47 protein-coding genes are annotated in these 49,610 nt (G+C 64.6%); 18 read left to right on the top strand and 29 right to left on the bottom strand.

From position 1 onward, the window contains the following. Positions 1-334 precede the first annotated feature (334 nt). Positions 335-1,837: a long-chain fatty acid--CoA ligase gene (locus tag ACH49N_RS36335; protein WP_358277757.1), complete on the bottom strand. Its 1,503-nt coding sequence runs from the start codon at positions 1,835-1,837 to the stop codon at positions 335-337. 578 nt (positions 1,838-2,415) lie between these two features. Here ACH49N_RS36335 and ACH49N_RS36330 point away from each other — a divergent pair. Then, positions 2,416-3,090 carry a TetR/AcrR family transcriptional regulator gene (locus ACH49N_RS36330; protein WP_109325610.1) on the top strand — a complete coding sequence of 225 codons (675 nt, stop codon included), beginning with the start codon at positions 2,416-2,418 and terminating at the stop codon, positions 3,088-3,090. Positions 3,091-3,234: 144 nt separating this feature from the next. On the opposite strand, the gene ACH49N_RS36325 is transcribed toward ACH49N_RS36330, so the two are convergent. From ACH49N_RS36325 to ACH49N_RS36310, 4 genes are all read right to left on the bottom strand, one after another. Then, positions 3,235-4,104: a mycofactocin-coupled SDR family oxidoreductase gene (locus ACH49N_RS36325; protein WP_213575152.1), complete on the bottom strand. Its 870-nt coding sequence runs from the start codon at positions 4,102-4,104 to the stop codon at positions 3,235-3,237. A 172-nt stretch (positions 4,105-4,276) separates the two neighbouring features. Beyond that, the gene (locus ACH49N_RS36320; RefSeq protein ID WP_358277754.1) at positions 4,277-4,747 is read right to left on the bottom strand and encodes a hypothetical protein; all 471 of its coding nucleotides are present in this window, start codon (positions 4,745-4,747) and stop codon (positions 4,277-4,279) included. After that, positions 4,744-6,252 carry a CoA-acylating methylmalonate-semialdehyde dehydrogenase gene (locus ACH49N_RS36315; RefSeq protein ID WP_358277752.1) on the bottom strand — a complete coding sequence of 503 codons (1,509 nt, stop codon included), beginning with the start codon at positions 6,250-6,252 and terminating at the stop codon, positions 4,744-4,746. Before ACH49N_RS36315 ends, ACH49N_RS36320 begins: the two co-directional genes overlap by 4 nt. A 46-nt stretch (positions 6,253-6,298) precedes the next feature. Further along, positions 6,299-6,769: a cupin domain-containing protein gene (locus ACH49N_RS36310; protein ID WP_230990037.1), complete on the bottom strand. Its 471-nt coding sequence runs from the start codon at positions 6,767-6,769 to the stop codon at positions 6,299-6,301. 437 nt (positions 6,770-7,206) lie between these two features. Between ACH49N_RS36310 and ACH49N_RS36305 the strand changes: the two genes are divergently transcribed. Further along, the gene (locus ACH49N_RS36305) at positions 7,207-8,148 is read left to right on the top strand and encodes an alpha/beta hydrolase (protein WP_358277750.1); all 942 of its coding nucleotides are present in this window, start codon (positions 7,207-7,209) and stop codon (positions 8,146-8,148) included. A gap of 1,053 nt (positions 8,149-9,201) precedes the next feature. Here the strand turns inward: ACH49N_RS36305 and ACH49N_RS36300 are convergent. Together ACH49N_RS36300 and ACH49N_RS36295 are read right to left on the bottom strand one after the other, a co-directional pair. Next, entirely contained in the window at positions 9,202-9,663 is a 462-nt protein-coding gene (locus tag ACH49N_RS36300; protein ID WP_358277748.1) for a DUF3237 domain-containing protein, read from the bottom strand. After that, complete coding sequence (locus ACH49N_RS36295; RefSeq protein WP_358277747.1) at positions 9,660-10,142, bottom strand: nuclear transport factor 2 family protein; 483 nt, start codon at positions 10,140-10,142, stop codon at positions 9,660-9,662. Before ACH49N_RS36295 ends, ACH49N_RS36300 begins: the two co-directional genes overlap by 4 nt. 286 nt (positions 10,143-10,428) lie before the next feature. On the opposite strand from ACH49N_RS36295, the gene ACH49N_RS36290 reads away from it, so the two are divergent. Beyond that, a complete protein-coding gene (locus ACH49N_RS36290; protein WP_358277745.1) occupies positions 10,429-11,463 on the top strand; it encodes an NADP-dependent oxidoreductase in 1,035 nt (344 codons plus the stop codon). A 265-nt stretch (positions 11,464-11,728) separates the two neighbouring features. Further along, positions 11,729-11,956 carry a hypothetical protein gene (locus ACH49N_RS36285; protein ID WP_358277761.1) on the top strand — a complete coding sequence of 76 codons (228 nt, stop codon included), beginning with the start codon at positions 11,729-11,731 and terminating at the stop codon, positions 11,954-11,956. Positions 11,957-12,179: 223 nt separating this feature from the next. Here ACH49N_RS36285 and ACH49N_RS36280 read toward each other — a convergent pair whose 3' ends face one another. The 8 genes from ACH49N_RS36280 to ACH49N_RS36245 all read right to left on the bottom strand — a co-directional run bounded on the left by ACH49N_RS36280 (position 12,180) and on the right by ACH49N_RS36245 (position 20,920). Then, on the bottom strand, positions 12,180-13,334 hold the full coding sequence (locus tag ACH49N_RS36280; RefSeq protein ID WP_358277743.1) for an alpha/beta fold hydrolase: 1,155 nt from the start codon (positions 13,332-13,334) through the stop codon (positions 12,180-12,182). Further along, a complete protein-coding gene (bphC, locus tag ACH49N_RS36275; protein WP_358277742.1) occupies positions 13,331-14,242 on the bottom strand; it encodes a biphenyl-2,3-diol 1,2-dioxygenase in 912 nt (303 codons plus the stop codon). The genes ACH49N_RS36280 and bphC overlap by 4 nt, the downstream gene beginning before the upstream one ends. Positions 14,243-14,331: 89 nt before the next feature. Further along, the gene (locus ACH49N_RS36270) at positions 14,332-15,510 is read right to left on the bottom strand and encodes an acyl-CoA dehydrogenase family protein (protein ID WP_358277740.1); all 1,179 of its coding nucleotides are present in this window, start codon (positions 15,508-15,510) and stop codon (positions 14,332-14,334) included. Between the two features lie 39 nt (positions 15,511-15,549). Beyond that, positions 15,550-16,608 (bottom strand): 4-hydroxy-2-oxovalerate aldolase, encoded by a 1,059-nt coding sequence (dmpG, locus tag ACH49N_RS36265; RefSeq protein ID WP_358277738.1) that lies wholly within the window; start codon positions 16,606-16,608, stop codon positions 15,550-15,552. A gap of 37 nt (positions 16,609-16,645) precedes the next feature. After that, positions 16,646-17,551 (bottom strand): acetaldehyde dehydrogenase (acetylating), encoded by a 906-nt coding sequence (locus ACH49N_RS36260; RefSeq protein WP_358277759.1) that lies wholly within the window; start codon positions 17,549-17,551, stop codon positions 16,646-16,648. A gap of 8 nt (positions 17,552-17,559) precedes the next feature. Next, entirely contained in the window at positions 17,560-18,345 is a 786-nt protein-coding gene (locus ACH49N_RS36255) for a 2-keto-4-pentenoate hydratase (protein WP_358277736.1), read from the bottom strand. Continuing rightward, the gene (locus tag ACH49N_RS36250; RefSeq protein ID WP_358277734.1) at positions 18,345-20,048 is read right to left on the bottom strand and encodes an FAD-binding protein; all 1,704 of its coding nucleotides are present in this window, start codon (positions 20,046-20,048) and stop codon (positions 18,345-18,347) included. Before ACH49N_RS36250 ends, ACH49N_RS36255 begins: the two co-directional genes overlap by 1 nt. Beyond that, entirely contained in the window at positions 20,045-20,920 is an 876-nt protein-coding gene (locus tag ACH49N_RS36245; protein ID WP_358277732.1) for an alpha/beta fold hydrolase, read from the bottom strand. The genes ACH49N_RS36250 and ACH49N_RS36245 overlap by 4 nt, the downstream gene beginning before the upstream one ends. A 196-nt stretch (positions 20,921-21,116) precedes the next feature. Between ACH49N_RS36245 and ACH49N_RS36240 the strand changes: the two genes are divergently transcribed. Next, positions 21,117-21,653 carry a flavin reductase family protein gene (locus ACH49N_RS36240; RefSeq protein ID WP_159918527.1) on the top strand — a complete coding sequence of 179 codons (537 nt, stop codon included), beginning with the start codon at positions 21,117-21,119 and terminating at the stop codon, positions 21,651-21,653. 33 nt (positions 21,654-21,686) lie between these two features. Here ACH49N_RS36240 and ACH49N_RS36235 read toward each other — a convergent pair whose 3' ends face one another. Continuing rightward, complete coding sequence (locus ACH49N_RS36235) at positions 21,687-22,580, bottom strand: IclR family transcriptional regulator (protein WP_213575183.1); 894 nt, start codon at positions 22,578-22,580, stop codon at positions 21,687-21,689. A 313-nt stretch (positions 22,581-22,893) separates the two neighbouring features. After that, on the bottom strand, positions 22,894-24,135 hold the full coding sequence (locus tag ACH49N_RS36230) for a hypothetical protein (protein ID WP_358277730.1): 1,242 nt from the start codon (positions 24,133-24,135) through the stop codon (positions 22,894-22,896). A 281-nt stretch (positions 24,136-24,416) separates the two neighbouring features. On the opposite strand from ACH49N_RS36230, the gene ACH49N_RS36225 reads away from it, so the two are divergent. Further along, complete coding sequence (locus ACH49N_RS36225; protein ID WP_358277728.1) at positions 24,417-24,608, top strand: hypothetical protein; 192 nt, start codon at positions 24,417-24,419, stop codon at positions 24,606-24,608. Positions 24,609-24,712: 104 nt separating this feature from the next. Here ACH49N_RS36225 and ACH49N_RS36220 read toward each other — a convergent pair whose 3' ends face one another. Next, positions 24,713-25,705 carry a hypothetical protein gene (locus ACH49N_RS36220; protein ID WP_358277726.1) on the bottom strand — a complete coding sequence of 331 codons (993 nt, stop codon included), beginning with the start codon at positions 25,703-25,705 and terminating at the stop codon, positions 24,713-24,715. 967 nt (positions 25,706-26,672) lie between these two features. Here ACH49N_RS36220 and ACH49N_RS36215 point away from each other — a divergent pair. Next, complete coding sequence (locus tag ACH49N_RS36215; protein WP_358277724.1) at positions 26,673-27,572, top strand: TIGR03619 family F420-dependent LLM class oxidoreductase; 900 nt, start codon at positions 26,673-26,675, stop codon at positions 27,570-27,572. Beyond that, positions 27,569-28,054, top strand: coding sequence for a nuclear transport factor 2 family protein (locus ACH49N_RS36210; RefSeq protein WP_317745705.1), 486 nt, complete (start codon positions 27,569-27,571; stop codon positions 28,052-28,054). Before ACH49N_RS36215 ends, ACH49N_RS36210 begins: the two co-directional genes overlap by 4 nt. Before the next feature lie 55 nt (positions 28,055-28,109). On the opposite strand, the gene ACH49N_RS36205 is transcribed toward ACH49N_RS36210, so the two are convergent. Further along, positions 28,110-29,582: an MFS transporter gene (locus ACH49N_RS36205; protein ID WP_358277722.1), complete on the bottom strand. Its 1,473-nt coding sequence runs from the start codon at positions 29,580-29,582 to the stop codon at positions 28,110-28,112. 199 nt (positions 29,583-29,781) lie between these two features. On the opposite strand from ACH49N_RS36205, the gene ACH49N_RS36200 reads away from it, so the two are divergent. The 3 genes from ACH49N_RS36200 to ACH49N_RS36190 are packed head-to-tail and all read left to right on the top strand — an operon-like array spanning position 29,782 to position 32,346. Beyond that, a complete protein-coding gene (locus ACH49N_RS36200; protein ID WP_358277720.1) occupies positions 29,782-30,720 on the top strand; it encodes a 3-oxoacyl-ACP reductase in 939 nt (312 codons plus the stop codon). A 22-nt stretch (positions 30,721-30,742) separates the two neighbouring features. Further along, complete coding sequence (locus ACH49N_RS36195) at positions 30,743-31,486, top strand: SDR family oxidoreductase (RefSeq protein WP_358277719.1); 744 nt, start codon at positions 30,743-30,745, stop codon at positions 31,484-31,486. Positions 31,487-31,509: 23 nt separating this feature from the next. Continuing rightward, a complete protein-coding gene (locus ACH49N_RS36190; protein ID WP_358277717.1) occupies positions 31,510-32,346 on the top strand; it encodes a mycofactocin-coupled SDR family oxidoreductase in 837 nt (278 codons plus the stop codon). An 80-nt stretch (positions 32,347-32,426) separates the two neighbouring features. On the opposite strand, the gene katG is transcribed toward ACH49N_RS36190, so the two are convergent. The 3 genes from katG to ACH49N_RS36175 form a co-directional block, all read right to left on the bottom strand. Continuing rightward, positions 32,427-34,655 carry a catalase/peroxidase HPI gene (gene katG / locus ACH49N_RS36185; protein WP_358277715.1) on the bottom strand — a complete coding sequence of 743 codons (2,229 nt, stop codon included), beginning with the start codon at positions 34,653-34,655 and terminating at the stop codon, positions 32,427-32,429. A 33-nt stretch (positions 34,656-34,688) separates the two neighbouring features. Further along, positions 34,689-35,135 carry a Fur family transcriptional regulator gene (locus ACH49N_RS36180; RefSeq protein WP_358277713.1) on the bottom strand — a complete coding sequence of 149 codons (447 nt, stop codon included), beginning with the start codon at positions 35,133-35,135 and terminating at the stop codon, positions 34,689-34,691. 107 nt (positions 35,136-35,242) lie between these two features. Then, the gene (locus ACH49N_RS36175; RefSeq protein ID WP_358277711.1) at positions 35,243-35,581 is read right to left on the bottom strand and encodes an Lsr2 family protein; all 339 of its coding nucleotides are present in this window, start codon (positions 35,579-35,581) and stop codon (positions 35,243-35,245) included. 245 nt (positions 35,582-35,826) lie between these two features. Between ACH49N_RS36175 and ACH49N_RS36170 the strand changes: the two genes are divergently transcribed. Beyond that, on the top strand, positions 35,827-36,309 hold the full coding sequence (locus ACH49N_RS36170; protein WP_358277709.1) for a carboxymuconolactone decarboxylase family protein: 483 nt from the start codon (positions 35,827-35,829) through the stop codon (positions 36,307-36,309). Positions 36,310-36,313: 4 nt separating this feature from the next. Here the strand turns inward: ACH49N_RS36170 and ACH49N_RS36165 are convergent, their stop codons facing one another. The 5 genes from ACH49N_RS36165 to ACH49N_RS36145 form a co-directional block, all read right to left on the bottom strand. Further along, positions 36,314-37,207, bottom strand: coding sequence for a LysR substrate-binding domain-containing protein (locus tag ACH49N_RS36165; RefSeq protein WP_159918506.1), 894 nt, complete (start codon positions 37,205-37,207; stop codon positions 36,314-36,316). Positions 37,208-37,297: 90 nt separating this feature from the next. After that, positions 37,298-38,569 carry a glucarate dehydratase family protein gene (locus ACH49N_RS36160; protein WP_358277707.1) on the bottom strand — a complete coding sequence of 424 codons (1,272 nt, stop codon included), beginning with the start codon at positions 38,567-38,569 and terminating at the stop codon, positions 37,298-37,300. After that, positions 38,569-39,504, bottom strand: coding sequence for a 5-dehydro-4-deoxyglucarate dehydratase (locus tag ACH49N_RS36155; RefSeq protein ID WP_358277705.1), 936 nt, complete (start codon positions 39,502-39,504; stop codon positions 38,569-38,571). Before ACH49N_RS36155 ends, ACH49N_RS36160 begins: the two co-directional genes overlap by 1 nt. Before the next feature lie 24 nt (positions 39,505-39,528). After that, the gene (locus tag ACH49N_RS36150; RefSeq protein WP_358277703.1) at positions 39,529-41,124 is read right to left on the bottom strand and encodes an aldehyde dehydrogenase (NADP(+)); all 1,596 of its coding nucleotides are present in this window, start codon (positions 41,122-41,124) and stop codon (positions 39,529-39,531) included. A 47-nt stretch (positions 41,125-41,171) separates the two neighbouring features. Continuing rightward, on the bottom strand, positions 41,172-42,533 hold the full coding sequence (locus tag ACH49N_RS36145) for an MFS transporter (RefSeq protein ID WP_358277701.1): 1,362 nt from the start codon (positions 42,531-42,533) through the stop codon (positions 41,172-41,174). A 185-nt stretch (positions 42,534-42,718) separates the two neighbouring features. On the opposite strand from ACH49N_RS36145, the gene ACH49N_RS36140 reads away from it, so the two are divergent. Continuing rightward, on the top strand, positions 42,719-43,294 hold the full coding sequence (locus ACH49N_RS36140) for a GNAT family N-acetyltransferase (RefSeq protein ID WP_358277699.1): 576 nt from the start codon (positions 42,719-42,721) through the stop codon (positions 43,292-43,294). Here the strand turns inward: ACH49N_RS36140 and ACH49N_RS36135 are convergent. Next, positions 43,261-44,268, bottom strand: coding sequence for a helix-turn-helix domain-containing protein (locus ACH49N_RS36135; protein WP_358277697.1), 1,008 nt, complete (start codon positions 44,266-44,268; stop codon positions 43,261-43,263). The genes ACH49N_RS36140 and ACH49N_RS36135 overlap by 34 nt on opposite strands. 71 nt (positions 44,269-44,339) lie before the next feature. Here ACH49N_RS36135 and ACH49N_RS36130 point away from each other — a divergent pair, with 71 nt between their 5' ends. The 3 genes from ACH49N_RS36130 to ACH49N_RS36120 all read left to right on the top strand — a co-directional run bounded on the left by ACH49N_RS36130 (position 44,340) and on the right by ACH49N_RS36120 (position 48,361). Beyond that, a complete protein-coding gene (locus ACH49N_RS36130) occupies positions 44,340-45,641 on the top strand; it encodes an MFS transporter (protein WP_358277696.1) in 1,302 nt (433 codons plus the stop codon). 66 nt (positions 45,642-45,707) lie between these two features. Further along, the gene (locus tag ACH49N_RS36125; protein ID WP_358277694.1) at positions 45,708-47,561 is read left to right on the top strand and encodes a long-chain fatty acid--CoA ligase; all 1,854 of its coding nucleotides are present in this window, start codon (positions 45,708-45,710) and stop codon (positions 47,559-47,561) included. Positions 47,562-47,599: 38 nt separating this feature from the next. Beyond that, positions 47,600-48,361, top strand: a complete 762-nt coding sequence (locus ACH49N_RS36120; RefSeq protein WP_358277692.1) for a MerR family transcriptional regulator — start codon at positions 47,600-47,602, stop codon at positions 48,359-48,361. Positions 48,362-48,422: 61 nt separating this feature from the next. On the opposite strand, the gene ACH49N_RS36115 is transcribed toward ACH49N_RS36120, so the two are convergent. Continuing rightward, positions 48,423-48,683, bottom strand: a complete 261-nt coding sequence (locus ACH49N_RS36115) for a hypothetical protein (protein ID WP_358277690.1) — start codon at positions 48,681-48,683, stop codon at positions 48,423-48,425. 203 nt (positions 48,684-48,886) lie between these two features. Between ACH49N_RS36115 and ACH49N_RS36110 the strand changes: the two genes are divergently transcribed. Together ACH49N_RS36110 and ACH49N_RS36105 are read left to right on the top strand one after the other, a co-directional pair. Then, the gene (locus tag ACH49N_RS36110) at positions 48,887-49,273 is read left to right on the top strand and encodes a DUF5313 family protein (protein WP_109325471.1); all 387 of its coding nucleotides are present in this window, start codon (positions 48,887-48,889) and stop codon (positions 49,271-49,273) included. 126 nt (positions 49,274-49,399) lie between these two features. Further along, a partial coding sequence (locus tag ACH49N_RS36105; protein WP_358277688.1) for a carboxyl transferase domain-containing protein occupies positions 49,400-49,610 on the top strand: 211 nt, incomplete at its 3' end.

Below are 49,610 nucleotides of genomic sequence, written 5' to 3'. Positions count from 1 at the left end.
GTCTCTCGAAGAGTCACGCGATGGCCGCCTTCTTTGGCTACGACACGCCGGTCAGGTTCGAATCCGATTCATACACCACTCTGCTGGACGCAACCGAGAACTGAAAGGACGAGTTCGGAACTTGAGCTTACTGACGAAGGTACTTGCCTACTGAGGACCGGACGGCCCCCTAGTTCTCGCGTTCGTATGTCTACCGAAACGGCGCCGAGGGGCGCAGAGCTCGGCAACGGACATCGACACCCCCCCGGCCCCGCCATACTGACCAGCAGCTGCGGTCGATCAGTTCGTGTGGCGCGGAAGGGTGTGCGGTTGATCAGTCGGGCTGTGTGCGGAGTCAGCCCACGGCGGGCGGCTCAACTTGCCTGCGGAGAATTTTGCCGGTCGGTCCTTTTGGAAGGCTGGGTACAAACCAAATCTGCCGGGGGTACTTGTACGCGGCGAGCCTGGCGCGAACGAACTCGATTATCTCAGACGGCTCGGCGTGCGCTCCGCGCTTGAGTGATACGGCAGCTCCGATTTGCTCCCCGAGATGCGTGTGTTTGATACCTACAACAGCTGCCTCGGCAACAGCTGGATGCTCGTACAAAACCTCTTCCACTTCGCGTGGGTACACGTTGTAACCACCTCGAATAATGATGTCCTTTTTTCGATCAATGATGCTGTAGTAGCCATCGCTATCTCGTGTGGCGATGTCTCCTGTGCGGAACCAGCCGTCGCTTATTGCCTCCGCGGTGGCAGCCGGACGAGCCCAGTACCCCTTCATCACGTTCTCACCGCGGATTTGGATTTCTCCGGCCTCGTCACAGCCGACAATTTCGTTGTCGTCGTCGTCGACTAGTCGCAGCGTGCATCCGCGCACGGGAATCCCGATCGTGCCAGCTTTGCGCGGGTATCCGGGCTGGTTGAAGCAAGCAATGGGTGCGGTTTCAGAAAGTCCGTACCCCTCGTATATCTCGCATTCGAATCTTCGTTCGAACGCTTTCAGAACCTCGACGGGCATCGGCGCTCCCCCTACGATGCAGCAGCGGAGATGGGATAGCTCGGCGGAGTCGGCGTCGGGAGAGTTGAGCATCGCGGAGTACATGGTGGGGACCCCTTCGAGGACTGTAACCTCATCTCGAACCAGAACACGCAGGGCTGATTCCGCATCGAACTTGGGGATCAGAGTCAGGAGGGCTCCTGACTTCACCGCGGCATTCAAGCCACAGGTCAGGCCGAACACGTGGAACAGTGGCAGGCACCCCAAGATGACGTCATTGGGCCCGGTCTGTATCAGAGTCTCGGCACTCGTCGAAGCATTGGTCGACATATTCTCGTGAGTGAGTTCCGCTCCCTTAGGACTTCCCGTCGTCCCAGAGGTATAGAGAAGAACTGCGGTGTCGTCACGGCTACGCTCCACAGGTTCATCGATCGGGTTCCCGGTCAGATCAGCGTCACTCGGACCACGGTCGTCGACCAAGAGCGCGGGAATCTCCTTTGCTAGTGCGGCTTTCGCAACCAGATTCCCGCGAGATCGCGAGCCATAGATGAGAGCCATCCCAGAGTCTTCCAAGTAATAAGTGATCTCCCGGTCCTTGAGCATGGGGTTGATCGGAACTGCGACGGCGCCCGCCATCAGAATCCCGTAGAAGATGATCGGAAACGCAGGGACGTTCGGCAGTACGATGCCGACCCGATCGCCGGATCGAATACCTCGCGAATGCAGGTCGCCCGCCACTGCCGCAGCGGCACGGTGGAACTCGGAGTAATTCAAGGTGGCTTCATCAAGCCGGATCGCGGGTCGACCGCCTAGTTGCCGAGCAGTCTCGACGAGATTGTTTGCGAGATTTGATGACATCGAACGACTTCTCCTGGATTGGCGTGGCGTCAGGAGGCTACGGATGCGCCGGCGTTTCGGGACGTGAGGGACCGTCGCGCAAGTGAGCGAACCGACCTGAATTACGAGTTACGAAATACCCCGCGAGCGGGTTTCGCCGGCGTGCCGATGAACATGGACCGTTGCGGTTCACGTACACTATAAACGATGTGTCGAGTATGATCAACGTGCAGTCGAGACGCTTAGCCAGATGTTCGCCTACGTAATGGGGAGGAGGGTCGACTTGGCGCTGTGCCGTCGATGGGTGACGCTCGCGCGGGCAACGAGCCCTGCACGCAAGGCTCATGGGCTGACGTGGGTCGAATCGCGTAATGGGTGCCGCGTCACCAATCTCGCACCAGTCGTCGACTTGCTACATGAACATTAAGTCGGATCGGCATGCCAACTTGGTCAAGACGGGCCTGGGAATTCGCCCCGATTGTTTTACCGAACTGCCGTGCAATCCGAGAGGCCGTCTCGGGCGATGCTGCGGTGCATATCGTGTACGGACGTCGTGCCCCCGGCTACATTTGCAGGTTGAACTAGCCTACTCTGTAGCCATGGCGACTTCGTTCTCAAACGGTCTCAACGCATCCGAACCTCGGACTGGTAGGCGAAATCTCAAGGGTGACATGCGCGAGCAAGCAATCCTCGAGGGTGCTTATGAGATTCTGCGCACCGAGCCGTTACGAAACGTTTCGATCGACGACCTTGCCAAGAGGGCGGGGTTGTCGCGTTCATCCTTCTATTTCTATTTCGAATCTAAATGGCAGGTTCTCTCGGCGCTTCTCTCGAGTGTGACTGCCGACGTGTTCACTGCATCATCGATGATCTTCGAGCGACCTCCTGGAATTTCTCCGGAGGCTGCCATTGAGCATGCAGTGTCGGAGGTCATGGTCGTGTGGGAGCGGCATGGACACGTACTCCGCGAGGTCGGTGATGCAGCGGCAGCCGAACCCACTTTGCAGGCCCAGTGGGACAAAATACTGGGTCGCTTTATCGATGCCGCGGCCGCTGCGATCGAGCGCGACAGAGCCACGGGTGTGGCTATTGATGGACCACCGGCTCGTTCACTGGCGGCAGCGTTAATGTGGATGGGCGAACGAAACTTGGGACTAATGAGCATGCGAAGCGAGAATGCAATTCGCACCGAAGACATGGTCGAGACGGTCACCACAGTGTGGCTCAGAACGGTATTTGGTTTGGAATGGAGAGGTCGTTCGAAGAGCGATTAGTTCAGGTCGTTCAGTGCAATCGCAGCGAACTGGCTAAAAAAACCGGTTCGCTGCGATCGATTCGTTCTCTTCAGCTTTGTCTCGCATCGAAAATGCGGGCCTTCAGGAAGTGTATTCTCTTCCAGTCGAAGGTACGTCGAGTTGTTACTGTGGTTGATCGGCGGCCATCTTTGCCATATTCAGTCCTGGCATAAGCATATGGCCACCGTCAACGTGCATCTCGAGTCCGGTTGTCCAACGAGACTCGTCGGACGCGAGCCAAAGCACCGCTTCGCTCATGGCGCGTGGTGGGAGCAACCCGACATCGCGAAGGGTAGACCAGTACTTCGCGCCTTCGAGGTCTTCTTTCACACCCTGACCGGGGCCTTTACCTGCACAGAGATCATATCCGCCCTGCCAGTCGAGGGCTGGAGTATCAGTCGGCCCTGGGAGCAAGATATTGACTCGGATTCCGTACTGACCAAACTCGAGCGCAGCGCTTTTCGCCAGCCCTATAACGCCGTGCTTCGACGCGACATAGTGGGCGTAATGGGGTGATCCCTCCACGCCGTTGCCGGAAGAGGTAACGATGATTGAACCGCCGCCCCGTTCCTTGATCGCCGGCGACACCGCCTTCAAGGTGCGCCACACTCCGGTGATATTGACGTCCAGAACAGCTGTGAACTCGTCTTCAGGGATATCGTGGAACGGGTGTACGGTCCAGATTCCGGCGTTGGCGACCGCAACGTCCAGACCACCGAATGCCTTTACGCCCTCAGCAACCAGTTTGTCGAGCGACGACTGCTTCCGGACATCTCCCTCGTGTGCAATGATTCGTCGGCCCAGTGCTTCTACCTCTTTGACTGTGATCTGGAGGTCGTCAGCTGATCCGGTCGGATACGGGAGCCCGGTGTCCGGCGGACAGTCGATAGCGAGGATATTGGCGCCCTCCTCGGCGAGCCGGATTGCGTGCGCCCGTCCCATTCCACGTGCCGCACCTGTTACCAGGGCGACCTTTCCGTCCATGCGTCCCATTGGTCTCTCCTCTTGTGAGTGTGAATCGGATTGGTTGTGCTTCCCGGTCGATCGGCGTACCGGTGGCCGCTTGTGTACATTGAATTGTCAACTCGCGGTGTAGTTCTGGTCCCGGTCCCTAACCCCACATTCACAAATGGTGGAAGGCATTCGGGAGGTGGCGTTCGCAGTGCTATGGAGTGCTATCGGTCGGGGTTATGAGCTGTAGCAGTACGTCGATTCCAGGTGGCTCTGTCCATACATGCTCTGAGTCGGCGATGATGAAAGGAGCTCCGATCGGGTCCGGTCGTCCGGGCCCGCGGATCGTGCATCCAGCGAGATCGAGCTCTCTCGCGTTTCCGTCGAACCGCAACGCAATGTGGTCGAGCTTCGCCGAGGCTCGGCCCAGCGCGAGATCGAGAACCTTTGGATCGTCCATGGTGTACAGCTCGATATTGGCCGACGCTATGGCGAGAAACGTCGCGCGGATGGCGAGAGAGGGTGCCTCGAAAGTATGCGCGATGCTGACGTTGAATCTGCTCTGCCACCGTGTGGTGGCCAACTCGAGGTCGCGGACAAATATCCCCACATGATCCAGCCGCGGAGTGCCTCCTTCCCGAGCATCGTCGGAAGGCGAGGATGGGGAGCGATCGATCATCGTCATTGATGCCTCGCGGCGACGAAATGAGGAGACACGCCCATTCGGGGTTCAGTCCAACGTTGGGTGACCACCTTGGACTTGGTGTAGAAGCGATATGCATCGTAGTTGAGCCCGTCATCGCCAAATCGCGAGTCGCCCCAACCTCCGAATCCGAACCAAGAGATCGGAACTGGAATGGGAACGTTGATTCCGACGCTTCCGGCCTGGACACTGTGAGCGAACCGGCGACCGGCCACTCCACTTGCGGTGAAGATGGTCGCACCATTGCCATATGGGCTGGCGTTCACAATGCGAAGTGCTTCGTCGAGATCATCGACGCGGACCACACTCAGAATCGGCCCGAACACCTCTTCCTGATAGAGGTCGCTGTCGACGCTTACGTTGTCGACCAAGCTCGGCCCGATGAAATAGCCGGCTTCGGACGCTATGTTGACCCGGCCATCTACAACGACGTTTGCGCCTTGGCCAGGTGCCGCCTCCAACGCACCTCTGACTCGTTCGATGGCGACCTCTGAGATGAGCGGCCCCATGTCGGTGCCTTCGACATTCCCCGGTCCGGTACGGAAGGCTGTGGCCCGCTCAGCGGTCTTGGCAACTAGCTCGTCCGCGACTTCCCCCACCGCTACCGCGATGGGCACGGCCATGCATCGCTGACCGGCGGCGCCGTATGCAGCCGACGCCAGAGCATCTGCCGCTGCGTCCAGGTCGGCGTCAGGCATGACGACCATATGGTTGTTCGCACCACCCAATGCCTGAACCTTCTTGCCGGCAGCGGCGGAACGGCTGTAGATCTCACGCGCAACCGGGGTGGAACCCACAAAGGAAATGGCAGCGACGTCCGGGTGTTCGATCAACGCGTTCACCGCGTCAACGCCACCGTGCACGACGTTGAAGACACCGTCGGGTAGCTCGGCTTCGGCGAGCAGTTGCGCCAGCCGCACCGAGGCGGATGGCACCCTCTCGCTTGGTTTGAGCACGAACGAGTTACCGCAGGCGATCGCGGCCGCGAACATTGACACCGGCACCATGATGGGGAAGTTGAATGGGGTGATACCAGCACACACTCCGAGCGGCTGACGGAACGAGTATGTGTCGACTCCTCTGGAGACCTGTTCTGCGTACTCACCTTTGAGGTGCTGCACTACCGATATCGCAACTTCGACAGCTTCGACAGAACGGGCGACCTCCCCTCGCGCGTCTGCGAGGGTTTTCCCCTGCTCCGAGGTGATGATCGATGCAAGCTCTTCACCGTGTTCGAGCATCAGGGCGCGGAAGCGGTGGAGAGTGGTCGCCCGGACGGGGGCCGGGGTCGAAGCCCAGGCCCCCGCAGCGCTCCGGGCACTGGTCACAGCCGCGTCGACGACAGCAGCGCCTCCCAGCTCAACAAGCCTCAATACGTGACCCGTGGCTGGATCGACAACCTCCGACCTCCGCCCGTTCGTCGAGCCGGAGGGGGCGCCAGCGATCCAGTGCGGCACCGTTGCAAGATGGACATCGTTTGTAGTCACAGAAACTCCATAGTCACGAAGAGGCGAGTTGATTGTTTGTGGCCGCTTAAGCTTTGGCGTCCCGGGGGTGCGGCAACTCTGGGAACATCTCCAAGCCATAGTTCGTCTTGAGATTCTCAACCTCTGCGGCTAGCTGCTCCGGAGTGCGCAATTCGCGATCGCGCGCTTCGTAGAAGTACTTGTCGATGCCGCCGCCAGGTTCGAATCCGCTGCTCTCGGGACCCGGAACGAAGATCACGAGGATCCTCGCCTCTTCTCCGACTACCTCGTAGGTATGCCGCTGATCCTTGCGCCCCCAAACGAATTGACCCGCGCCGGCATTGTAGGACCCGGCTTCGGTGTGGATCTTGATTTCACCGTCCATCACGAAGAAGCCTTCCTCTTCGCGGTGATGGATGTGCCAGACCGGCTCGGTTCCGCGGACCCAGTTGGTCTCGATAATGATCAGCTGCCCATTGGTGGTTTCACCGGTCGCATGAATCCAGAAATCTACACCGGTCATGAAGTCGCCGGTCATGTTGAAATGCACATCGCTGCGGTGGGAGACGTAGCTCTCGCCGTCTCGGTTCGTCGTCGGTTGAATCTGGTCGACATCGGACTTCGTGACCATGAGGGTCCCTTTCGTTGCTTGCCGTGGTGATGAGTGACGTCACGGCTCTGGACGTTTTTGAGATTAGACTCACAGTTGAGAATAGTCAACACTATGTCGGTTAATGGAGAACCGGCAGCTCAGAGCGGCGATAGCGGGGGCGGGTCAGTGCTTGGCAGACCGCCGGCGCGCATTACTCGACACTATGTTGACGAACGCCAACGTTAAGTGCAGAGTTGATACCCCGGCGTATGCCCCGACTAGTCGAGGGTCGTACGCATCTGACAGCAGCTGTGGAGGAGACGACTGGTGAGTTCGCTACGAGAGCGCGTAGGTGCCGCGACGAACATCTATGCAGGACATTCATGAGTAATCTGCACCCTCAGGTACTCGAGTTGCTGGCGTCCCTGTCAACGAATCCGCCGGCGCAGCCGTGGGAAGTATCCATCGCCGCGTACAGGGCGGTCGGCGAAAAGTTGATCGGCTTGGCGGGTGATCGCAATCCACATTGTGCAGTGAGGGACTTGGATATTCCCCTTCGCGGGAGGGTAGTGAAGGCCCGGAGTTACTCTCCGAAAGGCGCGACCACAGCAGTGCCGGGTGTCGTGTACTTCCACGGTGGCGGTTTCGTCAGGGGCAGCCTGGAGTCTCATGACCGACTGTGTCGCGAGCTGAGCGTCCAGGGCGCTCTCCGCGTGATCTCGGTGGCGTATCGCCTTGCGCCCGAAAACACTTATCCGAGCGCTCACGCAGATGCGATCGAGTCCTTTTGCTGGGTAGCCGATCGTTCTGATGAGCTGAGAATTGACGGCGAGGCGCTGGCGGTTGTTGGAGACTCCTCTGGGGGGATGCTCGCTGCGGCGACCGCAGCGACTCTCGCTGCACGTACAGACGGTGCGTTGGTCAAGGCGCAGGGACTTCTGTGCCCAGTGCTAGATCTGACTCTGAGTAGCGACTCTGTAAACCGATACGGGTCGGCGCCTCTTCTTTCGCGTGCCGCACTCGAATGGTGTATCGATCAGTACGTGCCCGACGTGCGGCTTCGGGAGTCGCCGGAAGTCTCGCCGTTGTTCAGTACGAATCTGAACAACGCCCCGCCTGCGCTCATCGTCAACGCAGAGATTGATCCAGTGTCAGATGATGCCAGTCGATATGCGTCTAGATTGCAGGCTTCGGGCGTTGCAGTCGTCCAGCGCGAGTATGCGGGCATGCCTCACAGCTTCTTTCTACTAGCCGGCGTGGTGGATGAGGGAAAGCGAGCTATTACTGGCTTCGCGGAAGGGTTGTCCAGGTTGCTGCGGGCGTAGAGGAACCTCTCGGGGAGAATCCGGTTGTAGCGCTCGACCTTGCCGTTGTGTCGCGGGTGTAGGGCCGGATGAACTGGTGACGGGTGCGGGAGATGCCCATTTCGGAGGCGCCGAGGATGATTGGGTGCGTGCGGCAGCTTTCGACGAGTCGGCGCGTCGGCCTTCTTCGGACAACGGGGCACTGCTGTGGGTCACTGACGGGACTCGCGTCTGTAGTGCGTAAGTTGCTGACGCGCACAACCGTCCCGCCTCAGATCGGCACAAGCAGTGATTCGGTGTCAGCTCTGACGCAGAGGTGGCTGGGCTGCCGTCTCGCGATCGAACGCCCGGTACCGCCGAGCGACTATGCGCCCCTTCAGATCGACCAGTCGAGGGCTGTTCGGCGGTTGAGGCAGGCGTCATCCATCAGCTCGAGAAGGTGTCCCTGAGCGACCTGGGTGCGAATCCCGCTGGCGATGTCTGTGATCTGAACGCTGTTCTGCGCGACCTAGGTTGGCCTAGGGCCGCGATCAGGTCGTCTCTCGCCTTGCGGGCGCTTCGAACGCGCGCTCCCAATGATCCGTCGTGGTCGACTCGGCTGCGAAGTCCACGGTGGCTAGCCTTGTCGGCGAGAGTGCGCGCTGCTCCGTCCTGCTCGGGGCAGACGGGCAGGACTGTGATGTGGATGGGAGAGAGCCAGAACGGCAGGCGGCCTGCATAACGTTCGAGTAGTGCTGCAGTGACGCGCTGAATTTGCTCAGATGGTCGGAACGCTCGTGCAGCGCCCGCTTCCCGAGCACCAGCGAGAACACGCCGAGACAGCCATCGGCGGACGCGAGTTCCTTGGCCAGCTTCTGCAACTCCTCGCGGATAACGGCCCTCGGGGGAGCCACAACGAAAGACCTGAACCGGCAAGCGGGTCGGTAGCGAATATGTCCGCGGCTCGGATTCGCTAACGGGCTGCGTGGCTTGCTTGGCGGTCTATGCCACGCCTTCCAACTTCGCGCGAAAGCGGCGGGCCGCACCTCACACTTACATGTGATGTGGGGCCCGCCGGCTGCAGTTCCGTTCCTCCTACTGGAGGGCTACGCGGAAGACCTGAAACTCGATGACGGGTCCGGGTGTAACTCGCCCTTGTCCCACGAAGATCGTCTGGTTGACCCAGCCGTACCTAGCGTCCCCGCACTCGAGGCGCGGAGTAGTGACAAAGTAGTGGTCGCCAAAGTTCGTGCTCGAGTCCCCGCCGGTCAAGGCGGCTGCAGCAGCTTCGGTCACCTCGACCAGGCCCTGGTAGCTCATGTAGATGACGGCACCGTCGTCGGTATGGAACTGAGCGCGCACATCCAGCCGCCCGAATCCGTCATCTCCAGCCAGGAGCCAGTCACCGCCGCCGATGGCTGCTGTACCGCTCAGTCGATCACCCTTTACAGTGCCGCCGGTAACGGGGAGGACCTGCCGAACGCCGTACGGCCCAGGACCGACGACCTGCGGCGCAGCGAGTTCTGCGGTGTACGAAAATTCCGGGATGAGCTTCACTTGCTTACCTCCAGGCCTGCGGCTGCCATCACCTGGGACATACCCTCGGCAATAACTTCGACGCCGAAGGCTTGTTCGACGATATTTGGATTGAAGTACTCGCGAATCAAGACCACCTTGCCGCCTCTGATTCGCATGTGTGTGCAATAGGTGTTCGCATACACGTTTCCGTTCTGCGTTACGGTCGCCTGTCCGTGTAGTTCGAGCACAAACAGCTCGGGATCTGTCGTGTCGTGCACAACCAACGAGTCGATCTTCAGGTCGGGCACGGACTTGAAGAACCAGTCGATGAAGTGGCCGATGAGTTCGCGGCCGGGGACCGACTTCGCGAGCGGCTCAGGGGCGAACGGCATCTCCCACACAGCATCTTCCGCGAACCAGTCTTTCCAAGCCTCCAGCTCTTTCCCGGTCGGCGGCCCGCTATCGAGGTCGCCCCAAAAACTATCCACTACCTTGCGATTCTCCGCTTGTGTACTCACAGTCGCCTCCTTGGTGGGCTCTGGCGACGACTGATGTGCCAGCCGCCGTAGCCTCAAAGAATGCCCGTCCTGTCGGTGATAGTCAACAGTGTGTCGACACTGTTCGGCGACAGGCGCGCCGAGCCTCCACGGCACTGTGGACAGTGTGTTGACTATGATCAACTGTGAGTCTAATCTCAGGGTGGTCGGCCCAATGAGCGACTGGACAGAGTGCCCGTGAAGCGGCATTCCGGCGGGCTCGAGAGGCATTCCGCATTGGCATTTATGCGCCCCTTAAGGAGATGTGATGAGTACTTTGACCAACCGGCTCTACCGATTGCGGAGTCGTCCGGAGGGGGAAGTAACCGCCGATAATCTTGAATGGTTGGAAGAGCCGGTTGCCGAGATCCTTGATGGGCAGGCGCTTATTCGAACACACTACTTGTCGGTCGACCCCACGAATCGTGTGTGGATGAGTGCGATGCGTTCCTATATCCCCCCGGTCGAATTGAACGCCGTCATGCGAGGGGCCGGTGTGGGCCAAGTCGTCGCCAGCCGACGTGACGATCTCCCTGTCGGATCCTTTGTTGTGGGATTGACGGGCTGGCAGGACTATTGCGTAGCTGATACAGCGACTGAAGACATGTCATTCACAGTCCTACCCGATCCGTTGCCGGCCCCCCTCCCCGCGTTCGTCGGAGTCATGGGCCACACCGGAATATCGGCGTATCTCGGCGTTGAGTTCGGCGATCCACGACCGGGAGAGACTTTCTTCGTATCCGCCGCGGCCGGAGCAGTCGGCTCTATTGCAGGTCAGCTCGCCAAGCGGCGGGGGGCCCGAGTGGTCGGTATCGCAGGTGGCGCCGAGAAATGTCGATACCTGGTAGAAGAGTTGGGGTTTGACGCCTGTATTGACCGCCATGCTGGTGACTGGCAGAAGCAACTCGACGACGCCACACCTGAAGGTATCGACGTGGACTTCGAGAATGTTGGCGGCGAGATCATGGACCACGTTTTCGGCCGACTGAACATTGGGGCACGAATTACGCTCTGCGGGCTGGTTTCCGAGTACAACGACTATAACGGAGATAACGCCCAACGCGGCCTACGTAATGTCAGTCAGCTGCTTATGCAACGGGCAACTTTGCGAGGGTTCATCGTTTTCGATCACGTGGATCGGTACGCAGAGATCATTGGACAGCTGTCGCTGGCTCTCAGTGCCGGCACGCTGCGCTCCGCAGAGACCGTGGTCGACGGTCTGGAGCATGCGAGACATACTCTCAACCGCAGTCTCGCCGGCGAGAACAAGGGGAAGGTCGTGGTCAAGGTGATCACCGACTAACCGAGCGACGGTAGATGGCTGGGCCTGGCGATGCCCTGCTCGGCTAGGTGTTCGCATGGGACGTCAGGCTCAGCACACGGAGGGGTTAAGCCGAGACACGGTCGCTTTGTGACGGGCAGGCGGCGGAGTCCGCACCTACGCGGCCGTGGCTTCGGAGCTCGGCATCAGCGGCGAGACGCTGCGGACCTGGAAAACGGTGGCCAAGCCACGGTCGCCCTCATTCTCGGCGCGACGCCGACCGAGATCGACACCACGGAGAAACAGAATGGATACCTACGACCATGCGTTGTTGGGCTTCGCCCTCCGGTGGAGCGGCTATGGTGGCGGTGACGACTACATCTTCACCGAATTCGGAATACCCCCCAGAATTTTCTACCAACGCGTGCTGTGGATGGTGGAAAAGCGGCTCGCCCCCGGCCTCGACCTGACCATGAGGCAGCAGCTTCGGGAACACTGCCTCGCGAAGTTGACTCCGGTTCAAAAACCGCAATGACATCGTAAAAGCCGACGCAGCAACATTGTTGGAGAACTGGCCGCCTGGCGGCCGCACCGAACACCTCACTGAATTTCCTGAACGTGTGCAGTCGACGCACTGCGACGCACCGCGCAGCAGAATACCGAGGTTGCGGGCCTTCGCACCGCAACGCTCCGGCGCCTCCGCGAGCGGGACCACCGGAACGGCCTGAGCCTCCGCGTCGCGGTCGTCGGCTGCGTCCTCAGCGGTCCAGGATGCCGTTGACGAAATCCTGCGCGTCGGCCTGCGAAGCCCCGATGGTGGCCCGGTGATCCGCACCGTCGTACGTCACGTACTCGAGGTCGTTCCCCCTGTCCCGCAACGTCTTCACCATCAGGTCTGTCGACGGCTTGGCAACCACCCTGTCACCGGAGCTTTGCGTGACCAGCGTCGGCACCTGAACGTCCACCTGCGAGGGTTCCTGACGCGTCAGGTACTCGGTGAGCGGCCCCAGATCGGCGTCCGGACGGAAAACTTGCCCGGCGGGTACCGGTGGCACCTTGCGAATGTCGTCGAGGCAACCGGTTCGCGCGGCGGCGAGCAGGGGCTGGGCCTGCTCGGTCAGCAATGCCGAGGGGTCGATAGATGGGTCCGCAGCCTGCGCCCCGAGAAGAATCAGCGGTAAGAACGCCTCCGCCGCTTCGATTCCGGGCACACCGGACCGGAAGTACTGCGGTGTCTGGTCGAGGCCGCTGCCCGGCGCAATCGCCACCGCACCCTTCAGCTCGAGTTCCGGTGCCCGCTCCCCGGCCTGGGCGGCAGTGAACAGTGCCGCCTGCCCACCCTGACTGTGCCCGACCACGAACCACTGCGAGCCGACCGCCGGATCCAACTCACGCGCGGCCCGCACGATGTCGACGACGGCGTTGACCTCGGTGTCACCGTTGACATATGGATGAATACCCGGCGTACCCAGCCCGTGGTAGTCCGTGCGGACCACGGCGAAACCCTGCTCGACCCAGTCGTCGAGGGAGGCGTCGACCTCAGTCAGATAGGCGTGGGTGGGGCCGCCCGGGAAGTCCGCCGACGGCGCGCAGGCGTCGGCCACACCGGTGGTGCCGTGTGCCCAGCTGATCACCGGGTACCCGCCCTCGGGTGCCGGTGTGCGCGGCAATGCGACGGTGCCCGACACCACCACGGGATCACCGTTCACGTCCTGCGAGGTGTAGGTGATCAGCTCGTTGCGGGCGGCACTCGGCAAGGCCGGAGCATCGGTCACCGCACTGGACGTGAGCAGTTGGCCCGCCCGGAGCGGCTCCGGGTCCGTCGTCGTCTCGGACGGTTCGGTCGAGCACGCAGCGCCGGTGAGCACGACGAGAGCCGCCACCGCCCCGAACCCGGTACGCGCCGTGTTCATGAGAACGCTGCCAGTGGCTCGGACCCGGACCAGTCATGGCCCCAGTAACTGTCGGCGGTTATTTCCTCTGCGGTGTAATACTTTTCGTCGACGAGCATGCCCTCGGTACCGAACTCGAGGTCCCAGCCGCCGGGAGCCCGCACGTAGAACGAGACCATCCGATCATTGGTGTGGCGACCTAGTGTCGAGGAGATCGAGAATCCGAGCTTGCCGAGCCGGTCGAGTGCCTGGCCGACGGCGTCGAGGGTGTCGACCTCCGTCATCAGATGCACCATCCCGGGTTCGCCGCCGTGCGGCGCCGGGCACAGCGCGAGACTGTGGTGGCGCTGATTGACTCCCATGAACCGGACCCGGCGGGCGGGACCTTGGGCATCGGGCGGCCCGAGGCGGATGGCACCGCGCGGCAGGAAACCGAGCACCTCGGTGTAGAACGTGTAGGCCTCCTCGAACGCCGGGGTCGGGAGCACTACATGTCCCAGACCCTGTGCGCCGGTGACGAACCGGCCACCGTGGGGGGTGACCACCGGACTGTGGTCGAGAACCGGCCCGAAGAACACTTCCACCCGCGTCCCGGACGGGTCGTCGAATGCGATGACCTGCTCGGCGTCGCGGTACCGTGCCTCGTCCTCGGACAGAACGTCGACGGCGACACCCGACTTCTCGACCTGCTCACGCACCCGTTGCAGGGCGAACTGGTCGCGCACCTCCCACCCCACGGCCAAGGCCTTGTCCTTCTCGCCGGGCAGCACGATCAGTCGGGCCCGCCGCTCGTCGAGCCGCAGGTACAGGCCGTCCGGCTCGGGGCCGGAACCCACCGCCATGCCCAGCCCGTCGACCACCAGTTCGCGCCAGCGCGGCACGTCCGTCGTCTGGATCCGGAGGTAGCCGAGTCCTCGAATGTCTGTCATGGAGAATCCCTTTCCTGGGGGGCGGCTCCGCCACCCGTGCGCCTTTCTGGTTGTTCCAGCTACCAAAAAGGCGCACGGGCGCGGAGCGCCTAGATCATGGAGCGGTGCACACCCTGCGGTTCGCCGCCGAGCTGGGTGAGTGCGGAAGAGTGGTAGATGGACCCCGGCACGTGGATGGCGTGGGAGAGTCCGGCGTGGGCGTCGCGCCAGAATCGCTGCATCGGCGTGCTGAGTTGCAGCGCGCCGCCGCCGGAGCGGGCGAAGATTTCGTCGACTGCTCGGACCGCACGCCAGGCGGCCGCTGTCTGGGTGCGTCTGCCGATGGCACGCAGTTCGAACGTGACGTCCTGCCCCTTTTCCGTCATGTCCCAGAACCGGTCGACCGTCTCGAGGATGGCTGCGCGCGACGCTGCGATTTCCGCGGCCGCCTCGCCGATCGCGAACAATACGTATGGATCTTCCTTGATGGCGGTGCCGGATACGGTGACCCGTTCGCGTTGCGCGTTGAGGTGGCACGCCAGCGCGCCTTCGGCGATGCCGATCAGCGAGGAGGTGATCCCGAGCGGGAAGATGCACGAGAACGGGAAGTTGTAGAGCGTCTGGGTACGTCCGAACTCCTTCGGCGCGGACCCGTCGAACACCTTGTCCGCCTGCAACGTCCGGTGCTGCGGAATGAACGCGTCCTTCACGATCAGGTCCTTCGACCCGGTGCCGCGCAGGCCTACGACGTTCCAGCTGTCCTGGTCGATGTCGTAGTCCGAGCGGGGCAGGAGCACGTGCAGGATTTTCGGCGGCATCACCCGATTGCCCTCGGCATCACCGACTGCGGCGCCGATCATGATCCAGCCGCAGTGGTCGGTGCCCGAAGAGAACGACCAGCGTCCGTTGAGGACGTAGCCACCCTCGGTCGGCACGGCGACACCCATCGGCGCGTACGGGGACGCCATCCACATGTCGGGGTCTGCGCCCCACACCTCGTCCTGGGCCTTGCGGTCGAAGAACGCCAGTTCCCACGGGTGGACGCCGACGATGCCGCTGACCCACCCGGCTGCACCGTCGATGGCACCGATCCCCATCGCGGTCTCCGCGAATTCGCGCGGATGGGCTTCGTGGCCGCCGTACTCCTTGGGCTGCAGCATCCGCATCACCCCGGAGTCGCGCAACCGCTTGGCGGAGGTGTCCGACAGGCGCATCAGCTTGTCGCCCTCGGCGCCTTCCGCGCGGATTTCGTCCGCGAACTGTTCGATCCTGTCAAGAACCTGACCCATGATGATCTCGGCTTTCTGGTTTCGGCACCCGTCAGGCGCCTAGGCGGACTTCTTCTCGGCAACAGCGGTGCTCGCGGCCTGCCGGTCCGCGAGACCGAGCGCGATTTCGATCAGCTGGTCCTCCTGCCCGCCGACCAGTTTGCGGCGGCCGGCCTCGATGAGGATTTCCGCAGCGGACACCCCGTACCGGCGGGCGTGCGCATCGGCGTGCTTGAGGAAGCTCGAGTAGACGCCCGCGTATCCCATCGTGAGGGACAGCCGGTCGAGAAGGCAATCGTCGTCCATGATCGGCCGCACCACGTCCTCGGCGGCGTCGATGATCTTCAGAGTGTCGATGCCGGTGCGGATTCCGAGCTTCTCGGTGACGGCAGCGAAGGCCTCGACCGGAGTGTTACCCGCGCCCGCGCCGAAGCGCCGGGTGGACCCGTCGATCTGCAGCGCGCCGGCCTCGACGGCGAGCACGGAGTTGGCGACGCCGAGGCCGAGGTTCTCGTGTCCGTGGAAGCCGACCTGTGCGTCGTCCCCCAGTTCGGACACCAGCGCGGCGACCCGGTCGCTGACACCGTTCATGATGAGCGCACCCGCCGAATCCACCACGTAGACGCATTGGCAGCCGGCGTCGGCCATGATCCGGGCCTGCTTCGCGAGCGCTTCGGGCGGCTGGCTGTGCGACATCATCAGGAAACCGACGGTTTCGAGCCCGAGGTCGCGGGCGAGCCCGAAGTGCTGGACGGAGATGTCGGCCTCCGTGCAGTGGGTCGCGATCCGGCAGATGCGCGCACCGTTGTCGGCGGCCTCCCGGATGTCGGACTGGACACCCAGGCCGGGGAGCATGAGGAAGGCGATCTGCGCCTGCTTCGCCGTCTCCACGGCGGCCTTGATCAGCTCCTGCTCCGGGGTGTGGCTGAAGCCGTAGTTGAACGAGGAACCGCCGAGCCCGTCACCGTGGGTGACCTCGATGACGGGAACGCCGGCGGCATCGAGTGCCCCGACGATGGAGCGGACGTGGTCGACGGTGAACTGGTGCCGCTTGGCATGGGAACCGTCGCGCAGGGACGAGTCCGTCACCCGGATGTCGAGATCGGCGCTGTAAGGCATCGGTATTCCTTCGAAGAGTGAGTGGTAACGGACGCGTTCAGACGCTCGCGCCGAGGATCTGCGTCGCGAAGCTCTCGCCCACCTTGGTGGCGGCGGCGGTCATGATGTCGAGGTTGCCCGAGTACGGCGGCAGGAAGTCGCCGGCGCCCTCCACCTCGAGGAAGATGCCGACCCGGGCGAGCCCACCACTGATCGGTGTCGGGTCGTCGAACTGTGGTTCGGCGCGCAGGCGGTAACCGGGCACGTAGGACTGCACGGACGACACGACATCGTGGATCGACGCGCTGATCGCATCCCGGTCGGCGTCGGCGGGAATAGCGCAGAACACGGTGTCCTTCATGAACATCGGTGGCTCGGCCGGATTCAGGATGATGATGGCCTTGCCCTTCTTCGCCCCGCCGATCGTCTCGATGCCCCGACTCGTGGTGATCGTGAATTCGTCGATGTTGGCGCGGGTACCGGGTCCGGCGGACGGGGACGCCACGCTGGCGACGATCTCGGCGTAGGCCACCTCGGTAATCCGGGAGACGGCGTACACCATCGGGATGGTGGCCTGCCCGCCGCAGGTGATGAGGTTGACGTTGGGCGCAGTCCGGTGCTCGCCCATGTTGACGGCCGGCACGACCGCGGGACCGAGCGCGGCGGGCGTGAGATCGACCGCCTGGATGCCCAGTTCCTGGTAGCGCGGGGCGTTCACCCGGTGCACGTAGGCGGACGTGGCCTCGAAAACGATGTCGGGGCGCTCGTCCTGGGCGAGCAGCCAGTCGACACCGTCGGCGCTGGCGACCACGCCCCGATCGGCCGCACGCTTCAGTCCCTCACTGTCCGGATCGACACCGATCATCCAACGCGGTTCGATGATGTCCGAACGCAGGAGCTTGTACAGGAGGTCGGTGCCGATGTTGCCGGATCCGACGATCGCGGCGAGAGCCTTGGTCACAATTTTCGCCCTTACTTGAATTCTACTGATACGGAGCCGATGTCACTGAAGTCGGCGCGGAATACGTCACCGGGACGGGCATCGATCGCCCGGGTGCACGAGCCGGGCAGGATCACGTGACCGGCCTCGAGCCGCACTCCGAAACTGGCGACCTTCCGTGCCAGCCAGGCCACGGCCTTCGTCGGGTTGCCGAGCACCGCCGACGCCTCGCCGCGGGCAATCTCCTCGTCCCCCTGGAAGAGCACGGCCGAGATGGCGCCGATGTCCACCCTCGACGGTTCCACCCGTCCGGCGCCGAGGATCACTCCCGCCGACGACGCGTTGTCGGCGATGGTGTCGGCCAGCCCGATCTTCCAGTCCGTGATACGCGAATCGATGAGTTCGATACTGGGAACGATGTATTCGGTGGCCGCGAGAACGTCCGCCTCGGTGCACCACTCCCCGGGCAGCGTCTCGCCCAGCACGTAGCCGATCTCCACCTCGATGCGCGGATAACAGAACCGGGCGGTGTCGATCGGGGTTCCCTCGGCGTACACCATGCTCGACAACAGGTGTCCGTAGTCGGGCTCGTCGACACCCATCATCTTCTGCATGACCTCGGAGGACAGCCCGACCTTGTGGCCGTACACCGTCTCCCCAGCCTCGAGCCGCGCGCGGATGTTGATCAGCGCGATCTCGTAGGCGTCGACCACGTCGATGTCCGGGTAGGTCGCGGTGAGCGGTTCGATGGGTGCCCGGTCCCGTTCGGCATCACTCAGGGACCGGGCCGCATCCAGCCTCTGCCGCTCGCTCAGCATCAGGCCACCTCGCCCGCGTGTGAGCGAGTCTCTCGCCGCAGGTCACCGGCCTGGGCGGCGTGTTGCGCGGCGATGTAGCCGAACACCATGGCGGGACCGATGGTCGCGCCCGCACCGGCGTATTCGTTGCCCATCACCGAGGCCGAGGTGTTGCCGGTGGCGTACAAGCCGTCAATGATCGAACCGTCCTCGCGGAGTACCCGCGCGTCGGCGTCGGTGACGAGTCCGCCCTTGGTGCCCAGGTCGCCGGCCTCGCAGCGGATGGCGTAGAAGGGGCCCTGGGTGATCTCGTCGAGGCACGGGTTCTTCATCGTCGGGTCGCCGTAATACCGGTCGTACGCGCTGTCGCCGCGGCCGAAATCCTCGTCCCGACCGGTGCGGGCGAAGCCGTTGAACCGGTCGACCGTCGCCACCAGAGTGTCGGCCTTCACGCCGATCTGATCCGCGAGGTCGCGCAGGGTGTCGGCTTTGTGCACGACACCGGAGTCGTAAAAGCCCTGGGGGAACGGCACGCCCGGCAGAACCTGCGCGAACGGGTAGCGCGACTTCGCCTTGGAGTCCATCACGAACCAGGCGGGTACATGGCCACCGTCGAGCTGATCGTGTACGAAGTTCACGTACGGCGACGACTCGTTGGTGAAGCGTTCGCCGCGGCCGTTCACGATCACGGACGGCGGAATGCACCGCTCGGACACCAGCGGGATCACGGCGCCCATCGGATGCATCACCGACGGCATCCACCACGCATCGTCCATGAGATCGACTGCCGCGCCGAGGTTCTGGCCCGCGAGGATTCCGTCGCCGGTGTTCTCCTTGGCTCCGGCGCTGATGTTCGCGACACCGTGCTTGGGCAGGTATTCGGCACGCATGTCTTCGTTGTGTTCGAAGCCGCCGGTTGCGAGGAGTACCCCGCGTTTTGCACCGATCCGGACGGTATTGCCGTCGCGCTCCGCAACCACTCCCACGACAACACCGCTGTCGTCGACGATCAGTTCCGTCATCGACGTCTGCAGCCACAGCGGAACGCCGGCATCCTTGAGGACCATGCGCATCCTGGCCACCAGTGCGCGTCCGCCGGTCGCCATGTGACGACGACGAATCACGTTGGACGCCACCCGCCAGGCCGCCACCAGCGACGCCTTGCGTCCCTTCCAGGTGCGCTTCACCATGGCGAGGTCGTGGTAGTCCTTGGACGTCACCCACAGTCCGAGCGGGCCCTTCATGCTGTTCGGCCGCTGGTACCGCTCGTCGTCCTGCAATGCCCTCGTGTCGAAGGGCTTGCATTCGATGGTCCGCCCGAGGGGTCGGCCGCCGTCGTACTCGGGGTGGTAGTCGGAGTAGCCCTTCACCCAGTAGAGCTTCATGTGCGGGCTGCGGTCGAGCAGTTCCATCAGCTCGGGGCCCTTGTCGACGAACGCGTCGAGTCGGTCTGCCGACACCCGGCCCTCGGTGATGATGTCGAGGTAGCGGCGAATCGACTCGCGGGAGTCGACGACGCCTTTCTCGCGCAGGGTCGGGGCGTTCGGGATCCAGATTCCGCCACCGGAGATCGCGGTCGACCCACCGAACGTCGTGCCCTTGTCGATCACGAGGGTGTCGAGCCCGCGGTGCGCGGCGGTGATCGCGGCGGCCATTCCGCCGCCCCCGCTGCCGACCACGAGGAAATCGACGGTGGTATCGAAGGTCTGCGAGCCGGCGCTCATCGGTCGCCACTTTCCTTGCGGAGCAGGAAGGCGAGGACGGCACTCTCGAACGCCGTCTTCTGCTCGATCATCGCCCAGTGCCCGCAGTTCGGGAAGACGTGGAGTTCCGCCTTCGGGATCAGCCGCATCGGGATGATCGACATGTCCACGGGGCTCACCCGGTCGTCGCGACCCCACGTGAGGAGTGTGGGGGCTTTCACCTTGTGCAGCTGCGCCCAGTAGGGCGTGGCGTCGGACTCGAGGGCCGCCCGGGTGTTCGCCTCGAACGCTGCCCGGCTGTACATCTTGCGGGCGCTGGCGAGGGTGTCGGGTTCGGTGGCCTGTCTCCAGCGTTCCTCGATGAGTTCCTCGGTGACCATTGCGGGGTCGAACACCATCGAATGCAGCCACTCGATCAGCCGCTCCCGTGTGGGGTCGTCGGTGAACTCCATGAGGAGTTTGATGCCCTCACCGGGGCCTGGGCTGAAGAGATTCTTGCCGATCCCGCCGATGGTGATCAGTTTGGTGACCCGGTCGGGGTGCGCGATGGCGAATTGAGTGGCGACAATGCCGCCCATCGAGTTCCCGAGGAGTGCGACCTCATCGATCCCGAGCCCGTCGAGGAATCGGAGGACCGCGTCGGTGGCCGTGAGCATCGGATGCCCACCGAAGTCGTCGCTGACCCCGAAGCCGGGGAACTCCAGAATGAAAGTCCGGAAGTGCTCCGCGAAGACGTCGAGGTTGCCGCGGAAGTTGCGCCACCCCGTCACGCCGGGGCCGGAACCGTGCAGCAGCAGGAGCGGCGGGCCGTCACCGGCCTCGTGGTAGCGAAGCACGCCGAGGTCGGTGTTCAGCTCCTTCAGGGTGCCCTCGTAACTCGAGTCAGTCGTCATGGTCGATCACGTTGCCAGCGGGTGCACTGCTCGGACAGAAGCGATCCCGGTCAGCGAGACGTCGACCGTCCCGGCGACGCCTCGCTCCGGGGCTTCCACTGATCGAGACGGCAGTTCGTGACCTGCCGACCGCGTCCCTAGCCTCGAAAGCGATCACCGAATCAGTCGGTGTCACAGACGATGTGGAGGTGGTCCGATGCCAACCGAACCGACGTGGCCCGAACTCGGCACGCAGATCGCCGCACCCACCCCCGACGAAATGCGGCGCAATCTCGGCCATTTCGCGAGTGGTGTCACGGTGGTGACCGGACTCGACGCCGACGGTCCGGTCGGATTCACCTGCCAGTCGTTCGCTTCGGTGTCGCTGGCCCCTCCGCTGATCCTGTTCTGCGCCGATCATCGTGGGCGCGCCTGGCCACGGATCCAGGAGTCGGGGCGCTTCACCGTCAATGTTCTGCACGAGAATCAGACGGATCTCTGCATGCGTTTCGGCTCCAGCCGCGGCGAAAAATTCGACGGTCTCGACTGGGAGAGGTCGCCGTGGGCGACGCCCTCGCTCCCCGGCGTACTGATGCGCGTGCACGCGGACGTGCAGTCGGTGCACACCGCCGGCGACCACGACATCGTGATCGGGCGGGTCCTCGGCCTCGAATCGGTCAGCGACGAGCGCCCGTTGGTGTTCTTCCGGGGTGGGTTCGGGCTGGGCGCCGTCCCCCGGCCCGTGCGCGCGTGACGAGTCCCGAGACTCGTCAACCGCGCACGAGCGCTACAGCCATTGCCCCGATTGCACCGACAGAAGCTGGTCCAGCGCCTCGGTGGACCAGGAGGTTTCCGGTATCTCCGCGGTCCGGCGGGCGCGGCGCGGGGTCACGGGTTCGGGATGCAGAGCCCGCGTGACGGCCCGGGCGGCATCGACGACGAGGGGCGCGACCCGCTCGAGCTGCACCGTCCGGGCATCTCCGCACAGCGAGATACCGGCGACCGGGCCGTCGGCACTTCGGACCGCGACACCGACACAGCCCACGCCGCGAACCGCCTCACCGCGCTCGAACGCGAGACCGCGGCGCTGCCGGATCCGGTTGAGTTCCTGATGAAGGGTGGTGAGTTCGGTGATGGTGCGGTCGGTGCTCCTGTCGAGACGCTGCCCGTACAGGCTGTCGACCTCCTCGGGGTCCACCCACGCCAGCATCGCCTTGCCGCCGGCCGTCGTGTAGGCGGGAACCCGCCCGCCCACCTTGGACGGCAGCGCGGCCGCCATCCGGCCGCCGACCTTGTCGAGGTACAGGCTGTCCCCACCGTCCAGCACAGTCAGGTGCACGACCATTCCGGTCTGCATGTGCAGGTCGTGGAGCAGCGGCGCCGCGGCTGCCCGGATCTGGCCGTGCCCGTTGTCGCCGCCGCCCACCCCCATCGCTCGACGGCCGAGGCAATAACCGAAGCTGGCGTGATTCACCCAGTCCAGGCGCACCAGCTGGTCGAGGATGCGGTGCACGGTCGATCGCGGCAACCGGGTGCGGCACGCCACTTCCTCCAGGGTCAGGCGGCAGGTCCGGCCGTCGAACGCGTCGAGGATCAGCGTCATCCGTTCCACCATCGACGGCGGCACCTCCTTCTTCACGGCAGGTACCGACGGTGCATTGCCTGAATCGATGACAGTCATCGACGCCTCCAAATATCCTGGTCACGAGCGTGCACCAGACTAAAACTGAAATGAATTCTTAAAATACTAACAGCTGTCCGCGGTGCGGGGAAGCAGACTGACAACGCTGACCGGGGTGTTCACCCAGGGGCCCGCGATCGGACTCGGACGCTGCCTCTGGCGTGTTGGACGCCTCGAGACCCGTTTCCCGCGGATCTCCGGTCGGTGCGCGGCACCGTCAGCACGGTGTCAGCGGCACAGCTGGTGAGCCAGGTCGTCGCGACAGACCCATCTAACGGGTCACAGACACTGGTGGCACGGCATGGGGCGCCCGTCAGCCCACGCGGATGCCCTGGTCGGCGAGGAACTCGCGGGCACGCCCCAGTTGGCGGTCGGTGGCGAAGGCGTACCACTGGTCGGCGAGGCTCTCCTGGCTCACGAGGTCGCGGAACCGGCCGAACGCGCCCTTGCCCTCGATCGCCCGCTCCAGCCGCGCCCGCAGCGTCGCATCGTGCTGCCGCGCGGTGAAGGCCGCCATGTCACGCCAGCCGTCCCGCGAGCCTGTCCGGTCGAACCGGAGCCAACGGTCGGGTTCGGCCTCCACGTCGACGGCGGCGTCCTCTCCGACCATCATCGGATCGGTGCTGCTGGCGTCGTACACCTGCCCGGTGTGCAGGTCGAGATAGCCGCCCGCCGACATGCCCGGATCCCCCTCCAGTTCGGTGCCGAGCATCTCGAGGTCGACCGGTACCACCCGCCCCGCCAGCGGCTCGCGGCGCAGACAGGCGAGCAGGTCCTCGGCCAGCACCCCGTCACCCGGGCCGGCGCGCCAGGTCAGCCGGTTGATGACCGACACCGCCACCGGTTCGGTCTGCTTCCGTCGCTGCGTCAGGGCCATCGGTATTCCGGCGGCCACCTGTTGCAGCGCGTCGTCGATCTCGTGGCCGCGCACCGCGGTCAGGAATCGGGCGGCATCTGCTGCCGCGATTGCGGCGCGCAGCTCGGACACATCGAGTGCGGGCACCTGGTCCTGTGCGGGCCACGCGTGCAGCAGCATCGGATGCGGCCGGCTCGGTCTGCGCGGTGCTCGGCTCTGTCCGTCGTCGTCGGCCCACCGGCGCCCGTACTGGTCCGGGATGGTGCCCCAGCCCCAGTACGGCACGGGGGCCTCGGGGCGGATTCCCAGCACCTCGATGGGGTCGACCTTGTCGCTGCCGATCACGCAGCGGTGGGTCCAGTCATCGCCCAGGTCGAAGGTGAACTGGAACTCCGCCCCGGGCCCCAGCAGCCGGGCGACTTTGGCCGACTCGATGTCCACCGCCTCGGTGATCGGCCCGCCGAGCGACTCCACCATCTCGGCGCCGGTCTCCGTGTCGGTGACTATGCGTCCATCGGCAAGGGTGAACATCGACAGGTGCGCGCGGTCCCACCGGGCGAAGGCGTCGTTGATCGCGTTCGCGAGGTCGCTGAAGGTGTGCGACGGTCCGACCGCGAAGATGCGGCCGGGCCATGGCCACAGGTCCTCGCCGCACCCGCCGAGCAGTTCCACCGTCACCGACAACCACGTTCGTGCCATTCCCCGAGGATGGCATGCGGACAGCGGCGCCGCCTGGCCACAGCCCAAAATGCGCACAGCGCGTCACCGCTAGCAGATCCATGACCGGTCAACTGGGCCACCGAACACCCAGGTGCGCCGACCCTGAGTTGAGGAATGGCGAGTAGTGCATTCCGCGCCGCTAGCATCGTGCATCGTGACCGACAGCGTCGCCCACGAGCGAGATTGACATCGGCAGAGCGATACGAGTCGCATTCCCCGTCTTCGACGGCGGACACAGTACGACGACGCTCGTTGCGCGGATGGCCGATCGAACGGCGGTGCACAACACCCTGGCCGAATTGGACGACCTCGGGTTCACTCTGCGGGCCGCGTCGAACAAAGAGATGCCCGAATCATCAATCGCGGGTCCCCCTGCTCTGCGCATCAACCACGCGGAAGTCCCAATGCCAACGAACTTCAGCTTGATACTGCAGCTCGACCGGGACGATTGACGATTCGCCTTGGGCGATCCAAACACACTGGCAGACAGAGCTTTCCAATCACCAAAAATGTAGATTATGTCAACTAAACTTGACAGCGGTGGGGCAGCGGTAGATCAGGTAGATGAACTCGTGCGATTTCGCCGCGCCTCCAACGCCCTGCGCGCTGCCGCGAGTTCGTTCTCCTCGAAGCGATCGTTGGCATATTGAATCGCGGCGTCGATGAGATCGCCTAGTCCCGCCGTATCGACCTGCGGGGGGCAATGGAATCTATCGGTCTGAGTGTATTGGTAGCCTCCGCCGACGTAACGCAATCCAGACTCGGCCAGCTTGCCGCGGAAGTAGGCAGCCCAGAAGGGCGGGGCTGTGGGGCTGAACGTCACTGATACTTCAAGATCCCTGGTTTGCTCATCGTCATCACCGGGCTCCACCAAGATGTCCTCGATACGCTCGATGCGCTTCCAACGCGCGACGTTGGACACCTCGATGACTTCCAGGAATTCTTCATCGGATTCCAGCGGCTCAAGACCATCGATGAACCCACCACCCATGCGCCAGAGTTCCACGTCCGACAACCGACTGATCTGCTGAGGAGGCTGAAATCTGTCAGGCGGCCGAATAGGGACGGCCTTGGTCGTGTGGACGCACTTGATCTCACCGCCGAGGTCCTGGCGCCACCGCTGCCCACGGGCATCGGTGTACTCGACGGCGAACTTGATGACGCTCGCGTCACTGGTGTGGACGGTGACGAGGGTGAACCACGCTTCATGGTCGGTGTGGTCGCGGTACGGGGTCAACTGCTCAGCGGTCGGTATGAACTCGTGGAGCCGGTTGTCCTGAGCGACCAGTTCAGCTGTCCTGCGCTCGATGCCTGCGTCCGACCCGTCAGGTGAATCGACGTACGGAACGGTGACATCGAAGAACAAGTCTTTGCTTCGATTCTCGATCCGGTAAGTGGCCAACGACGAGGTCGAGTTCTCGTCCTCAACCTTGTAGATGATCAACAGCCGGGCCTGCGCCATGTCGTTGTCCTCGCGGATCTCCGCCGTCTGTCGGCGATCGAACCGGGCATGCGCGCTGGCAACCGAGATGCTGAACGCGGCGATCAAGAAGGCCGCCGCCGTACCCAGCCCACCCGCCCAAGTGCCCCAGGCCACGAACCAGTTCGAGGTGATGTCTTGCGGGCTCCGTGAGGACTTGACCACAGTCAGCACGACGAACGCGAGCGTGAACAGGACTACGGCAACGCACACCCCAATGAGGACGCATTTGAACTGCCGCTCTTCGGGCAGCCGCGCACTGCCCGCCTCCACACGGGAATGCCCCTGCCTCTTCACCTTGCGTCTCTCCTCTGCAGGGTCCACCAGCTCATTGGGGACAGATTAGACGACCGCCTCACCGCGGGGAGCACGCGCCGAGTGAGCGTGGAGGCTACTTACTGATCGGGCGCATCGCGAAGATGCTCGGCCGCGCAGCGGAGCTGGAACCGTGACCGGACACTTCGCCGGACGCGCCTATCGGGACGGATCGACCTGGGCGCACGCGGTCAGTCGGGCGGGAATATGCAAGCCTCGAATATGCAGGGTTACCAATACCTCCGAAACAGCGAGGTCAGCGCGTTTTTGCTCTGCAACGTGTCGGTGCACCCCGGTAGCCTGCGCCGATGAGAAGAGGGTCACGACCCTCCCCGGTACTCGATCGGCGTGACGTGGGGGTGCCGTGCGCTGAGGGTTCCCGACCGGTACCGTCGCGGGCACGAAGGTGAGTGGCTTCTGCAGCACACAACTGAGCCCCGCTTCACCCGCCGCGGCCTCGGCAATATCTAGCGAGAACCGTTGCCGCGCAGAGCGGTATGGGCCGATGGCGCGCGCGTTTTGTCTGTGTAACCGATGCGCACTCGAGTCGCCGGAACCCCGACAGTGGCCCGCCCCGTCACTCGCCGTAGGCGCACACTCAACCGGGCACCGCGTCCGGTCACCGGGAATGCCCCGACCCCCGCGCCGGAGGCTCCGCTAGAACGGTGAGGACACCGATCCTCTACAACCACCGATCCCCTACAGCGGAGTACCGAAACAGATGCACATAGGAATCGCGCCGCCCATCGTCGTACAGCATCCCGCCGTCGTAGCGGAGTGGGAGGCCGGCGCCGGGATCGAGGAATTGACCCGGATAGCCGAGACGGCGGACGGCCTCGGCTATCACCATCTCACCTGCAGCGAGCATGTGGCCGTGCCTACCGATGTAGCGGCCGAGCGCGGCGCCACGTACTGGGACCCGCTCGCCACCCTCGGTTTTCTCGCCGCGCGGACGAGCGGCATCCGGCTCGCCACACAGGTCCTGGTGCTCGGTTATCACCACCCGCTCGAGATCGCGAAGCGCTACGGCACGCTCGACGCGGTCAGCGGGGGCCGCCTGATTCTCGGTCTCGGCGTAGGCAGCCTGCGTGAGGAGTTCGCCCTGCTCGGCGCCCACTTCGACGACCGCGGACCCCGCGCCGACGACGCCCTCGCCGCCTTGCGCGCGTCGCTGTCCCGTTCCCGGCCGGAGTATCACGGCGCCTTCTACGATTTCGAGGACGTCGTCGTGGAACCGCATGCCGTGCAACCACGGGTCCCCCTGTGGGTGGGCGGGCGCACGCTCCGCTCACTGCGGCGCGCGGGCGCCTTCGGTGACGGCTGGGTCCCGTTCGGTCTCTCGCTCGACGAACTGTGCACCCTTCTCGGCAAGGTCGAACTACCCGGCGGCTTCGAGGTGATTCTCAGCGCGGGGGCACCACTCGACCCGATCGGTAACCCGGACACCGTGCGGCGGGCGCTCGAACGACGCCGCGACGCCGGCACCACGATCGTCAGCGCGACCCTCGCGTCCACCGGGGCCGGGCATTACTGCGAGCAACTGGGCGCCCTCCGGCAGCTCGGCGACGAGCTCGGCCTCACTTTCCGAAGTACTTCCTCCGACGACAGGACACATCCGTGACCGACTCCGAAAAACAACTTCTCCAGTCTCTCCTCGGGCGGGTCGCCGTGCTCGAGGACAAGCTCGCGATCCTCGAATTGATGACCGCCTACGGTCCCGCCATCGACAGCGGCTCGGCCGAGGCGGTGGCCCGGCTGTGGACCGAGGACGGTGTGTACGACGTGGATACCGGCGTGCTGCGCGGACACGCGGCCATTACTGCGATGGTGCAGTCGCAGGCACACCAGGGCTGGATCGGCGGCGGTTGCGCGCACATGCTCGAGCCCGGACACATCCGGGTCGATGGGGACACCGCGGTGGCGACCTGTAAGTCGCAGTTGATCATTCGCGACGAAGACGGATTCCGTGTACACCGGATCACGGCCAACCGCTGGGAGCTCGCCAAGATCGACGGCGTGTGGAAGGTGACCCGCCGGACCAATCGGCTCCTCGACGGCCGTGAGGAGGCACGGGCCCTGCTCGCCGCCGGCGTCCTCAGCTGATCCAGACGACTGCGGGGCCCGCACATAGTGCGGGCCCCGCGGTCGGTGGGAGGGGTCAGGCCACCATCTCGGACTTCGGTACCGCGACGTCGGTGGGACGGTCGATCCTGTTGCGGGTCAGCAGGAGTCCCATGACTCCGGCGAGCACACCCGCGACGGCGAGGGTGAAGAAGGCGTATACGAAACCCTGCTCCGGGAAGTGCGAGGCACGACCCACGAGCATCACTCCGGGGATCGCGAGGATGGTGATCATCACCTGGCTGCCGATCGCGCTGCCCAGCGAACCGGACAGGTTGAGCATCCCGCCGGCGATACCCTGGGTCTCGGCGGGCACCGTGCGCATGATCAGGTTGGGGAGCGTCGCCGACGCGGAGCCCAGCCCGAGTCCGATGACCAACTGGCCGAACATCAGCTGAAGCGTCGAATCATGCAGCGTCGCAAGCAGGAATGATCCGAGGGCGAGCGCGAATCCGCCGAACACCAGAACCGGAGCCGGGCCGATGCGACGCGTGAAGTACCCGCCCACCGGTCCCGCGATCATCGACACCACGCCGGTGGGCACCGTGTAGATCGCGACGGCAAGTGCGGTCGCGCCGAATCCGTATCCCAGACCGAGGTCGGGGTCGGTCATCACGAACATCGGGATCAGCATCGAATGGCTGACCAGGACGAACTGGACGAAACCGCTGGCGGCCAGCGTCTTCGCGACGGGCGGGTGCCGAAGCATCTGCAGATCGATGAGCGGCTCCTTCGGGGTGCGCTCGTAGACCAGCCAACCGGCCAGGACGGCGAGGCCACCGCCGAGAAAGAGCAGCGTCTGCGGCGAGGTGTATCCCCAGGTGGACGCCTTGCCGATGCCGAACAGCAGCAGAAACGCCCCGGCTCCGAGAATGAGCGCCCCGAGCACGTCCAGCTTGGAGCGCGTCCGCAGCGTGGTCTCGGGAACGAAGATTGCGACCGCAATTCCCACCACGACCACGTGGAGCAGCTGCGCCCAGAACACGCCGGTGTAACCGAAGTGATCGATGAGGTAGCCGCCGATGATGGGTCCGAGGATGGTGCTGGCGCCCATGCCCGTAGCGATGAAACCGACCGCCACGGGAATGATTGCGGGCGGCAGAATGTCGCGGATCAAGCCGTAGGCCAGGACGAGAATGGCCATGCCCGCGCCCTGGAGCCCGCGGCCGACCAGGAAGAGTTCGAAGTTCGGGGCCAGAGCGCCCAGCAACGACCCGGCACCGAACACCGCGGCCGACACGAGCATCATCCGCTTCTTGCCGTAGATGTCACCGAGCTTGCCGACGAGCGGGGTGGACGCGGCGAGCATGAGCGTGACGATCGTGATTACCCAGCCGACGTTCGCAGTCCCGAAGTGCTTCGAGATCTCAGGCAGTGCCGGGGTGACGAAGTTGTAGGCGAGGGGGATGACTTCGACCAGGAGAATGATCAAGGCCAGGAGGGCGTACGACTTCCCGCGCGAGAGCGGTGCGCGCTCCGCCTCGCCTGGGGACAGGGGAATGTGGTTCATATGAGGCTCCGGTGTTTCGAGAGGATCAGCACGCTCAACCTGGCATGCGCGTCAGTGACCTCGACCACAATTCCCACTCAGCGAGACCTCGCGGAAAGTAGAAATCATTCTTGTCAGAATTTCGTTTGGACTACTGGCTTGCGGTGCTCCCATGCGTTAGAACTAGAATGAAATCTAATTTTCTACTCGAGGAGTACGCATGACGGAATCGCTGAACCTGGCTGGACGCACTGCCGTCGTCACCGGCGCCGGTGCGGGACTCGGCCGCGCCGAAGCCCTCGCCCTCGCCGCGGCTGGGGCCGCCGTCGTCGTCAACGACATGGGCGACAATGCACACACCGTGGCGGAGGAAATCACGGCCGCCGGAGGTCAGGCGACTGCGGTCACGGGCGACGTCTCCGACTGGTCGCTGGGCGAACGCCTCGTCCAAGAAGCAGTCGGCACCTTCGGATCGATGGACATCCTCGTCAACAACGCCGGGATCCTTCGCGACAAGATGATCTTCAACCTGTCCGAATCCGACTGGGACGACGTCATTCGCGTTCACCTCAAAGGGCATGCCGCCACGTCTCGTGCGGCCTCGGTGCACTGGCGCGAGGCGAGCAAGGCCGCGGGAGGGCCCGTGTACGGACGGGTGATCAACACGTCGTCCGAGGCCTTCCTCTTCGGTTCGGCCGGCCAACCCAATTATTCGGCGGCCAAGGCCGGAATCACCGCTCTCACCCTGTCGACGGCGCAGGGGCTCTCACGATATGGAGTACGCGCCAACGCCATCTGCCCGCGCGCCCGGACTGCGATGACGGCCGACGCCTTCGGGGCGAACACCGCCGCGGACGCCGGGCCCGATCCCCTCTCACCCGAACGCGTCGCCACACTCGTCCACTACCTGGCCTCCCCCGCCTCGGACGAGATCAACGGGCAGGTCTTCGTCGTCTACGGCAAGATGGTCGCCTTGATGGCGGCACCAAAGGTCGAGAACCGGTTCGATGCAGCGGGATCCGCCTTCTCACCCGAGGAAATCGAAGGGCTTCTGACTCCCTATTTCGCAGGCCGCGGACCGTACGAGAACTACGCCGCGTTCAGCGTCGCGGAACTCGAGAAAGCGGCGCTGGCCACCGCCGCGACCGCAGCCGTCTGACCCGAACGCACAGAGGAACACCATGAGACTGCAGGGCAAGACAGCAATCGTGACGGGCGGCGCGGGCGGGATCGGACGAGCCATCACCCGGGTCTTCGCCCATGAGGGCGCAAATGTTCTCTTCGTGGACATCGACGACGAACGCGGCACGGCTCTCGAGAAAGAACTCGGCGCGGCCACCCGCTTCCTGAACGTCGACATCTCCCGACGCGAGTCCGCCGACCAGATCCGTGACGCCGCAGTCGAGGCGTTCGGGTCCGTGGACGTACTGGTCAACAACGCGCACGCGTCGCGCCAGGCACTGCTGGTGGACCACACCCAAGAGATGTTCGACCTTTCCTTCCAGACCGGGTTCTATCCCGTTGTGCACCTGATGCAAGCGTGCTACCCGCAACTGAAGTCGGCGAAAGGTTCGGTGATCAACTTTGCGTCCGGGTCCGGTTTGGACGGCATGCCCACCCAGACGTCGTACGCCGCGGCGAAGGAAGCGATCCGGGGCGTGAGCCGCGTGGCCGCCAACGAATGGGCGGCCGACGGGATCCGGGTGAACGTCATCTGCCCGTTCGCGGCCACCGAAGGAGTCCTCGCGTGGCAGGCCGCGTTTCCAGAACGCGCGGCGGCCTCCGTGGCGAAGGTTCCCCTGCAGCGCATCGGTGATCCCGAGACGGACATCGCGCCCGTGGCGGTGTTCCTCGCTACCGACGATTCGCGGTACATGACCGGCCAGACATTGATGGCGGACGGCGGCAGCATCAAGCTGCGGTAGTACGTCCGGACAAGGAGAGAACGATGGATCGATTCGACGGCCGAGTCGCCCTGATCACCGGTGGAGCCCGCGGCCAGGGCCGTAGCCACGCGGTGGCGTTTGCCGAACGCGGCGCCGACATCGTCCTGTGCGATCGGTGCGCGAACAGCCCGGTGGTCGGCTACCCCCTCGCGACCGAGGCCGATCTCGACGAGACCGCGGAACTGGTGCGGTCGACCGGACGTCGCTGCATCACAGCGATACTGGATACCGCCGACCGAAGCGCCATGGACGCGCTCGTCGCACGAGCCGAATCCGAACTGGGACGAATCGACATTGCCGTGGCGAATGCCGGCGTGTCCGTGGCCGCACCCGTCCAGTCCCTCACCCAGGAGCAGTGGTCCGAGGCCATCGGTTCCAACCTGACCGGCGTCTTCAACACCGTCGGAGCGGTGGCCCCGGGGATGATCCGCCGCGGATACGGGCGCATCGTCACCGTCTCCTCCATGCTGGGGCGGGCCGGAAATGCCAACATGGCCGCCTACGCCGCATCCAAATGGGGCGTCATCGGACTTACCAAGAGTACGGCGCTCGACCTCGCACCGCACGGGATCACCGTCAATGCGGTTGCCCCCGGCAATATTTCGACTCCCATGATCCACAACGATTCCCTGTACCGGATGATGCGGCCCGACCTCGACAATCCCGGATCCGACGACGTCGCACCGGTCTTCCGCAGCCTGCACGCCCAGCCCGTGGCGTGGCTCGACCCCGCCGAGATCACCCGCGTCGTCCTGTTCCTCACCGCGGAGGGCAGCGAACACATCAGCGGCATCGTCCTGCCCGTCGACGCCGGGAACGCAGCGCGCGTCACGGGTTGACCGCCGACGGCGCGACAGCACGCACGGCACCCCGCGAGCGTAGTCAGCTCACGGGGTGCCGTATGCGGTTCGGCTGAGATTCAGGCGAGGTCGAACCGGTCGAGATTCATCACCTTGTTCCACGCAGCGACGAAGTCCTGCACGAACTTCTGCTGCGCGTCGGCGGCGGCATAGACCTCGGCGAGAGCACGCAGCTGCGAGTTGGAACCGAAGACGAGGTCGACGGCGGTCGCGGTCCACTTGGTCTCACCGGTGACCCGGTCACTGCCCTCGTAGACGTTCTCGGCCGAGGCGGATCCCTTCCACTCCGTACCCATGTCGAGGAGGTTGACGAAGAAGTCGTTGGTCAACACCTCGGGCCGGTCGGTGAAGACGCCGTGCTCGGTTCGGCCGAAGTTCGCGTTCAGGGCCCGCAAGCCACCGACGAGAACCGTCATCTCCGGAGCGGTCAGATTCAACATGTAAGCCCGGTCGACCAGGAGGGCCTCTGCCGGCAACTTTTCGCCCGCTCGCAGGTAGTTGCGGAACCCATCTGCCCTCGGCTCGAGCACGGTGAACGTTTCCGCGTCGGTCTGTTCCTGCGACGCATCCGTGCGCCCGGGGGTGAACGGGACCGTGATGTCGTGGCCGGCGGCCTTGGCCGCTTTCTCCACAGCAGCGGTACCGGCCAGGACGATCAGGTCCGCGAGTGACACCTTCACCCCGCCGGACTGCGACGAGTTGAAGTCCTGCTGGATCTGCTCGAGGGTCTGCAGGATCGTGGACAGCTCGGTGGGGTTGTTCACCTCCCAGTTCTTCTGCGGCTCGAGCCGGATCCGCGCTCCGTTGGCGCCGCCCCGCATGTCGGTGCCGCGGAAGGTGGCTGCCGACGCCCAGGCGGTGGACACCAGCTGGGAAACGGACAGCCCCGAATCGAGGATCTTGCCCTTCAGCGAAGCGATCTCACTGTCACCGATGAGCGGGTGATCGACCGCGGGAACCGGGTCCTGCCACAGCTGCGCCTCCGGAACCCAGGGGCCGAGGTAGCGCGTGACAGGTCCCATGTCGCGGTGCAGCAACTTGTACCACGCCTTGGCGAACTCCTCGGCGAACTCCTCCGGGTGATCGAGCCAACGCCGAGTGATCTTTTCGTAGGTCGGGTCCATGCGCAACGAGAGGTCCGTGGTGAGCATCGTGGGGTTGCGTCCCGCCGACGAGTCGAACGGGTCGGGGATCGTGCCCGCACCCGCGCCGTCCTTGGCGGTCCACTGCCATGCACCGGCGGGGCTCTTGGTGAGCTCCCACTCGAAGCCGTACAGCGTCTCCAGGAAGCTGTTGTCCCACTTGGTCGGGGTGGGGGTCCACACGACTTCGAGGCCGCTGGTGATCGCGTCCTTGCCGACGCCGGTGCCGAATGCGCTCTTCCAGCCCAAGCCTTGCTGCTCGATCGGGGCGCCCTCCGGCTCCGGACCGACAAGGTCGGCGTCACCTGCGCCGTGTGTCTTACCGAAGGTGTGGCCGCCGGCGATCAGCGCGGCGGTCTCCACGTCGTTCATCGCCATGCGGGCGAACGTCTCCCGGATGTCGCGGGCCGCCGCCAGCGGATCCGGCTGCCCGTTCGGTCCCTCCGGGTTCACGTAGATCAGACCCATCTGCACGGCTCCGAGCGGACCGGACAGTTCGCGCTCACCGCTGTAGCGCTCGTCGCCGAGCCAGGTGTCTTCCGGACCCCAGAACACTTCCTCGGGTTCCCAGACGTCTTCGCGGCCGAAGCCGAACCCGAAAGTCTTGAACCCCATCGACTCGAGGGCACAGTTGCCGGCGAAGACGAGCAGATCCGCCCAGGAAATCTGCTTGCCGTACTTCTGCTTGACCGGCCACAGCAGCCGGCGCGCCTTGTCGAGGCTGGCGTTGTCGGGCCAGCTGTTGAGCGGGGCGAAGCGCTGGGCACCCTGCCCGCCACCGCCGCGACCGTCGGCGATGCGGTAGGTGCCGGCAGCGTGCCAGCTCATTCGGATGAAGAGCCCTCCGTAGTGGCCGTAGTCGGCAGGCCACCAGTCTTGCGAGGTCGTCATCAGATCGATGACGTCTCGCCTGAGCGCCTCGACGTCGAGCTTGGCGAACTCCTCGGCGTAGTCGAAGTCGGCGCCCATCGGGTTGGATTTCGACGAGTGTGCATGCAGCACTGACAGTTCCGGCTGGTTGGGCCACCAGTCGCGGTTCGTCCTCGGACGATGTTCTTTGACCGTGGGGGACGGGATTGCGGGGTTTTCACTTTCACTGGTGCTCTGAGTGTTGCCGTCATGAGCGACCGGGCAGCTATCGGACACAGCATTCCTTCCAGGAGCGAGTAGATCGGGCTGTTATCGCGGTTTTTTTCGCGAAGTTGGTGATGTCGAGCAGTCGGGGCACAGACCCCAATAGATGACCTCGGCCTCCTCGACGACGAAACCGCCGTCGTCGGACACAGTCAGGCAGGGCGCCTCGCCGACGGCGCCGTCGACGTCGGCGATAACCCCGCACGCCCGGCACACGACGTGGTGGTGATTGTCACCGACACGCAACTCGTAGCGTGCGACGGAGCCGGACGGCTCGATCCGCCGCACCAAGCCCACGTCGGTGAGCACATGCAGAACGTCGTACACAGTTTGCCGGGAAACTCCTGGTAGGTGCGTTCGCACGGCGTCGAAAATAGTTTCCGTGTCGGCGTGCGGATGCTCGCGGACGCCATCCAGCACCGCCAGGCGAGGGCGAGTCACGCGTAGCTGGGCTGCACGCAACTGCACTTCGTAATCCCGCGTCGAGGGCACCTCACTACTATGACGCACTTTTCTGGAATCAGTCACGATTTTGGATAACCAGATGCACTACTTCTCCGGAACAGCGACTTATTCGCCTCGATCTCGGCTGCCGCTCGTCAATGCGCTGCGTCGAACGCTTCCTGCACCTCTGCGGGAATGCGGCCTCGCGAGGAAATGTCGTACCCGTTCTCCGCCGCCCACTCGCGGACCGCACTCGCCTGGGCACGGCCGCGCGGCTTCGCGCTCGAGGTGGACCGGCCCTTCCGCTCATCGACCCGGGTGGCGTGCTCGATGTAGAAGTCCATGGTGCGCAGGAACTCTCTGGCGTTCTTCGTCTTCAGGTCGATCTCGTAGTCGACTCCGTTGACCGAGAATGTGATGTGCTCGCCCTTCCCGTCCTCGATGAGGCTCCCGTCGATGTCGTCGACCAATTCCACGACCACTTTCTGCGCCACCCTGAACTCCTTTTGATCTGGTTACAGCCCACAAGACACTACTGCCCACAAGCGGTTTTTCGGCCCGGCTTCGGCCCGGTTCGAGGAATCGCTCCCCCGCGCATCCCCCGGCTGACGGCGTGAAAGGCACAGGGCGGGCGTCGACGGGACCTCCAGGAGACTCACCCCCTGTGCCGGAGCGACGGAAAGATTAGAACCTGTGTCAACTCTATCGTCTCGCGCGCCGTTCGCTGTAGCATTCGGGAATGAGCCGAGTGGGTAGCTACAGCGACGATGACCTGGCCGGTTGGTTGTCGTCTTCGCCGGAGCTGGGTAAGGCACTGGGCGGCTTCACCGATGCCGTATATAACCGGAACCGGTTACCGTTGCGTGTACGGGAGATTGCACGGATGGCGATCGCCGTGGCGAACGAGTGCGCGGTGTGCCGCGGGGCCCGGGACGGCGGTGGGCCGGACGCCGGTATCGACGAGCACTTCTACGATCACGTCCTCGAGTGGGAGTCGTGGCCAGGATACGGCGAGCGGGAGCGGACGGCGGCCGAGTTCGCCTACCGATTCGCCACCGACCACACCGCGCTACGCGAAGACGAGGATTTCTGGCAGCGATGTCATGCACACTTCTCCGACGAACTTCTCACCGACCTCGCCTTGTCGTGCGCGCTGTGGTTGGGAACCGGCCGCATGCTGCGGGTGCTCGACATAGGTCAGAGCTGCCGGCTCACGCTTTGAGCTGTCAATTCCATTCGTGCTGCGGCAGAACGTCGTTCATTATCCGCTGCAATGCGGGATTGCGGTTGTCCGCGCGCCAGGCGGCGTTCATCTGCACGGGCCGATCCCGCACCGAGGTGACCGGCCGGAACACCACACCCTCGGGATGCATTGTCTGCGCAGATTCCGGCACCAGCGCCATTCCCAGCCCGGAACGCACGAGGACGAGCATCGTATGAACCTGCGTCACGTATTGCACGTACCGCGGCGACGCTCCGACGATGGTGAAGGTGCTGATCAGCAGTTCGTGAAAATACCGCGCATCGACGGGTGAATACATGACCACGGGTTGATCGTCGAAGTCCTCCACGGTCAGGTGGTCCTGCTCGGCCAGCGGGTGTCCCTGCGGGAGCGCGGCGACGAGGTTCTCGTGGTGAATGGGCCGGGTGTCTATTCCGGGCCGGGTGAGGATGGGCCGGATCAGGCCGAGGTCCAATTCACCGCTGGTGAGAGCATCGATCTGCACCGACGTCACCATTTCACGGAGATCGATCTTCACATCGGGAAGAGTGTCGCGGGCAGCCTCGAGCAGTCGCGGTAGTACTGCGTGGGCCGAGGCGCCGGTGAATCCGACGACCACAGTTCCCAGATCACCCGCGGGTACCCGCCGCACCGTCAGTACCGCGCTCTCCGACAGGGAGAGGATGCGGCGCGCGTCGGGCAGGAACGCCGTTCCCGCGGCGGTCAGCGTGACCGATCGACTGGTGCGGTCGATCAGCTGCACGCCCAGTTCACTTTCGAGCTGCTGAATCTGGCGGCTCAGCGGAGGCTGAGTCATGTGGAGTCGTTCCGCGGCCCGCCCGAAATGCAACTCCTCCGCGACGGCGATGAAGCACGACAGCCGCGCAAGGGAAAACATCGACCTACTCCTCTGCCGTCGAGCCGGGGCGCTCGTCCGAACAATGTAGCGGACCTGCGCACGTGCACCCCGGATCGACGACCACCCGGTTCACCAGCGTGGGCAGGTGTTCTCGAAAGTCGGATCGATCGACTGCATGTATCCCGTGTCGTCGCGGTCGCGCACTCCGCAGTCGAGGTACTGCTCGTGCAGTGCGCCGAGCGCGTCCTCGTTGATCTCGACGCCCAATCCCGGCGTCGTCGGCACCGCGACCGCGCCGTCGACGAACGTCAGGACACCGGGCTTGACGACGTCCTCCGTCTTCCACGGCCAATGCGTGTCGCAAGCGTACGTGAGGTTCGGCGTGGCCCCTGCGAGGTGCACCATCGCGGCCAGGCTGATGCCCAGGTGCGAGTTCGAGTGCATCGACAGTCCCAGGCCGAAGTTGTCGCAGATGCCGGCGAGCAACCGCGACCGCTGCAGGCCACCCCAGTAATGATGGTCCGACAGCACGACCTGAACGGAGTCTTTCAGCACGGCAGGTTTGAGCTGATCGAATGCGACGACGCACATGTTCGTGGCCAACGGCATCTTTGCCTCACGCGCGACCTCGGCCATGCCGTCGAGTCCGGGCGTCGGGTCCTCCAGGTATTCGACGATGCCGTCGAGTTCCGACGCGACCCTGATCGAGGTGTCGACGGTCCACGCCGCGTTGGGGTCGAGGCGCAGCGGCAGGTCGGGGAACGCGGCGCGCAACGCCTTGATGCCGGCGATCTCCTCCTCGGGTGAGAACACCCCACCCTTGACCTTGATCGCCTCGAAACCGTACTCGCCGATCATCTTCTGGGCCTGACGCACCAGTCCGTCCGCGTCCAGCGCCTCACCCCACTCATCCGGGTGGGCCCCGGGGTGCCCGGCCCACTTGTAGAAGAGGTAGGCACTGAAGGGCACCGTGTCGCGCACCTTGCCGCCGAGCAGATCGGACACCGGCCGGCCGAGCGCCTTGCCCTGCACGTCGAGGCACGCCACCTCGAAGGGGGAGAACACGCGATCGGTCGTACTGGCGGTGGTAATCATCCCGGCGACACCGTCACCGCCGGTAATCGACACCGTGGCAATCTTCGCGTCGATCACCGCCCGAATGGCGTTCAGCGAGAACACGTCAAGTCCGGTAATGGACTCCGCAGCCGCCTGGAGTCGAGCGAGGTGCGCGGTATCCGCGTAGGTCTCACCCAACCCGACGAGGCCGCTGTCCGTGTCGAGTTGGATAATCGCACGCAGTGCATACGGTTGATGCACGCCGACCGTGTTGAGCAGCGGCGGATCCACGAAGGCGACCGGTGTGATGCGGGCACCGGTGATGCGGATGGGCTCCGAGGACATCAGCGCACCGCTTGAACCGCGAGAGCGTCCGCGAGCGCTGCCCGTCCGGCAGCGGTGATCTGGGCCAGTTCCCGCTTGTGAGCCTCGCTCGGCTGCACGAGCGGCGGGCGCACCGGCCCGGCCTCGAGGCCCTCCATCGTGACGCCGAACTTGACGAGGGACACCGCATAACCCGGCACCTGATCGCGCAGGCGGACCAGGGGATGGAAGAAGCTGCGGAGCAGCGCGTCGGTGAGGTCCTCGTTGCCCGATTCGAGTGCGTCGTAGAAACCGAGAGCCAGTTCTGGTGCAAACGCGAAGGTCGCCGACGAGTACAGCATGACACCGATGGCCCGGTACGCCTGCTGGGAGATCTCGGCCGTGGGCATGCCGTTGAAGAACAGGAACTGCTTACCCGACGGTGCGAGCGCATCCTTCACGGCGCGGACGATACGCGCGACCTTGTCCAGGTCACCGGTCCCGTCCTTCAGGCCGATGACGGTGGGGAACTGGGCCACCGCGACGGCGGACGCCTCGTCGAAGCGGGCGTTGCTGCGGTTGTAGACGATGAGGGGCAGGTCGGTGGTGTCGGCGACCGCGCGGGTGTACTCCACCAATCCGGCCTGCGGCATCGTCACGAGGTAGGGCGGGAGCAACAGGATGCCGTCGGCGCCGTTGGCCTTGGCGCTCGACGCAAACTCCTTCGCCTGCGCGATCGAGCCGCCCGCGCCGGCGAACACCGGGACCCGTCCCGCGACGGCGTCGACGGCCGTGGCCACGATCCTACCGAACTCCTCGAGTCCGAGGGCGTGGAATTCGCCGGTGCCGCAGGCGATGAAGACGCCACCCGGTCCGGCGTCCACGCCCTTGGTGACGTGCTCGGCGAGCCGGTCGTAGTCGACGTCACCGGATTCGGTGAACGGTGTCACGGGGAAGAACAGGACTCCGTCGAGCATGGGTTTCTCCTTCACGAGTGGATGTCAGTCTTGGGTGAGGCGGCCGTCGATACGACGCCACAACTGTTCGGGGTTGCCGTCGGCGACGGCGGTGGGCAGCAACGACGGCGGAACATCCTGGTAGGCAACGGGTCGCAGGAAGCGTTCGATCGCCAGCGATCCCACCGACGTAGTGCGCGAGTCGGATGTCGCGGGATAGGGACCGCCGTGCACCATCGCATGTCCGACCTCGACCCCGGTGGGCCAACCGTCGAACAGGATTCGGCCGGCCTTGAGTTCGAGAACGCTCAGCAGGCGTCCGGCCTCCCCGAGGTCTTCCTCGTCTGCGTGGACGGTCGCGGTCAGTTGACCTTCGAGCCTCGCCGCCACGGCGCGCACCTGTTCGGCATCGCGGCACTTGACGACCAGGCTGGAGGCGCCGAACACCTCCTGCTGCAACACGTCCGAGCCCAGGAACGTGTCGGCGTCGCTGCTGAAGAGTGCTGCCCGGCACGAATTGGGTGCGTCCGACTCGGCGCCGCGGGCCTCCACGGTGGCAGCACCCTCGAGGGCGGCAACCCCGTCGGCGTAGGAGCCGGCGATGACCGGGGTGAGCATCGGCGTCGGTACAGTCTCGGCGACGGCAGCATTCGCGGCCGAGACGAACGCGGCCAGGCCGGGACCGTCGACGGCGATGACGAGTCCGGGGTTGGTGCAGAACTGACCGGAGCCGAGCGTCAGGGACGCGACGAATGCGCGACCGAGATCGGCGCCGCGGCTGGCGAGTGCGCTCTCGAGGAGGAACACCGGGTTGATCGAGCTCATCTCCGCGTACACAGGGATCGGTTCCGGTCGCCCGGCGGCCGCCGCCACCAGAGCGGTTCCACCGGAACGAGATCCGGTGAATCCGACCGCCTTGATCCGGGAGTCCTTCACCAGTGCCGTGCCGAGCCCGGGACCGGGTCCGTAGAGCAGCGAGAAGGTTCCCGCCGGCATACCGGTGCTCGCGACGGCGTCCGCGATGGCCCATCCGACCAGTTCGGAGGTACCCGGGTGTGCGTCGTGGGCTTTGACGACGACGGGGCAGCCCGCCGCCAGCGCGGACGCGGTGTCGCCACCGGCGACGGAGAACGCCAGGGGAAAGTTGCTCGCGCCGAACACCGCAACCGGTCCGAGCGGGATCTTGCGCTGGCGGATATCGGCCCGGGGCAGCGGGATCCGGTCGGGCTGGGCGGGGTCGATGCGGGCACCGTTCCAGCCACCGTCACGGAGGACGCCGGCGAACAACCGCAGCTGTCCGGACGTGCGGCCCACTTCACCGGTGATGCGACCCTGCGGAAGTCCGGATTCCGCACACGCCCGGGTGACGAGCGTGTCGCCGAGGGCCTCGATGTTGTCGGCAATCGCTTCGAGGAATTGGGCGCGGTCCTCGCTGCTCGTTGCGCGGTACGGCGCGAACGCCTCGTCGGCCGCTGCGCAGGCGGTCTCGACGTCCCGCTCGGTCCCGTGCGCGAAACCCGGTTCCAGCCGCTCGCCGGTGGCGGGGTTGACGCCGTGAATCGTTGGGCCCGTACCCTGCACGGGCTTGCCTGCGATGATCATCTGTCCGGTCACGTCGGTCCGGTTCACCGTTGCTGTCATGATGTGGGTCCTCTAGTTCTCTGCGTTTCGTATGTGCCGGTGAGGGGTCATTTGGCTGCCACGGTTGGCTCGTCGGAGTCCACCTCCGCCAGGTTCGCGACGTCGTCGATGTCTTCCTTGTCGCGCCGGAAGTACGTCACCGCTGCGGCGGCGGCGAGGGCGAAGAGCGACAGCACGACGAGGCCCATCGTCACCGTGCCGGTCTGTTCCTTGATCACCCCGAAGCCGAACGGGGCGACGAAGCCACCCAGGTTGCCGAGCGAGTTGATGATCGCGATCGCCGGTGCCAGCACCATCGGGTGCAGCGTGCGCTGTGGAATCGACCAGAACAGCGGGCTCGCGCTCTTGAAACCCATCGTCGCGACGCATAGCAGCGGAAGCGCCAGCCACGGGGTGACGAACGCGGCGGCCATCGTGCCGACACCGCCGATGAGCAGCGCGGCGACGAGGTAGGGCTTGTGCCTTCCGGTGCGGTCGGCCGAGCGGTTGGAGAAGTACATCGCGAAGATCGCGCAGATCCACGGAAGCGACGACAGCAGCCCGACGGTGACGTCGTTGGTGCCTGGGATACGGCGGATGATCGACGGAAGCCAGAACGTGTTGGCGTAGATCGCCATGGTGATCGCGAAGAAGATGCCGCAGCACACCAGGATCCGCGGCTGCAGAAGCAGCTTCCAGCGGGAACCCGACTCGCCACGTTTCACCGACGCCTCACTGCGCAGCACGTCCTCCTCGGCGATGACGGCCTGCAGATCGTGCTTCTCCACGCCGGTGAGCCACTTCGCGTCGTCGATCTTCGAGTCGAGCAGCCGGTAGGCGATGCACCCGACGACCACCGACAGCAGTCCCTCCAGCGCGAACATCCACTGCCAGCCGTGATGCCCACCGAGCCCGTCGAGGGACAGCAGCGGTCCGGACAGCGGTCCCGAGATCGCGGCAGCGATGGAGGACCCCGCAATGAACAGTGCGGTGGCGCGGCTGCGGTGGTTGTTCGGCAGCCAACGGGTGAAGTAGAAGATGATCGCCGGGAAGAAGCCGGCCTCGGCGACACCGAGGAGGAACCGCAGGACGTAGAACATCTCCGGGCCGTTGACGAACGCCATGGCCGCCGACACCAGGCCCCACGAGATCATGATGCGGGTGAGCCACACCTTGGCGCCGAACTTCTCCATGAGCACGTTCGACGGAAGTTCGAAGATCGCATAGGCAATGAAGAAGACACCCGCACCGAAACCGTAGGCGGCAGCCCCGATGCCGACATCGGCCTCGAGGTGGGTCTGCGCATAACCGATGTTCGACCGATTGAGCTGATTGCAGATCAGCATGACGATGAACAACGGCACGACGCGGCGGAAGATCTTCGATACCGCACTGTCGACCGCCGGTGAGACGGCGAGGGGGAGGGTCATCGGTGACTCCTCTCGGTTTCTGGTGTAACGACGGGGCTACCCGGTGCACGCTGGTTCACCGGCGTGACCTGAGTCATAAAGCCACGCTAGAGCCGCGTTCGATACATGTCCAAGTCAAAAAAAGTCGTGATCAATGCTCATATTGAACTGATGGCCGGCGACGCTCCCTTGGTAGTGTCGCCTGCGTGGCAGACTCCGCCGAGCGGACAGACTCAGGCGCCGACTTCGAATTTCTCCGTACGACCCGGGACCATTTCCCGCAGCTGCAGAAGTGGCTACGCGAACCCCACGTCGCGCGGTTCTGGAACCACGAGACATCGGACGCCGATATCGAGCGGGACTTCGGTGGAAGTATCGACGGCACCGAACCATGTGAGGACTTTCTGGTTGTGCGCGGTGGCCGCCCTCTCGGGTTCATCCAGCGGTATCGCCTCGCCGACTACCCCGAAGACATCGCACTGCTCACTGCACTCGTCGAGGTACCGGACGGGAGCTTGTCGATCGACTACTTCATCGGCGACCCGGAACACATCGGCCGCGGCGTAGGCACTGCCATGATCAGGGCTTTCGTGGACAAGTGCCGCGCGGACTCACCCGACGCGACAGCAATCATCGTTCCCGTCGTCGTACCGAATCGTGCGTCCTGGCGGGCACTGGAGAAGTCCGGTTTCCGCCGCGTCGGTGCGGGCTACCTCCCGCCCGACAACCCCATCGACGACGGGGCCCACTACATCAGCAGGCTGGATCTGCGCTCGGCATGAGAAATGCGGCGACCGCGGAATGTCTTGCGGTAGGCCGACGGCGGGACGCCGAGCACGGCACCCATGTGCTGGCGCAAGGACGCCGTCGTCCCGAAACCGACCTCGCGGGCGATGACGTCGACGGACAGGTCGGTGGTCTCGAGGAGTTGCCGGGCGCGGTCGACCCGGTGGGTGATCAACCAGCGGTTCGGGGTGGTGCCGACCTCTTCACCGAACCGCCGGGTGAAGGTGCGGACGCTCATGTTCGAGTGTGCAGCCATCCGGGTGAGCGTCAACGATTCCCCGAGCCGCTCCAAAGCCCAGTTCCGGGTGGCCGCGGTGGACTCCGCACCGGCTGCCGGAATCGGCCTCTCGATGTACTGCGCCTGCCCGCCGTCGCGCCACGGCGGGACGACGCATCGGCGCGCCACCTGGTTGGCCAGGTCGGAGCCGTGGTCTCGGCGCAGGATGTGGAGGCAGAGGTCGAGTCCGGCGGCGACGCCTGCCGAGGTGAGGATCTGTCCCTCGTCGACGAACAGGACGTCGGGATCGAGCCGGACCTGCGGGTACGTCCGCTGGAAGTGCTCGGTGTTGCGCCAGTGGGTGGTGGCGCGCAGACCGTCGAGGAGACCCGCCGCGGCGAGAATGTAGGAGCCGGTGCAGATGGAGACGTATCGCGTGCCGGGCCGGACGAACGCGAGTGCCGCCTCGATATTCGGCGGCAGAAGGCCTTCGTCGTAGGCGGGGCCGAGTTCGTACGACGCGGGAATCACGACCGTGTCGGCCTCAGCGAGCAGCTCAGGCCCGTGATCGACGGATATCGAGAAGTCGGCATCCGACCGCACCGGCCTGCCGTCGGCCGTGCACGTCTGTACCTCGTACAGCGAATTGCCATCCGCGTCGTGCGCCCGGCCGAAGACGCGCGAGGGGATGCCGAGTTCGAACGGGATCACACCGTCCAAGGCGAGCACTACCACCCGATGACGTTCGACCATGGCCAGATTCTTTCACATGTTGGCATTCCGGCAACTTTTCCGGCGGGACGCCGTCCCGCAGACTTACCGTCGTGACGTCCGACATCGCGCCACCGGCACCCCCGGCCCGGATAGCCCCGCCCCGCCTGCACTACGCCTGGTTGGTGGCGATGGTCGCCTTCCTCGCTCTGGTGGGGGCGGCAAGTTTCCGGGCTGCGCCGTCCATCCTCATCGACCCGTTGCACGAGGACTTCGGCTGGTCGCGGGCAAGCATCTCTTCGGCGGTGTCGATCAACCTGGTGCTGTACGGGTTGACGTCGCCGTTTGCCGCAGCTCTGATGGAGCGGTTCGGCATGCGCCGGGTTGTGACGGCGGCGCTCGTCCTCGTGTCTGCCGGCAGTGGGCTGACCATCTTCATGACCGCCACCTGGCAGCTGGTGCTGCTGTGGGGTGTATTCGTCGGTTTAGGCACCGGTTCGATGGCGCTCGCGTTCGTCGCCACCGTGGTCGATCGCTGGTTCGTGGCGCGGCGCGGTCTGGTCACGGGCATTCTGACGGCTGGCAGCGCCGCAGGACAGCTGGTGTTCCTGCCGATCCTCGCCGTGCTCGCCGAGCGATACAACTGGCAGACGGTGGCACTGACGGTGTCGTTCGCGGCCCTCGCCGTCGTCCCGCTGGTGCTGATGTTTCTCCGCAACCGGCCATCGGATGTCGGTACGGTGCCGTACGGAGCAGGGCCCGACTACCTCGCGGAACCACCCGCACCGACCGGACGCGGCGGTGCTGCGGGCCGGGCCGTCACCGTGTTGTTCTCCGCGGCCCGCACTCGGGTCTTCTGGCTGTTGGCGGGCACCTTCGCGATCTGTGGTGCAAGCGCCAACGGCCTGGTGGGCACCCATTTCGTGCCCGCCGCACACGATCACGGCATGCCGACCACCGCGGCGGCGAGCCTGCTCGCCGTCATCGGAATCTTCGATGTCGTCGGGACCATCGCGTCGGGGTGGTTCACCGACCGGTTCGATTCGCGCAAGCTGCTCGGTATTTATTACCTGTTGCGCGGTCTCTCCCTGATGCTGTTGCCGATCCTCTTCGCGAGCACCGTTCACCCCCCGATGATCGCGTTCGTCATCTTCTACGGCCTCGACTGGGTGGCCACGGTGCCCCCGACAGTTGCCCTCTGCCGCAAGCACTTCGGCGCCGATGCGCCGATCGTATTCGGCTGGGTGCTGGCCTCGCACCAGATCGGGGCCGGCATCGTCGCGTTTCTGGCAGGTTTGGTGCGCGACGAGTTCGGTCGATACGACGCCGCGTTCTACGTGGCCGGGGGTCTGTGTGCGATCGCCGCTGTCATGTCGCTGGCCATCGTTGCGAAGACGCCGCGCGCCATCGCCTGAGGTCACGGTTACGCGGCCTGGGCGAATCCGCCTCCTCGACGCCGCCTCGCTTCCTAAGATCCATGTATGGCAGCTCAACGCGCATCGGACGAGGTCGTCGACCAGTCCAAGATCGAGAATCGGGCCCCGTCGGTGGCCGCAATGTTCATCAATCGGGTAGCCACATCGCCGAGTCACGAGGCGTTCCGCTACATCCGACCCGGGAACGGCGACGAGTGGGTGAGCGTCACCTGGTCCGAGGCCGGTGATCGTGTGCGCAACCTCGCCGCCGGCCTGATCTCGCTCGGCGTGCAGGCCGAGCAGCGCGTGGCGCTGGCTTCCGCCACCCGCTACGAATGGGTGCTGGCCGACCTCGCGGTGATGTGCGCCGGCGCCGCCACCACCACCGTGTATCCCACGACGACCGCTCCCGATGTGGCCTACATCGTCGCCAACTCGGGGAGCCGTGTCGTCATCGCCGAGGACGACACGCAACTGGCGAAGCTGCGGGACAATCGCACTGAGCTCACGGATGTCGAGCAGGTCGTTTTGATCGACGGCACACCCGGCGAAGGCGACGACTGGGTGATCACGTTCGAGCAGTTACACGACCTCGGCGCCGAATTGCTGGCCGAGAAGCCGGATGCGGTGAACGAGCGGATCGACGCGATCAAGCCGGACGATCTGGCCACCCTCATCTACACGTCCGGGACCACCGGAAAGCCGAAAGGCGTGCGTCTTCCGCATTCGGCGTGGACGTATGTGGCGGCCGCGATCGACTCCACCGGCCTGCTCGATCCCGACGACCTGCAGTATCTGTGGCTACCACTGTCGCACGTCTTCGGAAAGGTGCTGCTCGTCCTGCCACTGCAGATCGGCTTCGCCACCGCGGTCGACGGACGGGTCGACAAAATCGTCGAGAATCTTGCGGTAGTGCGCCCGACCTTCATGGGCGCCGCCCCCCGGATCTTCGAAAAGGCCTATGCCCGCATCGTCTCCACCGTCCACGAAGAGGGCGGTGTGAAAGCGAAAATCTTCGACTGGGCCATCGGGGTCGGACTCGCGGTGTCCAGGGCCAAACAGGCAGGAAAGAGCCCATCCCTTCTCGAGTCGGTGCAGCATGCACTCGCAGATCGGTTGGTGTACAGCACGATTCGCGAACGGTTCGGTGGGCGCCTGAAATTCTTCATCTCCGGATCCGCTGCGCTCAATCGTGATGTCGCCCAATGGTTCGACGCCGTCGGCATCAAGGTTCTCGAGGGTTACGGACTGAGCGAGACCAGCGCGGCATCCTTCGTCAACCGGCCGTCGGCCTACCGCTTCGGAACGGTCGGCTGGGCTATCCCCGGAACCGAGACGAAGATCGGCGAAGACGGTGAAATTCTGATCAAGGGCCCCGGCGTGATGAGCGGTTATCACGAGAACCCGGAGGCAACTGCGGAGGCGTTGACCGAGGACGGCTGGTTCCACACCGGTGACATCGGCGAGATCGACGAAGACGGCTACCTGCGGATCACGGACCGCAAGAAGGACATGTTCAAGACGTCCAACGGCAAGTACGTGGCACCGTCCGCGGTGGCCTCCACCTTCAAGGGCATCTGCCCCTACGTCGGCGAGCTGATCGTCGACGGCGAGGGCAAGTCGTACTGTGTCGCGCTCATCTCCCTCGACGCCGAGGCCATCGGCGAATGGGCGAAACATCACGGTATGGGCGACAAGTCGTTCTCCGAGATCGCGCAGGCCCAGGAGACACGCAACCTGATCGGCGGCTATGTCGAAGAGCTCAACGCCGGACTCAACCGGTGGGAGCAGATCAAGAAGTTCCAGATCCTCGATCGAGAACTGACCGTCGAGAACGGCGAAATCACGCCGAGCATGAAACTCAAGCGCAAGGTTGTGATGAACAACTTCTCCGACGAACTCCAGGATCTCTACAGCTGACTTGACCCTCACGCGGCGTCAGGCCCCACGGTAGAGACGTGAGCGAGAAACACACGGTAGGCGTCGTCGCCAAGCTGGTCGGAGTGAGTGTGCGCACGCTGCATCACTACGACGAGATCGGCTTGGTGACGCCGTCGGACCGCACACCCAGCGGGTACCGCAGCTACTCGGATGCAGACGTCGAACGTCTTCACCGCGTCCTGACGTACCGGGCGCTGGGTTTCCCTCTCGAGGAGATCGCAGCCCTTCTCGACGACCCGGCCGTGAATGCCCTCGCGCATCTGCGGCGACAGCACGAACTGCTGAGCGAACGGATCGATCGCTTACACGAGATGGCTGCCGCCGTGGAGAAGATGATGGAGGCGAAAAGCATGGGCATTCAGCTCACCCCCGAAGAGCAGAACGAAATCTTCGGTGCCGACTGGCCGGGTGAAGAGTACGCCGCAGAGGCCGAGGAACGATGGGGCGACACCGACGCGTGGAAGCAATCACAGCAGCGCACGGCCAAGTTCGACAAGAAGGACTGGCAGCGTATCAAGGCCGAGGGCGACGCTCTCGAGGCGAAGCTCGCCGAAGCGATGGCGGCGGGCGTCGAACCCGGCTCGCATCGTGCGAACGCCCTGGCGGAGGAACACCGCGCCGGAATCGCGAAGTTCTACGACTGTGACCACCCGATGCAGGTGAACCTCGCCGAGATGTACGTCGCGGACGATCGTTTTCGCCAGCATTACGACGACATAGCGCCCGGGTTGGCGCAGTTCGTTCGCGACATCATCGTCGCGAACGCCGAGCAGCAGTGAGGGACGGGGTGCGTTTCACGCACCCTAGGGCATCTAGTTCCGAATGCGATTGGAGGCCAATCTAAATGGGCTCCACAACCCGACCCCGGAGGTATCGCATGTCCCACTCGAAGATCCGTACCGCAGTCGCCGTCGCCGCGGCGGCACTCGCTGTCACAGCTGCGGCGGCAGGACCTGCCTTCGCGGCCGGACCCGTGTCCCAGGCAAGCCCCGCCCACACCTTGCCGATTGCCCCGCAACCACAGCCGCAGCCGAAGCCGGACTGTCCGCCGGTAGTCAGGGCTGCCGTGCCGCTCGCCAGCTCCGCACCGAACACCGGCACCGGTCCCACGATGCCGAAGCCCTGCCCCGGTCGTCCCGGAGGCGGAACAGGTGGCGGAACGGGAACCGGCGGTGGGACTGGCGGCGGGACAGGCGGAGGTGGTGGGCCCAAGTAACCCGCGCCGCTGACGGACCGAACGGAGCGAACTCGACGGCACACTGCCGTCGAGTTCGTTTCCGCATGTCGGCACTATTCTGAAACCCATGGCCGATCCGCAGCGTCCCAGTCCCAGCCAGTACGTCGGGTATCTGTTCGGTCGCACGCTTCCGGACTCCATGCAGGAATGGGTCCGCAACGACCTCGTGGGTCCCGGCGCCTCCGTGCGGTACGTCCTTCGGTTCATGCTTCCGGTCGTCGCGGTGCTGTTGCTGTTCCTTCTCATACCCGGCCCCATCTGGGTCCCCTTGGCCATGATGGCGCTGCTCCTGCTGCCGCTGTTGTACTTCGCGGTCGCGTTGATGAACATCTACCGTCGGCACCGTCTTCTCAGTCACGGACTCGACCCCGACCTCCTCACGGCGAAGGCTCAGCGCCGGGCCGACCGCACCCGAGAGGACTATGAAAAGCGCCATGGCCGTGGGGTGGAGTGACGCAGCACACGTGAGCGATCGATAAGTAGTGCGTTAAAGTGGCGACGTCCGAGTGGTAGCCCCACGAGCCGCGCACCCCTGAGGGTGACCGCAGGTTCCGACAGCCTCGACGGGAAGCAGTTCTAGATGACAGTCACAGATTCGGCGGTTACGCCCGATATTCACACGACCGCGGGAAAGCTCGCCGACCTGCGTAATCGTCAGGCCGAGGCGCAGCACCCCAGCGGTGAAGCAGCGGTCGAGAAGGTCCACGCCAAGGGCAAGCTCACCGCCCGCGAACGCATCACCGCCCTGCTCGACGACGGCAGCTTCGTCGAACTCGACGCCCTCGCCCGCC

Source organism: Rhodococcus sp. NPDC019647 (assembly GCF_044389235.1).
GTDB classification, from domain to species: Bacteria; Actinomycetota; Actinomycetes; order Mycobacteriales; family Mycobacteriaceae; genus Rhodococcus_F; species Rhodococcus_F oxybenzonivorans.
The sequence above is the reverse complement of the archived record's forward strand: the minus strand, read 5'-3'. Positions and strand labels throughout refer to the sequence as shown.

Bases quoted from the DNA above. Each gene is read 5' to 3' on its own strand.
- ACH49N_RS36195 (WP_358277719.1), top strand. From the start codon at position 30,743: ATGAGACTGCAGGGCAAGACAGCAATCGTGACGGGCGGCGCGGGCGGG.
- ACH49N_RS36240 (WP_159918527.1), top strand. From the start codon at position 21,117: ATGCCAACCGAACCGACGTGGCCCGAACTCGGCACGCAGATCGCCGCA.
- ACH49N_RS36330 (WP_109325610.1), top strand. From the start codon at position 2,416: ATGGCGACTTCGTTCTCAAACGGTCTCAACGCATCCGAACCTCGGACT.
- ACH49N_RS36255 (WP_358277736.1), bottom strand. From the start codon at position 18,345: ATGCTGAGCGAGCGGCAGAGGCTGGATGCGGCCCGGTCCCTGAGTGAT.
- ACH49N_RS36170 (WP_358277709.1), top strand. From the start codon at position 35,827: ATGAGCCGAGTGGGTAGCTACAGCGACGATGACCTGGCCGGTTGGTTG.
- ACH49N_RS36235 (WP_213575183.1), bottom strand. From the start codon at position 22,580: ATGACTGTCATCGATTCAGGCAATGCACCGTCGGTACCTGCCGTGAAG.
- ACH49N_RS36200 (WP_358277720.1), top strand. From the start codon at position 29,782: ATGACGGAATCGCTGAACCTGGCTGGACGCACTGCCGTCGTCACCGGC.
- ACH49N_RS36290 (WP_358277745.1), top strand. From the start codon at position 10,429: ATGAGTACTTTGACCAACCGGCTCTACCGATTGCGGAGTCGTCCGGAG.
- ACH49N_RS36190 (WP_358277717.1), top strand. From the start codon at position 31,510: ATGGATCGATTCGACGGCCGAGTCGCCCTGATCACCGGTGGAGCCCGC.
- ACH49N_RS36205 (WP_358277722.1), bottom strand. From the start codon at position 29,582: ATGAACCACATTCCCCTGTCCCCAGGCGAGGCGGAGCGCGCACCGCTC.
- ACH49N_RS36285 (WP_358277761.1), top strand. From the start codon at position 11,729: ATGGATACCTACGACCATGCGTTGTTGGGCTTCGCCCTCCGGTGGAGC.
- ACH49N_RS36245 (WP_358277732.1), bottom strand. From the start codon at position 20,920: ATGACGACTGACTCGAGTTACGAGGGCACCCTGAAGGAGCTGAACACC.
- ACH49N_RS36310 (WP_230990037.1), bottom strand. From the start codon at position 6,769: ATGACCGGCGACTTCATGACCGGTGTAGATTTCTGGATTCATGCGACC.
- ACH49N_RS36165 (WP_159918506.1), bottom strand. From the start codon at position 37,207: ATGTTTTCCCTTGCGCGGCTGTCGTGCTTCATCGCCGTCGCGGAGGAG.
- dmpG (WP_358277738.1), bottom strand. From the start codon at position 16,608: ATGCCTTACAGCGCCGATCTCGACATCCGGGTGACGGACTCGTCCCTG.
- bphC (WP_358277742.1), bottom strand. From the start codon at position 14,242: ATGACAGACATTCGAGGACTCGGCTACCTCCGGATCCAGACGACGGAC.
- ACH49N_RS36225 (WP_358277728.1), top strand. From the start codon at position 24,417: ATGGCCGATCGAACGGCGGTGCACAACACCCTGGCCGAATTGGACGAC.
- ACH49N_RS36145 (WP_358277701.1), bottom strand. From the start codon at position 42,533: ATGACCCTCCCCCTCGCCGTCTCACCGGCGGTCGACAGTGCGGTATCG.
- ACH49N_RS36160 (WP_358277707.1), bottom strand. From the start codon at position 38,569: ATGTCCTCGGAGCCCATCCGCATCACCGGTGCCCGCATCACACCGGTC.
- ACH49N_RS36305 (WP_358277750.1), top strand. From the start codon at position 7,207: ATGAGTAATCTGCACCCTCAGGTACTCGAGTTGCTGGCGTCCCTGTCA.
- ACH49N_RS36280 (WP_358277743.1), bottom strand. From the start codon at position 13,334: ATGAACACGGCGCGTACCGGGTTCGGGGCGGTGGCGGCTCTCGTCGTG.
- ACH49N_RS36110 (WP_109325471.1), top strand. From the start codon at position 48,887: ATGGCCGATCCGCAGCGTCCCAGTCCCAGCCAGTACGTCGGGTATCTG.
- ACH49N_RS36155 (WP_358277705.1), bottom strand. From the start codon at position 39,504: ATGCTCGACGGAGTCCTGTTCTTCCCCGTGACACCGTTCACCGAATCC.
- ACH49N_RS36320 (WP_358277754.1), bottom strand. From the start codon at position 4,747: ATGACGATGATCGATCGCTCCCCATCCTCGCCTTCCGACGATGCTCGG.
- ACH49N_RS36270 (WP_358277740.1), bottom strand. From the start codon at position 15,510: ATGGGTCAGGTTCTTGACAGGATCGAACAGTTCGCGGACGAAATCCGC.
- ACH49N_RS36150 (WP_358277703.1), bottom strand. From the start codon at position 41,124: ATGACAGCAACGGTGAACCGGACCGACGTGACCGGACAGATGATCATC.
- ACH49N_RS36335 (WP_358277757.1), bottom strand. From the start codon at position 1,837: ATGTCATCAAATCTCGCAAACAATCTCGTCGAGACTGCTCGGCAACTA.
- ACH49N_RS36215 (WP_358277724.1), top strand. From the start codon at position 26,673: ATGCACATAGGAATCGCGCCGCCCATCGTCGTACAGCATCCCGCCGTC.
- ACH49N_RS36325 (WP_213575152.1), bottom strand. From the start codon at position 4,104: ATGGGACGCATGGACGGAAAGGTCGCCCTGGTAACAGGTGCGGCACGT.
- ACH49N_RS36125 (WP_358277694.1), top strand. From the start codon at position 45,708: ATGGCAGCTCAACGCGCATCGGACGAGGTCGTCGACCAGTCCAAGATC.
- ACH49N_RS36135 (WP_358277697.1), bottom strand. From the start codon at position 44,268: ATGGTCGAACGTCATCGGGTGGTAGTGCTCGCCTTGGACGGTGTGATC.
- ACH49N_RS36230 (WP_358277730.1), bottom strand. From the start codon at position 24,135: ATGGCACGAACGTGGTTGTCGGTGACGGTGGAACTGCTCGGCGGGTGC.
- ACH49N_RS36250 (WP_358277734.1), bottom strand. From the start codon at position 20,048: ATGAGCGCCGGCTCGCAGACCTTCGATACCACCGTCGATTTCCTCGTG.